Annotated in this window: 64 protein-coding genes, 1 tRNA gene and 2 pseudogenes (1 of these 67 cut by a window edge); 21 read left to right on the forward strand and 46 right to left on the reverse strand. The window is 51.3% G+C overall.

Annotated features, from left to right (window positions below; all coding sequences use genetic code 11):
* Window positions 1–315: the 5' portion of a glycoside hydrolase family 24 protein gene (locus FQZ95_RS12885; protein ID WP_160530267.1), read on the reverse strand. It extends 162 nt beyond the left edge of the window; only the first 315 of its 477 coding nucleotides appear in the window; it begins with the start codon at window positions 313–315; its stop codon lies off the left edge, out of view.
* Window positions 316–318: 3 nt separating this feature from the next.
* The gene (locus tag FQZ95_RS12890) at window positions 319–645 is read right to left on the reverse strand and encodes a phage holin, lambda family (RefSeq protein ID WP_001120496.1); all 327 of its coding nucleotides are present in this window, start codon (window positions 643–645) and stop codon (window positions 319–321) included.
* A 266-nt stretch (window positions 646–911) separates the two neighbouring features.
* On the opposite strand from FQZ95_RS12890, the gene FQZ95_RS12895 reads away from it, so the two are divergent.
* Window positions 912–1,658, forward strand: coding sequence for a hypothetical protein (locus FQZ95_RS12895; protein WP_001406331.1), 747 nt, complete (start codon window positions 912–914; stop codon window positions 1,656–1,658).
* A gap of 50 nt (window positions 1,659–1,708) precedes the next feature.
* On the opposite strand, the gene FQZ95_RS12900 is transcribed toward FQZ95_RS12895, so the two are convergent.
* The 12 genes from FQZ95_RS12900 to FQZ95_RS12950 all read right to left on the reverse strand — a co-directional run bounded on the left by FQZ95_RS12900 (window position 1,709) and on the right by FQZ95_RS12950 (window position 7,778).
* On the reverse strand, window positions 1,709–2,074 hold the full coding sequence (locus FQZ95_RS12900) for an antiterminator Q family protein (RefSeq protein ID WP_195222883.1): 366 nt from the start codon (window positions 2,072–2,074) through the stop codon (window positions 1,709–1,711).
* A gap of 14 nt (window positions 2,075–2,088) precedes the next feature.
* Window positions 2,089–3,078, reverse strand: coding sequence for a DUF968 domain-containing protein (locus tag FQZ95_RS12905; RefSeq protein ID WP_160530268.1), 990 nt, complete (start codon window positions 3,076–3,078; stop codon window positions 2,089–2,091).
* A gap of 7 nt (window positions 3,079–3,085) precedes the next feature.
* Complete coding sequence (locus tag FQZ95_RS12910) at window positions 3,086–3,883, reverse strand: KilA-N domain-containing protein (RefSeq protein WP_000067574.1); 798 nt, start codon at window positions 3,881–3,883, stop codon at window positions 3,086–3,088.
* Between the two features lie 19 nt (window positions 3,884–3,902).
* Window positions 3,903–4,292, reverse strand: coding sequence for a RusA family crossover junction endodeoxyribonuclease (locus FQZ95_RS12915; protein ID WP_000767148.1), 390 nt, complete (start codon window positions 4,290–4,292; stop codon window positions 3,903–3,905).
* Window positions 4,289–4,615: a LexA family transcriptional regulator gene (locus FQZ95_RS12920; protein WP_000210164.1), complete on the reverse strand. Its 327-nt coding sequence runs from the start codon at window positions 4,613–4,615 to the stop codon at window positions 4,289–4,291. The genes FQZ95_RS12915 and FQZ95_RS12920 overlap by 4 nt, the downstream gene beginning before the upstream one ends.
* Entirely contained in the window at window positions 4,615–5,109 is a 495-nt protein-coding gene (locus tag FQZ95_RS12925) for a PerC family transcriptional regulator (RefSeq protein ID WP_072172696.1), read from the reverse strand. The genes FQZ95_RS12920 and FQZ95_RS12925 overlap by 1 nt, the downstream gene beginning before the upstream one ends.
* Window positions 5,106–5,924, reverse strand: a complete 819-nt coding sequence (locus tag FQZ95_RS12930; RefSeq protein WP_021527492.1) for a helix-turn-helix domain-containing protein — start codon at window positions 5,922–5,924, stop codon at window positions 5,106–5,108. The genes FQZ95_RS12925 and FQZ95_RS12930 overlap by 4 nt, the downstream gene beginning before the upstream one ends.
* A complete protein-coding gene (locus tag FQZ95_RS12935; RefSeq protein ID WP_001504950.1) occupies window positions 5,921–6,157 on the reverse strand; it encodes a hypothetical protein in 237 nt (78 codons plus the stop codon). The genes FQZ95_RS12930 and FQZ95_RS12935 overlap by 4 nt, the downstream gene beginning before the upstream one ends.
* Window positions 6,150–6,695 carry an ash family protein gene (locus FQZ95_RS26405; protein ID WP_032246011.1) on the reverse strand — a complete coding sequence of 182 codons (546 nt, stop codon included), beginning with the start codon at window positions 6,693–6,695 and terminating at the stop codon, window positions 6,150–6,152. Before FQZ95_RS26405 ends, FQZ95_RS12935 begins: the two co-directional genes overlap by 8 nt.
* Entirely contained in the window at window positions 6,658–6,837 is a 180-nt protein-coding gene (locus tag FQZ95_RS26410) for a DUF4222 domain-containing protein (RefSeq protein ID WP_032246010.1), read from the reverse strand. The genes FQZ95_RS26405 and FQZ95_RS26410 overlap by 38 nt, the downstream gene beginning before the upstream one ends.
* Window positions 6,838–6,982: 145 nt before the next feature.
* The gene (gene ymfL, locus FQZ95_RS12945) at window positions 6,983–7,534 is read right to left on the reverse strand and encodes a protein YmfL (protein ID WP_000521508.1); all 552 of its coding nucleotides are present in this window, start codon (window positions 7,532–7,534) and stop codon (window positions 6,983–6,985) included.
* 43 nt (window positions 7,535–7,577) lie between these two features.
* A complete protein-coding gene (locus FQZ95_RS12950; protein ID WP_000649477.1) occupies window positions 7,578–7,778 on the reverse strand; it encodes a YdaS family helix-turn-helix protein in 201 nt (66 codons plus the stop codon).
* A gap of 90 nt (window positions 7,779–7,868) precedes the next feature.
* Between FQZ95_RS12950 and FQZ95_RS12955 the strand changes: the two genes are divergently transcribed.
* From FQZ95_RS12955 to FQZ95_RS12990, 8 genes are all read left to right on the forward strand, one after another.
* A complete protein-coding gene (locus FQZ95_RS12955) occupies window positions 7,869–8,543 on the forward strand; it encodes a LexA family protein (protein WP_000848749.1) in 675 nt (224 codons plus the stop codon).
* A 668-nt stretch (window positions 8,544–9,211) separates the two neighbouring features.
* Window positions 9,212–9,574: a protein YfdP gene (yfdP, locus tag FQZ95_RS12960; protein WP_000135680.1), complete on the forward strand. Its 363-nt coding sequence runs from the start codon at window positions 9,212–9,214 to the stop codon at window positions 9,572–9,574.
* 65 nt (window positions 9,575–9,639) lie between these two features.
* Window positions 9,640–10,464 carry a YfdQ family protein gene (locus FQZ95_RS12965; protein ID WP_001700344.1) on the forward strand — a complete coding sequence of 275 codons (825 nt, stop codon included), beginning with the start codon at window positions 9,640–9,642 and terminating at the stop codon, window positions 10,462–10,464.
* Window positions 10,465–10,591: 127 nt separating this feature from the next.
* Complete coding sequence (gene yfdR / locus FQZ95_RS12970) at window positions 10,592–11,128, forward strand: 5'-deoxynucleotidase (protein WP_000008200.1); 537 nt, start codon at window positions 10,592–10,594, stop codon at window positions 11,126–11,128.
* Window positions 11,119–11,481, forward strand: coding sequence for a phage protein (locus tag FQZ95_RS12975; RefSeq protein ID WP_023277314.1), 363 nt, complete (start codon window positions 11,119–11,121; stop codon window positions 11,479–11,481). The genes yfdR and FQZ95_RS12975 overlap by 10 nt, the downstream gene beginning before the upstream one ends.
* A complete protein-coding gene (yfdT, locus tag FQZ95_RS12980; RefSeq protein WP_000206732.1) occupies window positions 11,481–11,786 on the forward strand; it encodes a protein YfdT in 306 nt (101 codons plus the stop codon). The genes FQZ95_RS12975 and yfdT overlap by 1 nt, the downstream gene beginning before the upstream one ends.
* A complete protein-coding gene (locus tag FQZ95_RS26415) occupies window positions 11,702–12,136 on the forward strand; it encodes a helix-turn-helix domain-containing protein (protein WP_077873866.1) in 435 nt (144 codons plus the stop codon). The genes yfdT and FQZ95_RS26415 overlap by 85 nt, the downstream gene beginning before the upstream one ends.
* Window positions 12,058–13,176 (forward strand): tyrosine-type recombinase/integrase, encoded by a 1,119-nt coding sequence (locus FQZ95_RS12990; RefSeq protein ID WP_001132557.1) that lies wholly within the window; start codon window positions 12,058–12,060, stop codon window positions 13,174–13,176. The genes FQZ95_RS26415 and FQZ95_RS12990 overlap by 79 nt, the downstream gene beginning before the upstream one ends.
* A gap of 14 nt (window positions 13,177–13,190) precedes the next feature.
* On the opposite strand, the gene FQZ95_RS12995 is transcribed toward FQZ95_RS12990, so the two are convergent.
* From FQZ95_RS12995 to proB, 3 genes are all read right to left on the reverse strand, one after another.
* Window positions 13,191–13,266, reverse strand: a tRNA-Thr gene (locus tag FQZ95_RS12995).
* A gap of 114 nt (window positions 13,267–13,380) precedes the next feature.
* Complete coding sequence (gene proA, locus FQZ95_RS13000; protein ID WP_160530269.1) at window positions 13,381–14,634, reverse strand: glutamate-5-semialdehyde dehydrogenase; 1,254 nt, start codon at window positions 14,632–14,634, stop codon at window positions 13,381–13,383.
* Between the two features lie 11 nt (window positions 14,635–14,645).
* On the reverse strand, window positions 14,646–15,749 hold the full coding sequence (gene proB, locus FQZ95_RS13005) for a glutamate 5-kinase (RefSeq protein ID WP_160530270.1): 1,104 nt from the start codon (window positions 15,747–15,749) through the stop codon (window positions 14,646–14,648).
* 287 nt (window positions 15,750–16,036) lie between these two features.
* Between proB and phoE the strand changes: the two genes are divergently transcribed.
* On the forward strand, window positions 16,037–17,092 hold the full coding sequence (phoE, locus tag FQZ95_RS13010; RefSeq protein WP_105288398.1) for a phosphoporin PhoE: 1,056 nt from the start codon (window positions 16,037–16,039) through the stop codon (window positions 17,090–17,092).
* 38 nt (window positions 17,093–17,130) lie between these two features.
* Here the strand turns inward: phoE and crl are convergent, their stop codons facing one another.
* The 3 genes from crl to gpt form a co-directional block, all read right to left on the reverse strand.
* Entirely contained in the window at window positions 17,131–17,532 is a 402-nt protein-coding gene (gene crl / locus FQZ95_RS13015; RefSeq protein ID WP_000174675.1) for a sigma factor-binding protein Crl, read from the reverse strand.
* Between the two features lie 57 nt (window positions 17,533–17,589).
* On the reverse strand, window positions 17,590–18,834 hold the full coding sequence (frsA, locus tag FQZ95_RS13020; RefSeq protein WP_000189544.1) for an esterase FrsA: 1,245 nt from the start codon (window positions 18,832–18,834) through the stop codon (window positions 17,590–17,592).
* Window positions 18,835–18,925: 91 nt separating this feature from the next.
* Window positions 18,926–19,384, reverse strand: coding sequence for a xanthine phosphoribosyltransferase (gpt, locus tag FQZ95_RS13025; protein WP_001291990.1), 459 nt, complete (start codon window positions 19,382–19,384; stop codon window positions 18,926–18,928).
* 260 nt (window positions 19,385–19,644) lie between these two features.
* Here gpt and pepD point away from each other — a divergent pair, with 260 nt between their 5' ends.
* A complete protein-coding gene (gene pepD / locus FQZ95_RS13030) occupies window positions 19,645–21,102 on the forward strand; it encodes a cytosol nonspecific dipeptidase (RefSeq protein ID WP_001293012.1) in 1,458 nt (485 codons plus the stop codon).
* A gap of 8 nt (window positions 21,103–21,110) precedes the next feature.
* On the forward strand, window positions 21,111–21,392 hold the full coding sequence (locus FQZ95_RS13035; RefSeq protein WP_000106440.1) for a hypothetical protein: 282 nt from the start codon (window positions 21,111–21,113) through the stop codon (window positions 21,390–21,392).
* A gap of 8 nt (window positions 21,393–21,400) precedes the next feature.
* Here FQZ95_RS13035 and FQZ95_RS13040 read toward each other — a convergent pair whose 3' ends face one another.
* The 14 genes from FQZ95_RS13040 to lafA form a co-directional block, all read right to left on the reverse strand.
* Entirely contained in the window at window positions 21,401–21,925 is a 525-nt protein-coding gene (locus FQZ95_RS13040) for a metal-dependent hydrolase (RefSeq protein ID WP_000469797.1), read from the reverse strand.
* Window positions 21,926–21,987: 62 nt separating this feature from the next.
* Entirely contained in the window at window positions 21,988–22,602 is a 615-nt protein-coding gene (prfH, locus tag FQZ95_RS13045; protein WP_097763701.1) for a peptide chain release factor H, read from the reverse strand.
* Window positions 22,599–23,738 carry an RNA ligase RtcB family protein gene (locus FQZ95_RS13050; protein WP_160530271.1) on the reverse strand — a complete coding sequence of 380 codons (1,140 nt, stop codon included), beginning with the start codon at window positions 23,736–23,738 and terminating at the stop codon, window positions 22,599–22,601. Before FQZ95_RS13050 ends, prfH begins: the two co-directional genes overlap by 4 nt.
* Window positions 23,739–24,055: 317 nt before the next feature.
* On the reverse strand, window positions 24,056–24,508 hold the full coding sequence (locus FQZ95_RS13055; protein ID WP_160530272.1) for a GNAT family N-acetyltransferase: 453 nt from the start codon (window positions 24,506–24,508) through the stop codon (window positions 24,056–24,058).
* Window positions 24,505–25,560: a DNA polymerase IV gene (gene dinB / locus FQZ95_RS13060; protein WP_001226156.1), complete on the reverse strand. Its 1,056-nt coding sequence runs from the start codon at window positions 25,558–25,560 to the stop codon at window positions 24,505–24,507. Before dinB ends, FQZ95_RS13055 begins: the two co-directional genes overlap by 4 nt.
* Window positions 25,561–25,630: 70 nt before the next feature.
* On the reverse strand, window positions 25,631–26,554 hold the full coding sequence (gene lafU, locus FQZ95_RS13065) for a putative lateral flagellar export/assembly protein LafU (RefSeq protein ID WP_088542289.1): 924 nt from the start codon (window positions 26,552–26,554) through the stop codon (window positions 25,631–25,633).
* 2 nt (window positions 26,555–26,556) lie between these two features.
* A complete protein-coding gene (gene motA, locus FQZ95_RS13070; protein WP_160530273.1) occupies window positions 26,557–27,420 on the reverse strand; it encodes a flagellar motor stator protein MotA in 864 nt (287 codons plus the stop codon).
* Window positions 27,421–27,432: 12 nt separating this feature from the next.
* The gene (locus tag FQZ95_RS13075) at window positions 27,433–28,149 is read right to left on the reverse strand and encodes a FliA/WhiG family RNA polymerase sigma factor (protein WP_160530274.1); all 717 of its coding nucleotides are present in this window, start codon (window positions 28,147–28,149) and stop codon (window positions 27,433–27,435) included.
* Window positions 28,150–28,168: 19 nt separating this feature from the next.
* Window positions 28,169–28,636, reverse strand: a complete 468-nt coding sequence (locus FQZ95_RS13080; RefSeq protein WP_000725254.1) for a flagellar basal body-associated FliL family protein — start codon at window positions 28,634–28,636, stop codon at window positions 28,169–28,171.
* A gap of 7 nt (window positions 28,637–28,643) precedes the next feature.
* Window positions 28,644–29,708, reverse strand: a complete 1,065-nt coding sequence (locus tag FQZ95_RS13085; protein ID WP_160530275.1) for a flagellar hook-length control protein FliK — start codon at window positions 29,706–29,708, stop codon at window positions 28,644–28,646.
* Entirely contained in the window at window positions 29,705–30,016 is a 312-nt protein-coding gene (locus tag FQZ95_RS13090) for a flagellar protein FliT (protein WP_160530276.1), read from the reverse strand. The genes FQZ95_RS13085 and FQZ95_RS13090 overlap by 4 nt, the downstream gene beginning before the upstream one ends.
* A 4-nt stretch (window positions 30,017–30,020) precedes the next feature.
* On the reverse strand, window positions 30,021–30,413 hold the full coding sequence (fliS, locus tag FQZ95_RS13095; RefSeq protein ID WP_160530277.1) for a flagellar export chaperone FliS: 393 nt from the start codon (window positions 30,411–30,413) through the stop codon (window positions 30,021–30,023).
* Window positions 30,414–30,435: 22 nt separating this feature from the next.
* Window positions 30,436–31,752, reverse strand: coding sequence for a flagellar filament capping protein FliD (gene fliD / locus FQZ95_RS13100; protein ID WP_088542293.1), 1,317 nt, complete (start codon window positions 31,750–31,752; stop codon window positions 30,436–30,438).
* 174 nt (window positions 31,753–31,926) lie between these two features.
* Window positions 31,927–32,841, reverse strand: a complete 915-nt coding sequence (lafA, locus tag FQZ95_RS13105; protein WP_000949083.1) for a lateral flagellin LafA — start codon at window positions 32,839–32,841, stop codon at window positions 31,927–31,929.
* A gap of 485 nt (window positions 32,842–33,326) precedes the next feature.
* On the opposite strand from lafA, the gene FQZ95_RS13110 reads away from it, so the two are divergent.
* Entirely contained in the window at window positions 33,327–34,169 is an 843-nt protein-coding gene (locus FQZ95_RS13110; RefSeq protein WP_088542294.1) for a winged helix-turn-helix domain-containing protein, read from the forward strand.
* A gap of 58 nt (window positions 34,170–34,227) precedes the next feature.
* Here the strand turns inward: FQZ95_RS13110 and FQZ95_RS13115 are convergent, their stop codons facing one another.
* The 12 genes from FQZ95_RS13115 to FQZ95_RS13170 all read right to left on the reverse strand — a co-directional run bounded on the left by FQZ95_RS13115 (window position 34,228) and on the right by FQZ95_RS13170 (window position 44,870).
* A complete protein-coding gene (locus FQZ95_RS13115) occupies window positions 34,228–35,205 on the reverse strand; it encodes a flagellar hook-associated protein (RefSeq protein ID WP_088542295.1) in 978 nt (325 codons plus the stop codon).
* Between the two features lie 16 nt (window positions 35,206–35,221).
* Complete coding sequence (gene flgL, locus FQZ95_RS13120) at window positions 35,222–36,151, reverse strand: flagellar hook-associated protein FlgL (RefSeq protein ID WP_052893763.1); 930 nt, start codon at window positions 36,149–36,151, stop codon at window positions 35,222–35,224.
* Between the two features lie 14 nt (window positions 36,152–36,165).
* Window positions 36,166–37,542, reverse strand: a complete 1,377-nt coding sequence (gene flgK, locus FQZ95_RS13125; RefSeq protein WP_160530278.1) for a flagellar hook-associated protein FlgK — start codon at window positions 37,540–37,542, stop codon at window positions 36,166–36,168.
* Between the two features lie 539 nt (window positions 37,543–38,081).
* Window positions 38,082–38,381, reverse strand: a complete 300-nt coding sequence (locus FQZ95_RS13130) for a rod-binding protein (RefSeq protein ID WP_000867179.1) — start codon at window positions 38,379–38,381, stop codon at window positions 38,082–38,084.
* Complete coding sequence (locus tag FQZ95_RS13135) at window positions 38,381–39,496, reverse strand: flagellar basal body P-ring protein FlgI (protein ID WP_422112253.1); 1,116 nt, start codon at window positions 39,494–39,496, stop codon at window positions 38,381–38,383. The genes FQZ95_RS13130 and FQZ95_RS13135 overlap by 1 nt, the downstream gene beginning before the upstream one ends.
* Window positions 39,496–40,161 (reverse strand): flagellar basal body L-ring protein FlgH, encoded by a 666-nt coding sequence (gene flgH / locus FQZ95_RS13140; protein ID WP_088542298.1) that lies wholly within the window; start codon window positions 40,159–40,161, stop codon window positions 39,496–39,498. The genes FQZ95_RS13135 and flgH overlap by 1 nt, the downstream gene beginning before the upstream one ends.
* 330 nt (window positions 40,162–40,491) lie before the next feature.
* Entirely contained in the window at window positions 40,492–41,277 is a 786-nt protein-coding gene (gene flgG / locus FQZ95_RS13145) for a flagellar basal-body rod protein FlgG (protein WP_000990540.1), read from the reverse strand.
* Window positions 41,278–41,303: 26 nt separating this feature from the next.
* Entirely contained in the window at window positions 41,304–42,041 is a 738-nt protein-coding gene (locus FQZ95_RS13150; protein ID WP_000375451.1) for a flagellar basal body rod protein FlgF, read from the reverse strand.
* Entirely contained in the window at window positions 42,041–43,243 is a 1,203-nt protein-coding gene (flgE, locus tag FQZ95_RS13155; protein ID WP_135112856.1) for a flagellar hook protein FlgE, read from the reverse strand. Before flgE ends, FQZ95_RS13150 begins: the two co-directional genes overlap by 1 nt.
* A gap of 144 nt (window positions 43,244–43,387) precedes the next feature.
* The gene (locus FQZ95_RS13160; RefSeq protein WP_001093677.1) at window positions 43,388–44,101 is read right to left on the reverse strand and encodes a flagellar hook capping FlgD N-terminal domain-containing protein; all 714 of its coding nucleotides are present in this window, start codon (window positions 44,099–44,101) and stop codon (window positions 43,388–43,390) included.
* Window positions 44,101–44,532: a flagellar basal body rod protein FlgC gene (gene flgC, locus FQZ95_RS13165; protein WP_000010945.1), complete on the reverse strand. Its 432-nt coding sequence runs from the start codon at window positions 44,530–44,532 to the stop codon at window positions 44,101–44,103. Before flgC ends, FQZ95_RS13160 begins: the two co-directional genes overlap by 1 nt.
* A gap of 2 nt (window positions 44,533–44,534) precedes the next feature.
* The gene (locus FQZ95_RS13170) at window positions 44,535–44,870 is read right to left on the reverse strand and encodes a flagellar basal body protein (RefSeq protein ID WP_000512950.1); all 336 of its coding nucleotides are present in this window, start codon (window positions 44,868–44,870) and stop codon (window positions 44,535–44,537) included.
* Window positions 44,871–44,951: 81 nt separating this feature from the next.
* Here FQZ95_RS13170 and flgA point away from each other — a divergent pair, with 81 nt between their 5' ends.
* The 8 genes and pseudogenes from flgA to FQZ95_RS13205 all read left to right on the forward strand — a co-directional run bounded on the left by flgA (window position 44,952) and on the right by FQZ95_RS13205 (window position 52,492).
* Entirely contained in the window at window positions 44,952–45,689 is a 738-nt protein-coding gene (gene flgA / locus FQZ95_RS13175; protein WP_160530280.1) for a flagellar basal body P-ring formation chaperone FlgA, read from the forward strand.
* 80 nt (window positions 45,690–45,769) lie between these two features.
* The gene (gene flgM, locus FQZ95_RS13180; RefSeq protein ID WP_160530281.1) at window positions 45,770–46,048 is read left to right on the forward strand and encodes a flagellar biosynthesis anti-sigma factor FlgM; all 279 of its coding nucleotides are present in this window, start codon (window positions 45,770–45,772) and stop codon (window positions 46,046–46,048) included.
* Between the two features lie 12 nt (window positions 46,049–46,060).
* Window positions 46,061–46,489, forward strand: a complete 429-nt coding sequence (gene flgN, locus FQZ95_RS13185; protein ID WP_088542303.1) for a flagellar protein FlgN — start codon at window positions 46,061–46,063, stop codon at window positions 46,487–46,489.
* 126 nt (window positions 46,490–46,615) lie between these two features.
* On the forward strand, window positions 46,616–47,545 hold the full coding sequence (locus FQZ95_RS13190; protein ID WP_160530282.1) for a lysine-N-methylase: 930 nt from the start codon (window positions 46,616–46,618) through the stop codon (window positions 47,543–47,545).
* Between the two features lie 188 nt (window positions 47,546–47,733).
* Complete coding sequence (locus tag FQZ95_RS13195) at window positions 47,734–50,178, forward strand: glycosyltransferase (protein WP_160530287.1); 2,445 nt, start codon at window positions 47,734–47,736, stop codon at window positions 50,176–50,178.
* Between the two features lie 696 nt (window positions 50,179–50,874).
* A pseudogene (locus FQZ95_RS26420) lies at window positions 50,875–51,210 on the forward strand (GNAT family N-acetyltransferase); the annotation flags it as partial.
* 21 nt (window positions 51,211–51,231) lie between these two features.
* Window positions 51,232–51,475 (forward strand): annotated as a pseudogene (locus tag FQZ95_RS26425) (ISAs1 family transposase); the annotation flags it as partial.
* A 57-nt stretch (window positions 51,476–51,532) separates the two neighbouring features.
* A complete protein-coding gene (locus FQZ95_RS13205) occupies window positions 51,533–52,492 on the forward strand; it encodes a hypothetical protein (RefSeq protein WP_235841546.1) in 960 nt (319 codons plus the stop codon).
* Window positions 52,493–52,808: the final 316 nt, after the last annotated feature.

The raw sequence follows: 52,808 nt of genomic DNA on the forward strand, positions 1-52,808 counted from the left end.
TAAAGCGCCACGCTCTTTAATCTGCTGCAGTGCAACAGCGTCCTGGCTTTTCGGAGAGAAGTCTTTCAGGCCAAGCTGCTTGCGGTAGGCATCCCACCAACGGGAAAGAAGCTGGTAACGTCCGGCGGCTGTTGATTTAAGTTTCTGGTTCAGCGTGACAAGTTTGCGAGGATGATCGGAGTAATCAGTGAAGAGTTTGCCACCAACAATAACATCATAACCGTGGTTTCGTGTTGGTTGTCGCCCGTTATCCGTTCCTTCTGACCATGCAACCATATCCAGGAAAGCTTTACGCTGGGAATTTAGTACCTGCATAAATTACTCCTTAGAGCCACCAAATTTGTTACCGATTACTCGCATTGCAGCCCCACGAATAGCATCGACACCGATCAGCCCCACCCCACCACCAATGGCAACAGATAGTGATTTAGGCCATCCGACATACTCAAGAGCGGATGCAAAAGTCAGCGTCAGAGCGCCACAGAGTAGAATTTCGAGTGTTTTTCGCTTCCAGCCGCCACCACCGCCAAAATAGGCAATACGTAAACCAGCCATAACAATCGACATAATCACTGCGCCCAGCGGTGTGTCTCCACGCCACCAGCTCTGGACCAACTCCAGCCATGTATTTGGGTTATGAGGCATTTGTAGTTATCTCTCACCTCGCTGATACAGCAAGTGCAAATTGAGGAAACATCATGTACCGCAAATCAGAAGCGGAAACGTCAAAGAAGCCGAACCAATGGATAACTGCGGAATAGGCAAGGACCAACGAATCCCCAGCCCCAGAAACGACAAAACCCGCTCGACGGCGGGTTTAAGCTGTGTGGCGAAGTAACCACTCTTAACACATTACATGATAAAATGCGGACCGCGTTAGTAATATTTTTCTCATATATTGGGTTCACTACATGCGACATAATTTTTCTAAAGACACTATAAAAAAATTAGCAGAGCGGGCAGCATTCATTTGTTCAAACCCTTCATGCCCTAGATTGACCATTGGCCCATCAATTGATGGCAATAAATCAATCAAGACAGGAGTTGCTGCTCACATATGTGCAGCATCTCCTGATGGCCCACGCTATGACATGTCACAATCAGAAACAGAAAGGAAGTCAATTAACAATGGCATATGGCTGTGTGCTACTTGTTCTGTATTAATAGATAAGAATCAGGGGCTAGACTATCCGGCACCTGTATTAAGAAAATGGAAAAAAGATCATGAAAGCCTTATAAGCTCCTGTCTTGAAGGTTCGATTAATATTACCTTCGATGCTTTGAAATATATTCAACAGCATGATGAAAGAAATCTGGCAAAAAAGATTATAAATGAATTGGATGATAAAGGGGCTTTGTTCGTAGAATATCATCTTGAAAACCCCTGTTTTGTTGCCGAATCACTCAAAGAGTTAAGAACATGTTTGACCTCTTTGCTTTCTCAAATCCCAGATGAATCACCTCTATTTATCGTTTGCAAGTCAATTCGAGAAGCATGCCGTTATTATATGAACAACACTTCTAAAGACGCAGGGATTAAAGAGTTAGAATTTTCGTTGGGAGCTGTCAGAAAAATCGTAGGTATCAACGTTAAAAGAATATCAGAAACCTACGGGGTTAAACCTAGCCCACAATTATCTACCATAATGCCAGATTAAATCTGTTACGCAGCAACAAAGTTAAACTCTATGTTGCTGCCTTAATTTTATTACTCCATTTCTAAACGAATATCCAGCATCGAGAGACAACCATCTATAAACCCTTCAGCCAACTGTATCTCTATACGTATCAATTTCTCATCTTTTTTGTATGCTTTTGCTATCTTCCTTTTCGAGATGCCATACAGGTAATGAGCCACAATCAGAGAGTGCTCATACGGTTTTCTCTTCTTAAGAAGAGCAAGACAACCTTCAATAATTAATGCATCACTATCTGAACAAGCCTGACGTGTTTTGCTTGTATAGGGAAGAAGCCCTTTAAACCCAGCAGCTATAGGAGAATAGTCTACTCCAGAACTATCACTCGCCGCCCATGCTCCCCAACGATCCAGAACCATCTGAATATCACGCATCAACTTTCTCCACAAAATCAGGCCAGCACGCCAATTGCCAGCGCGCGATCGATAAAACGAAATATCAGCTCCAGCTGGGAGCCATACTTCTCTTCAAATGCCACGGTATCCGCATGCAGCTCGTCGTGATGCTTTCTGCACAAAGGCAACACAAAGAGGTCATGCGCTTTTGTACCCATCCCGCCATGACCGTGGCCTATCAGGTGGTGGGGATCATCAGCAGGCTTTCCACAACATGCACACGGCTGTGTCTTAACCCAGCGTGTGTACTTTTCATTAACCCAGCGGCGACGTTTTGGGCGTAACATAAAAGACTCCGGCGACTCCGGATCCACTTTCAGCGCCAGCACCTTTTTCGCCTTATCCTGGATGATGCTGGTGGCAGGAACCGAAGGCACAAGGTCACTTTCCCGGGTGACAGACGGCACAACAGGCTTCGGTAATCTCAGTGCCTTACGGGCTGCACTTTCCGGTAAGGCATCCGCCAGGTCATTACGAATCAGCCACCAGCACAGTTCCGGCATTGTCACAACGTGACTATCATCAAAACCGAGATCCCGACGCACAACAGACAACACCCAGCGGGCACAGTTATCCGTTGCCATTGATTCCAGCCGTTCCGTGAACTGATCACGCAGCTGGTTATCGCAGTGCCAGCACAGACGGATTGCGCCCGGCGCGTGTCGCATTGTTGTCATGTTCTCGCTGTGCCAGTCGGAATGAGGCCACTGGCAGCCTTTTTCACGAAGTAACCAGCTTTCAAGACATTCCACGCCACCAGCACGACGGATCACTGCCTCATTGCGGAACACGGCCCGAACGGCAGGATCATCCGCCAGCGGTTGTGATGCCGCCGGAACGGCACCACTGGCGAAAGATGAATAACGTTCCGGCTCAGGCTCCAGCAGGATACGCCCCTGCATAAACAGGGGCATCAGCTCTGAACCTGGTCTGAACAATACGATCCCCATACGCGGGGCAATTTCAGGGGTCAGTAGTGCTCTCACGGTCACCTCAATGTACGGTATCGAGCAGCTTTAACAGCTCAGGGAATCGGGATTCGAAGAAATGCGGCTGCGTCTCGCGCGGATTTGCGGGACTGGTGATGTTCTTGCCGAACATGCAGCCTTTCGCCGTCAGCGACCAGAATTTTTTGATGTTGTTAATCGCGGTACGGCTGTATCGTTCGCGCTGCTCGACGATCCCCAGCTTCACCATCTGGTGATATGCCTGATTAGCCGTCAGGCGGATACCATACTGTTTCAGCAGTGCACTCAGCGACAGCGTGGGGCGACTTGAGCCATCAGGCGCGTCAGCAGGAGCATCAATGGCATAGCGCGGTGCCAGATTCGGTAAGCCAACAGCCTCCTGGAGTTTCTGACAGGCACCAAGCACAGATGAGTTAGACAGGTTTAACTCCCGACGCATAAAGTCCAGCAGAATCACACCAGCCTGCATCTTGTCAGCAGCCTGCCCGGATAATTTTTCCGGTGCGCTGGTTACCATATCGAAAGTACGGATCACCTTCAGATGGAATGACGGGCTGATCCACATTGCATAGGCATACACCAGTTCCTTACAGACATACGTTCCCTGGTTATTTCCACCTCGAATGACATTTACTGGCGCTATATTGACCGAGTTGCAAATCTGCAACTCGCTTATTAAACGTTCAGTTTGCTCATTGCGGAGCCAGAATGCAGGCTTATGCTTATCCAGAGAACCGGCAGCCCTGTGCAGATCGTTCAGGCTGTAACGACCATAAGCATCACGACGAACTTCAATACCATCAATAACCATCAGATTACTCATACTTCGTTTCTCCTCTTAATCAGGCGGCTGCACCCGCCGTTTTCTCGTACTTACTGATAGTGATTTCGACCTTCCCTTCCGGGATAACCGGCCCCCACTCCACCAGCATTCTTTTCACCTGGCTGTCGTCCACCCACACACCCGCGTGGGTCAGGGCGTCAAACAGCGCCTTGTTATAGTTGTCCAGATCGCGAAGCCGGTTATCCGGAGGAAACAACACGATCTCCACTGAAGCTGGTGCCGACGTTGGTTTCGGCAAACGACGTAACTGCTCAATGATGGCTGCACACGCTGCGCTCTGGAATTTTCGCCCCGCCGCGCTTATCAGGCTCTTACCTGCAAGCGCCCCTTTATTGGGGTGTCGCCAGTACGTGTTCACGCTGGGCGGAAAAGGCAGGATCAATTTCATACTTTCAGGCCCCTCTCATGTAACCAGTGGGCTGCACGCAGCCTGGCGTTTTCCTCACCGGCAAGCAGTGAGCGGATAATCCCGACCGCCTCGCTGTCGTCGTCCTTCACCGCGGTATGAAGAGTGATACCCCGGGCCACGCCACGCTTTATCGTGATGACGCCTTTTTTCTCCAGTGCGCGGAGGTGCTCCACAGCTGCATTCACTGAACGGTATCCCAGCATGGTTGCCACCTCCTGATTGGTTGGCGGAAAGCCACGCTCTTTCTGATAAGAAATCAGCATATCCAGCACCTGCTGCTGGCATTGAGTTAACGTCGTCATTACGCCCCCACGTAATTCCCTGACAGATACCACTCTTCACCCGATGCAGCGCGCTTGCTGCTTTTCTGTAAGCACTGCTCACGACGCGCCAGAAAATTGTTTCGTTCTGGCTGGGAGTGGCTTTCACGGAATGCCGCCATCCACACGGTTGCAGCACGACGGTATAAGCCCCTTGACTCCAGTTCTTCAGCCTGGCGGGTCAGGCACAAAATCACCCGGGGCTCGTTAGTGCCGACATAGAAATTGCGCACAGGTCTGGTTTCACGAACTGGTTGTGGTTCCGGATCCTGCGCTCTCTCAGTCAGGCGCGGGAAATGTCTGTGTGTATCTCCTTCACAACGGTGAGCCACACGACCACTCTGACGTAACTTGCTTGCTGACTGCAGAACGCGCTGCCGTGAGTAACCTGCAAAAGCATCCGCAATGTCTCCGGAAGTACACCCCGGATGGGCTTCAATGTATTTCTGAACTTCATTCAAAAGACTCATGATCACCCCCTGAATCCTGCCGGGATCTGGCTGTAGTCCACGTTGTCGTAACTGGCTTTGAAGTACGGGTCCTCGCGTCTGGCTGCAGATACCGCAGGAACTTCCCAGGATTCTTCGAAATGACGATCCGGACCAAAGAACGTGACAGCCTGTTTCACAAATTGTGTGCCGCTGTTACCCATCGCAGATACCCAGCCCGCGTAGCGTTTCACACCTTCCAGCATGGTTTCGGGGTTTACCCCCTCATTCAAACGGGCTTTCCAGGCTTTGAAGGCTGCAGATTTTGAATTGCCACCAGCACGTTTGGGATATACCAGCCATGCCTGCTCAAACTCCGGAGAGTATTCCGGTCGGTTTGAACGAACTCGCACGGACTCATCAACTGATGCACCAACAGCTATTGGTTCATTGACTGGTTCTTTGACTGGTTCAAAAGAGTGACTGGTTCTGGGTGAATCTCCTGCACTACCCCCTGGTGCAACTCCTGCACTACCTGGTGAATTTGCTGCACCAGATAGTGAATTATTTGCACTACCCCCTAGTGAATCTCCTGCACCATCAAGATGAAGGAGATAGATATTACTTGAGTTACCTTTTTCACCTTTCCGGGTGACTTTTTTTACCAGCCCGGACTCACAAAGGGCCGCAATATGATTCATCACAGAACGTTTGCTAATCTCGCACTGGTCAGCAATATGCTGGTAGCTGGGCCAGCACTCACCCTGATCGCTGGCATTATCAGCCAGCTTGATCAGAACCAGTTTTCGCAATGGATTACCCACTCGAATTTTCATCGCTTTAACCATCAACTCCATACTCATGCTGCACCTCCGAGATGCTTCATGTTTTTTCCGGAGCGAAAGGCTATAAGCGGCATACTGACGCGGTAATTACGGCCAAGCGGTTCACAAATCACCTTCTGGCATTCACGGTCAACCAGGCTAACACGTAGAACATGCCCTGCAGGTGTGGTGTACCACTGCCCAACTGTAGGAATTGATATTTTTTTACGCTGAAGTAAACGGTGAATATTGAGGATCAACGGATTAAGCATGACGATGCCCTCCGCTGATATTCAGGAGACGGTGAATATGAAGATTAGCCTTATCCGCCAAACGAATACGTTCAGCCTGCAAGTTAAGAAGGGTTTCTACCAGAAGTTGATGCGCCTGCGGATCTGAAAGAGTTACCTTGCGCAGAGCACGTAGTGCTGTTGTTACATAACTGAGTTTATGTAAGTCTTCATCATTCAGACGAGTGAGGGCTGGGACAGTAGCCATGATGGCAGCCTCCTTGATCGGTGAAATACTTCCACCACCGGAAACGCCAATTTCGCTGGTGGTGAACTGAACGGGGTTGGCGTAACCGGTGATCAAGGAAACCGGCGCATCTTTCGATGCCCCCGCCCAGCCCACCATAACTTTGATGTGAGCAAATGCGGACGATAAAAAAGACGCTGGCGCGTCATATATCGCCTTGATCAATTCCAGGACGCCAATCCCGGCACCCGCTTTATAAGGTGCCTGAACAGTGTAACGTCCCGGAATGGCAGAATCAATGTGCTGGTGGTCCTTCACACTCAATAAAATCACGCCTGAATTTCCACAAAGGACTAAAGCACTCATGCGGGTAGTCTTTGCGAAGATAGATAACGCGCTGTGTTTCTGGCTCCCAACGAATAACATGAACATAAAGTCCTCTTCCGTCACTAAACCAGCGGTTAAGTTCCTGCACAACTCGCCCCCCACAGTCAGGTAAAGTTCTCTGTGGTTACTTACAGCCAGGTGATTTGGTAATCTGCATTCATGCCGTAACAACAGGTGTTCAGCGACGCTGACCACCAGCTGTTGCGACAAACGGTTATTTGCCGTTAAACTGTTCATGCGTTAGTTTCTCCACAGACACAAAACGCCACGACGCCCGGAGCTGCACACTCGCGGGCGTCACTCTTTTCTGGAGCGCAAAAGATTTTGTAGACCAGTGCTGCATGCTCTTGGAGCTTCGAAATTGACAGATACAACTCATCATTAATTGCTGTCTGCTCGTGTGGCTCCACGACCCCATCTTCGATTGCCGAACGAATCTGCTTTGAGTAATTCCCGATCTGTTCGATGACTTCCAGCAGGCGCTGGTTTATATCGGCGTTCTCTACTTCCTCAATTTCAGGAAGCGATACGAACACCCCACCAGCAGACTGTGCGACAGCATCCGCAATGTAGTGAGTGCCAGCCGCGCGCTGTAAAACCATTGCCCATCCCAGCGGGAAAATCTGATCGCCATCGGCACGAAGGCGGTTAAATAATGCGTTCTCTGTTACATCCAGCCAGTCAGCTGCTTCAGCGTAACCACCCGGCAACGCTGCGATAGTTTTTCTGACAGCTTTCACGTACCACTCAGGCTGTTTTTCTACTTTCCAGTGATACTTACCCACGGTTAGCCTCATCGTTCTGTGGTTAAAAATTGAAGGTGTTCTGTTAATCTTTCGGATAGATATCCGGTCTTAAGTCAGATTTCGTAATTGCACCTGACGTGCATTGCTCAAGTTTTTTCGCCAGCACAAAACTGGCTTTTTTATAACCATTGAAAACCAGCCGTAAGTAGCCAGGTGTTGAGCCAACTTTTCCGGCCAACTCGCCCTGCTGTTCTTTGGTTAAAGAGTCCCAATACGCTTTCATACAATATGTACCTCCGGTATACATATTACATGATTGAAATGAACCTTCAAGATACTTGTACCTTATCGGTACAAAGGTTTTAATTTCGTTATGAAAACAATCCATGACATCCGGCGGTCTAACGCCAGAAAACTGAGAGATGGTGTTGGCGGAAATTCATCCTTTGCCACCATGATTGATCGCGAGCCAACCCAAACCAGCAGGTTTATGGGGGATGGCGCTACTAAAAATATCGGTGACAGCATGGCACGGCACATCGAAAAATGTTTCGACCTGCCTGTCGGATGGCTTGATCAAGAACACCAGACAACGAACATCACAAAAAAACCTGATGTTTCAATCACTAACAAACAAATAACGTTAGTCCCTGTCATATCATGGGTACAGGCCGGAGCATGGAAAGAAGTTGGCTATTCTGAGGTTGATTTGAGCACAGCAGAAACGTATCCCTGCCCTGTACCCTGTGGCGAAATGACTTATATCTTGCGGGTGATTGGTGATTCAATGATTGATGAGTACCGCCCTGGAGACATGATTTTTGTTGATCCCGAAGTCCCTGCCTGCCACGGTGACGACGTTATTGCATTGATGCACGATACAGGCGAAACCACCTTCAAGCGATTGATAGAAGATGGAACACAGCGTTATCTCAAAGCATTAAACCCAAACTGGCCTGAGCCTTACATTAAGATTAACGGTAATTGCTCTATAATTGGTACAGTGATTTTCTCGGGAAAACCAAGAAGATACACAATAAAGGCCTAATCAATATTTATGAACCTGCTTCGGCAGGTTTTTTTATACTTGACAATGTACCCATGAGATACATAATGTATCTAAAAGAAACATAACACAGGCAAGATTAAAACAAAATTTGGTTGTAACACGGCGTATGGCACATGCGTCGTTAGCGGTCTGGTGACGTTAAAGGGGACAATCCACTCCTTGCTCGAGCAAACAAACCAGGTAGCCGGAATGTGCAAGTCAATGATGATACTGATAAGACGCCTAACCAGCGTGGCGATTCGGTTTGACGCCTGGGAAGAGACCAGGGTGCAACGATGAGGGCATTTATGGAGCCGCGACAAAGTGTGGTGCCGTAACTGGCTAAGTGCTCTCAGCGTTGTGGTAATCCGCGAAATGGCGCGGCGGTAAGTATGGCGGGGTTACTCTTTCCCCGTTGAGGACACCGGATTGTCAGGTTGACCATACGCCTGAGTGACAACCCCACCACAACAGCCACTGCTTTGGCGGTACCAGTTTGTACCCTTGCTTCCGGCTGGTACCGCTCTTTTTACAAAACAGAGAAGAGCATCACCGGACGACGGGCTCATAACCCAATCCATCCGGGCGGCAGTCACCGCAGGTGTTCTTCTCTGTTTTGTGGAGAAACCAACCGACCTTGCAGGGTCGATATGATGAGGAGCAGCAAAATGGCTAGCGAACGCAGTACTGATGTGCAGGCATTTATCGGGGAGCTGGACGGCGGCGTATTTGAAACCAAAATCGGCGCTGTTCTCAGTGAAGTCGCTTCCGGTGTGATGAACACGAAAACCAAAGGTAAGGTCTCGCTCAACCTGGAAATCGAACCGTTTGATGAGAACCGTGTGAAAATCAAACACAAACTCTCATATGTTCGCCCGACTAACCGCGGGAAAATTTCTGAAGAAGACACCACCGAAACGCCGATGTATGTCAATCGCGGTGGTCGCCTGACTATTCTGCAGGAAGACCAGGGACAATTACTGACTCTTGCCGGTGAACCTGACGGAAAACTTCGCGCAGCAGGTCATTAATATCGTTCTTAATTAACTGATTATTTATCTCATCACTGAATATCTTTATATAGTGAGGACTTATTATGTCTCAGAACTTAGACGCAACCGCAATTAATCAAATCCATGCCCTTATTTCTGCTCAGGGTGTTAATGAAATTATCAGTAAGATTGGTGCCGATGCTGTGGCATTGCCTGAGAATTTCCGCATTCATGATCTGGAAAAATTTAATTTAAATCGCTTCCGTTTCCGTGGTGCGCTTTCCACTGCCAGCATCGATGACTTTACCCGTTATTCTAAAGATCTTGCAGATGAAGGCACCCGCTGCTTTATCGATGCTGATAATATGCGTGCCGTCAGTGTGCTTAACCTGGGTACTATTGATGAACCAGGTCACGCAGATAACACCGCCACACTCAAACTGAAAAAGACAGCACCGTTCTCTGCTCTGTTGTCTGTTAACGGCGAGCGTAACTCCCAGAAGTCACTAGCAGAATGGATTGAAGACTGGGCCGACTATCTTGTGGGCTTTGATGCTAATGGTGACGCTATTCAGGCAACAAAAGCGGCTGCGGCTGTCCGTAAAATCACGATTGAAGCAAACCAGACCGCTGATTTTGAAGATAATGACTTCAGCGGCAAACGCTCCCTGATGGAGTCTGTCGAAGCGAAGACCAAAGACATTATGCCAGTGGCATTTGAATTTAAATGCGTTCCGTTTGAAGGTCTGAAAGAACGTCCGTTTAAATTACGCCTCAGTATTATCACTGGCGATCGTCCTGTACTGGTTCTGCGCATTATTCAGCTGGAGGCGGTGCAGGAAGAAATGGCTAACGAATTTCGTGATCTGCTTGTTGAGAAATTCAAGGACAGCAAAGTAGAAACCTTTATTGGTACTTTCATCGCCTGATTTCATTACTGCAAATGCCCCTGCGGGGGCATTTATGGAAACGTAATTTACTCAATAATCGCCGGATGGTGAGGGATTTTTTTTACCAGAATTCAGCGCGGTGCAGCGCATATACGTGGAGAACAAAATGTCATTTATTAAAACTTTTTCCGGGAAGCATTTTTATTATGACAGGATAAATAAAGACGACATCGATATTAACGATATCGCGGTTTCCCTTTCAAATATCTGTCGCTTTGCCGGTCATCTTTCGCACTTCTACAGCGTCGCCCAACATGCGGTTCTTTGCAGCCAGCTGGTGCCGCAGGAATTTGCTTTTGAAGCGTTAATGCATGATGCAACAGAAGCGTATTGCCAGGACATTCCCGCACCACTGAAACGCCTTCTTCCTGACTATAAACAAATGGAAGAAAAAATAGACGCCGTAATCCGTGAGAAATACGGGTTACCCCCAGTTATGAGTACGCCCGTGAAATATGCCGATCTCATCATGCTGGCAACCGAACGCCGCGATCTCGGGCTTGATGATGGCTCTTTCTGGCCTGTACTGGAAGGTATCCCGGCAACAGAGATGTTCAACGTGATTCCACTGGCACCGGGCCATGCCTACGGGATGTTTATGGAACGCTTTAACGAGTTATCGGAGTTACGCAAATGCGCATGAATGTTTTCGAAATGGAAGGGTTTCTTCGTGGGAGATGTGTACCGCGAGATCTGAAAGTAAATAAAACAGATGCTGAATACCTAGTGCGTAAATTCGATGCGCTTGAAGCTAAATGTGCAGCACAGGAAAACAAAGTAATACCAGTGTCAACTGAACTGCCACCAGCAAATGAAAGTGTTTTGTTATTCGATGCTAACGGAGAAGGCTGGCTAATTGGCTGGCGTTCTCTCTGGTACACCTGGGGACAAAAAGAAACCGGAGAATGGCAATGGACATTTCAGGTCGGGGACCTTGAAAACGTCAATATCACTCACTGGGCAGTAATGCCAAAAGCACCGGAGGCTGGAGCATAATGACCACTTTTACCGACAAAGAACTGATTAAAGAAATTAAAGAGCGTATCAGCAGCCTTGACGTGCGAGACGATATTGAGCGCCGTGCTTATGAAATCGCACTCCTATCTCTGGAAGTAGAACCAGATGAACGCGAAGCTTATGAATTATTCATGGAAAAGCGTTTCGGTGACTTAGTAGATCGTCGGAGAGCAAAAAACGGCGATAACGAATACATGGCATGGGATATGACTCTCGGTTGGATCGTCTGGCAGCAACGAGCTGGTATCCATTTTTCAACAATGTCACAGCAAGAGGTGAAATAATGGAGCCATACAGCCTCACACTCGATGAGGCCTGTCATTTTCTCAAGATATCCAGACCGACTGCCATTAACTGGATACGCACAGGGCGTCTTCAGGCAACACGCAAAGATCCCACTAAGAATAAATCTCCTTACCTCACAACACGACAAGCCTGCATTGCGGCTCTTCAGTCTCCGCTGCATACTGTCCAGGTGAGCGCGGGTGATGGCATAACAGAGGAAAGAAAATGTCACTCTTCCGCAGAGGTGAAATATGGTACGCCAGTTTCACATTGCCGAACGGTAAAAGATTTAAACAGTCTCTTGGAACAAAGGACAAAAGGCAGGCGACAGAACTCCATGACAAGCTAAAGGCTGAAGCATGGCGGGTCAGCAAACTTGGTGAAATACCTGATATAACGTTCGAGGAAGCGTGTGTCAGGTGGCTTGAAGAGAAAGCACATAAAAAATCACTGGACGATGACAAAAGCCGGATCGGATTCTGGCTTCAACATTTCGCAGGAATGCAACTAAGAGACATTACTGAATCAAAAATTTATTCAGCAATGCAGAAAATGACGAACCGGCGTCATGAGGAAAACTGGAAACTCAGGGCAGAAGCATGCAGAAAAAAAGGGAAACCTGTTCCAGAATACACGCCAAAACCAGCGTCCGTTGCAACGAAGGCTACGCATCTTTCATTTATAAAGGCCCTACTAAGAGCCGCAGAGCGTGAATGGAAAATGCTGGATAAGGCACCAATTATTAAAGTGCCTCAACCAAAGAATAAACGGATCCGCTGGCTGGAGCCCCATGAAGCACAAAGGCTGATTGATGAATGTCCGGAGCCATTAAAGTCTGTTGTTGAATTTGCACTGGCAACAGGCTTAAGACGCTCGAACATCATCAACCTTGAATGGCAACAAATAGACATGCAGCGCCGGGTGGCATGGATAAACCCGGAAGAGAGTAAATCAAACCGCGCAATTGGCGTTGCGCTGAATGATACTGCATGTCGCGTTTTGAAAAAACAAATCGGGAATCATCACCGTTGGGTATTTGTGTACAAGGAAAGCTGTACCAAACCAGACGGAACGAAAGCGCCAACAGTAAGGAAGATGCGGTATGACGCAAACACAGCCTGGAAAGCGGCGCTGAGACGGGCTGGTATTGATGATTTCAGATTTCACGACTTGAGACACACCTGGGCAAGTTGGCTGGTTCAAGCCGGAGTCCCGTTGTCAGTGTTACAGGAAATGGGAGGCTGGGAGTCTATCGAAATGGTTCGTCGATATGCTCACCTTGCACCTAATCACCTTACCGAACACGCACGGCAAATAGACTCGATCCTGAACCCATCGGTCCCAAATTTGTCCCAGTCAAAAAATAAGGAAGGTACTAATGATGTGTAACTTATTGATTTTAATGGTGCCGATAATAGGAGTCGAACCTACGACCTTCGCATTACGAATGCGCTGCTCTACCAACTGAGCTATATCGGCCCTGAAAGGACATGTTCACGAGCGTGAATCACGGTGGACAAGGTTAAAACTAACCGGGCGATGCGTCAATGGCCTTGTGAATCAAATGGCTACTTTTGCATCACCCGGTTTTATTTACGCACGAATGGTGTAATCACCAATGCCGATCCACTTGTAGGTGGTCAGAGCTTCCAGCCCCATTGGGCCGCGCGCGTGGAGTTTTTGTGTGCTTACCGCAACTTCCGCCCCCAGACCAAACTGGCCGCCGTCGGTAAAACGCGTAGAGGCGTTAACGTAAACAGCGGAGGAATCCACTTCGTTAACAAAACGCTGGGCGTTGCGCATATCGCGGGTCAGGATCGCATCGGAATGTTGCGTGCCGTGTTCACGAATATGGGCGATAGCATCGTCAAGATCGCTGACGATTTTGACGTTCAAGTCTAATGACAGGAACTCATCGTCATACTCTTCGGCTTTAACAGCCACCACCTTCGCGGGGCCTGCCTGCAACTGCGCCAGCGCAGTTGCGTCAGCGTGTAATGTTACACCGCTTTCCGCCATTTGCTTGCTTAATGCGGGCAGGAAGCTATCTGCGATGTTTTTATTTACCAGCAACGTTTCTACCGTATTACACGTGCTCGGGCGCTGAGTTTTCGCGTTGACAATCACTTTCAATGCTTCAGCGATCTCTGCACTTTCATCAACGTAAATATGGCATACGCCTATACCACCTGTGATTACCGGAATCGTCGACTGCTCGCGGCACAGTTTATGCAACCCAGCCCCGCCGCGTGGGATCAGCATGTCGATGTATTTATCCATACGCAGCAGTTCACTGACCAGCGCACGGTCAGGATTATCAATCGCCTGCACGGCACCCGCCGGTAAACCGCAGGATTTCAGGGCGTCCTGAATCACCGCCACCGTTGCCGCGTTAGTGCGACACGTTTCTTTGCCGCCGCGCAGGATCACCGCGTTACCGGTTTTCAGGCACAGTGAAGCAACATCAACCGTCACGTTCGGGCGCGCTTCATAAATCACGCCAATCACCCCCAGCGGTACGCGACGACGCTCCAGACGCAGGCCGCTGTCCAGCACCCCGCCATCAATTACCTGCCCCACTGGATCGGCGAGGTTACACACCTGGCGCACATCATCGGCAATGCTTTTCAGCCGTGCGGGCGTCAGTGCCAGGCGGTCAAGCATCGCTTCGCTAAGGCCATTGGCACGCGCGTCAGCAACATCCTGGGCGTTAGCGTTGAGGATGATTTCGCTTTGTGCTTCCAGTTCATCGGCGATTTTTTCCAGCACACGATTTTTTTCGCGGCTGGAGAGTTGCGCTAATTTATAAGAGGCTTGCTTCGCGGCAATGCCCATTTGTTCCAGCATCGGCCAGCTCCTTAACGGGTAATCATGTCATCACGGTGAACGGCAACCGGGCCGTATTCATATCCCAGTATTGCATCAATTTCTTGCGAGTGGTGTCCGGCAATACGGCGTAATGCATCGCTGTTGTAACGACTGACGCCGTGAGCGATATCGCGACCTTCGAGGTTGCAAATGCGGATGACTTCACCACGCGAGAAGTTGCCAGTCACGCTTTTAATGCCTTTCGGCAACAGGGAGCTGCCGCGTTCAAGAATGGCGGCGGTTGCCCCTTCATCTACCGTGATTTCACCCGCAGGCGGCGCACCGAAAATCCAACGTTTGCGGTTTTCAAGCGGAGTCGCCTGGGCATGGAACAGCGTACCGACGGAAATACCTTCCATCACATCACCAATGACACCCGGCTTACTGCCCGCGGCAATAATGGTGTCAATACCCGCACGGCAAGCCACGTCCGCGGCCTGCAATTTGGTGCTCATGCCGCCGGTTCCAAGACCTGAAACGCTGTCACCGGCAATCGCGCGCAGTGCGTCATCAATGCCGTACACATCTTTAATCAGTTCTGCCTGCGGATTGCTACGCGGGTCAGCGGTATACAAACCTTTTTGATCGGTCAGCAACAACAGTTTATCGGCACCTGCCAGAATCGCCGCCAGTGCCGAAAGGTTATCGTTATCGCCGACTTTAATCTCTGCAGTAGCGACAGCATCGTTCTCATTAATTACTGGAACGATATTGTTATCGAGCAGCGCACGCAGCGTATCGCGGGCGTTCAGGAAACGTTCACGATCTTCCATATCGGCACGGGTCAGCAGCATCTGCCCGATATGAATGCCGTAAATTGAAAACAGCTGTTCCCACAGTTGAATCAGTCGACTCTGCCCTACCGCCGCCAGCAGTTGTTTTGAGGCGATAGTCGCTGGCAGTTCCGGGTACCCCAGGTGCTCACGCCCGGCAGCAATCGCCCCCGACGTCACAATTACAATCCGATGCCCGGCGGCATGTAGCTGCGCGCACTGGCGAACAAGTTCAACGATATGGGCACGGTTCAGGCGGCGCGATCCGCCTGTTAGCACACTGGTGCCGAGTTTTACCACCAGCGTCTGGCTGTCACTCATGATTCTCTGCCATTCAATTTTAGGGAAAATGATATCAAACGAACGTTTTAGCAGGACTGTCGCCGGTTGCCAACCATCTGCAAGCAAAGCATGGCGTTTTGTTGCGCGGGATCAGCAAGCGTAGCGGCAGTTGTTTACGCTTTTATTACAGATTTAATAAATTACCACATTTTAAGAATATCATTAATCTGTAATATATCTTTAACAATCTCAGGTTAAAAACTTTCCTGTTTTCAACGGGGCTCTCCCGCTGAATATTCGCGCGTTAATTAAAATCAGGAATGAAAATGAAAAAGAGCACTCTGGCATTAGTGGTGATGGGCATTGTGGCATCGGCATCCGTACAGGCCGCAGAAATATATAACAAAGACGGTAATAAACTGGATATCTATGGCAAAGTTAAAGCCATGCATTATATGAGCGATAATGACAGTAAAGATGGCGACCAAAGTTATATCCGTTTTGGTTTTAAAGGCGAAACACAAATTAACGATCAACTGACCGGTTATGGTCGCTGGGAAGCAGAGTTTGCCGGAAATAAAGCAGAGAGTGATACTGCTCAGCAAAAAACGCGTCTTGCCTTTGCCGGGTTGAAATATAAAGATTTGGGTTCTTTCGACTATGGTCGTAACCTGGGGGCGCTGTATGACGTGGAAGCATGGACCGATATGTTCCCGGAATTCGGCGGCGATTCCTCCGCGCAGACCGACAACTTTATGACCAAACGCGCCAGCAGTCTGGCAACGTATCGGAACACCGACTTCTTCGGCGTTATCGATGGTCTGAACTTAACCCTGCAATATCAAGGAAAAAACGAAAACCGCGACGTTAAAAAGCAAAACGGTGATGGCTTCGGCACGTCATTGACATATGACTTTGGCGGCAGCGATTTCGCCATTAGTGGAGCCTATACCAACTCCGATCGCACCAACGAGCAGAACCTGCAAAGCCGTGGCACGGGCAAGCGTGCAGAAGCATGGGCAACAGGCCTGAAATACGATGCCAATAATATTTACCTGGCAACTTTCTATTCTGAAACGCGTAAAATGACGCCAATCTCTGGCGGCTTTGCCAATAAGACGCAGAACTTTGAAGCAGTCGCTCAATACCAATTCGACTTTGGCCTGCGTCCATCGCTGGGTTATGTCTTATCGAAAGGGAAAGATATTGAGGGCATCGGTGATGAGGATCTGGTCAATTATATTGATGTCGGTGCTACATATTATTTCAACAAAAATATGTCAGCGTTTGTTGATTATAAAATCAACCAACTGGACAGCGATAACAAATTAAATATTAATAATGATGATATTGTCGCGGTTGGGATGACCTATCAGTTTTAATGGAGATTGCCGGATGCGGCGCATCCGGCACTTTTCACTCACGCGGTTAACTTCACCGGTTCATCACGAAAATCATCCGCCGGTTCCAGCTTCAGATTCAGTGTCGTCAGCAGTTCACGCAGCTTCTCATGAAACTCACGCAGGGTATGTTCCAGTCGCTCAACCACTTCGGCATCTTTTACCGGAACGTTCTTCCAGTCGCCTGCTTTATCGAACAGACCAAACTGGTAGCTGTAAGTAAAACGGGATTCCTGCGCTTCAAGCTCCATCCACCAACCCCAGAACTCACGCACTTCCGGCGCTGGTTTCACGTTGACGCATACAGCCAGACAATCGAAAAAGAATCGATTATCTTCGCACTTACCTTCACGAATATAGGGGCCTAGTGCGGTAAATTTTTTGATCAATCTGCTCTTCGGGTGTCCACTCGGTAACGTCATTGCGATCTCCTGTTGTGATGCACCTGTTTTACCAAACTGGTAAAATTTAGCAAATTTTTAACACAATCGTTTTTCGATCCAGCTCGTGATTTCCTGAAGACCTTTGTCAAAATTCCGATACACCGGATTAAATGGAATCTCTAACAATTTACCATCAGCAGATGATGAGGTGATTAAGCGTGAGTCCTCTTCCGGGCTGAACGGATCGTTCTTCCAATAGCCTGATAACATTGGCGTCGGGCAGCGACGGCCCAGCAATCCTTGCACTTTTAATGAATAACGATTCAGTTCCACACGCAACGCTTCATCGGAAGCATCATGCATCCCCAAACGACTCGCCAGAACGTCAAGATACATTTCCGGCACCTGTTGCTGGCACTTAAAATCACTCAACAGGGTATGAACTACCGGACCAAGACAGGCAACCGCTTTCAGACGCGGCGATTCAAGATATGCCAGACGCACAGCAACGTTAGCGCCAAAACGGAAACCAAAGGCCGCGACACGGGTGTGATCCACCCACGGGACGTTAGGCAGCGCCTTTAAGACGTGCTGATGCAACAGGCTGGAGTCCTGGGTGAGCTTCCATTTTGAAGAAAAGCCCACCGACGGCATATCAATAGTCAGCATCGCAATGCCGCGCGGGGCAAAATAACGTTCATACAGACTGTAATAATCCGTCTGCATCGCATCCAGACCACCACACATTAATACCGTCGGGAACGGGCCATCGCCTTTCGGCATATGCAAAAAGCCGGTGATGGGTGCACCGCCTGGTACGGTAAACTCCATCTGCCGCATCGTGCCCGGCAGACGTTGGGCGGCCTCTTCATAGGCACGGTTTGACAAAGCCTGCGCTTGCTCGGCCAGGTCATCCCCTTTCAGATGAGGATAGGCGGCAATGTTGTACAACGTGGCCGCATGCAGCCAGTGACGACCACTGAGTTGTGGATCTTCTTCCGCACAAGCTTTTTGTTGCCACACCATCGCCTGGGTGGCCCATTCATAAATCCAGTTGCCGCCGCGGTAGCCAATCACCGTATCGTATAAATCATCGTCGGTACGTTCAGCATCGCTCATCACAATACGCGCCTGAACGTCGAGGATTTCACGTGGGTCAATGCCGCGCCAGATCCACATCAGACGGTTTATCATGCGATACCAGTGAGGGATGGTTTTACCATCAAGGGCCGACTGCACAGGCGGTTGTGCGCCGTGATTAAAGCGGCGGACTAGCGTCGAGGTTTCAGGATGTTTAAAGCGGGGTTTGAACAGGGTTTCGCTCAGGTTTGCCTGTGTCATGGATGCAGCCTCCAGAATACTTACTGGAAACTATTGTAACCTGCCTGAAGTTAAAAAGAACAACGCCCGGCAGTGCCAGGCGTTGAAAAGATTAGCGACCGGAGATTGGCGGGACGAATACGACGCCCATATCCCACGGCTGTTCAATCCAGGTATCTTGTGGGATATCAACAACATAATCATCAACCAGCGGACGACCTGCCGGTTTAGCGAAGATGGTGACAAAGTGCGCTTTTGGATACATTTCACGAATCGCAACCGCAGTACCGCCGGTATCCACCAGATCATCAATAACGATGAAGCCTTCGCCATCACCTTCTGCGCGTTTCAGCACTTTAAGCTCGCGCTGGTTGTCGTGATCGTAGCTGGAAATACAAACGGTATCGACATGACGAATACCCAGTTCACGCGCCAGTAACGCACCCGGTACCAGACCGCCACGGCTTACGGCAATAATGCCTTTCCATTGTTCAGAAGGCATCAGTCGGCTTGCGAGTTTACGTGCATGGATCTGCAACATGTCCCAGGTGACGATGTATTTTTCGCTCATGTGAAGTGTCCCAGCCTGTTTATCTACGGCTTAAAAAGTGTTCGAGGGGAAAATAGGTTGCGCGAGATTATAGAGATCTGACGCACTAAAAACCAGTATTTCACATGAGTCCGCGTCTTTTTACGCACAGCCTCTCCCTGACGCGGGATAAAGTGGTATTCTCAAACATATCTCGCAAGCCTGTCTTGTGTTGACAACATTTTCTGCTAACCCTGTGACCTGCAATACTGTTTTGCGGGTGATCGACAAGGAGACTTAACGTGTCTGAACTGTCTCAATTATCTCCACAGCCGCTGTGGGATATTTTTGCCAAAATCTGTTCTATTCCTCACCCGTCCTATCATGAAGAGCAACTCGCTGAATACATTGTTGGTTGGGCAAAAGAGAAAGGTTTCCATGTCGAACGCGATCAGGTGGGTAATATCCTGATTCGTAAACCTGCCACCGCAGGTATGGAAAATCGTAAACCGGTCGTCTTGCAGGCCCACCTCGATATGGTGCCGCAGAAAAATAACGACACCGTGCATGATTTCACTAAAGATCCTATCCAGCCTTATATTGATGGCGAATGGGTTAAAGCGCGCGGTACCACGCTGGGCGCGGATAACGGCATTGGTATGGCCTCTGCACTGGCGGTTCTGGCTGACGAAAACGTGGTTCACGGCCCGCTGGAAGTGCTGCTAACCATGACCGAAGAAGCCGGTATGGACGGGGCGTTCGGCTTACAGAGCAACTGGTTGCAGGCTGACATTCTGATTAACACCGACTCCGAAGAAGAAGGTGAAATCTACATGGGTTGTGCTGGGGGTATCGACTTCACCTCCAACCTGCATTTAGATCGTGAAGCCGTTCCGGCTGGTTTTGAAACCTTCAAATTAACCTTAAAAGGTCTGAAAGGCGGTCACTCCGGCGGTGAAATCCACGTTGGCCTGGGTAACGCGAACAAACTGCTGGTGCGCTTCCTGGCGGGACATGCAGAAGAACTGGACCTGCGTCTTATCGATTTCAACGGTGGCACACTGCGTAACGCCATCCCGCGTGAAGCCTTTGCGACCATCGCTGTCGCAGCTGATAAAGTCGACGCACTGAAAACGCTGGTGAATACCTATCAGGACATCCTGAAAAACGAGCTGGCAGAGAAAGAGAAAAATCTGGCCTTGTTGCTGGACTCTGTTGCGAACGATAAAGCTGCCCTGATTGCGAAATCTCGCGATACCTTTATTCGTCTGCTGAACGCCACCCCGAACGGTGTGATCCGCAACTCCGACGTGGCAAAAGGTGTGGTTGAAACCTCCCTGAACGTCGGTGTAGTGACCATGACTGACAATAACGTAGAAATTCACTGTCTGATCCGTTCTCTGATCGACAGCGGTAAAGACTACGTGGTGAGCATGCTGGATTCGCTGGGTAAACTGGCTGGCGCGAAAACCGAAGCGAAAGGCGCATATCCTGGCTGGCAGCCGGACGCTAATTCTCCGGTGATGCATCTGGTACGTGAAACCTATCAGCGCCTGTTCAACAAGACGCCGAACATCCAGATTATTCACGCGGGCCTGGAATGTGGTCTGTTCAAAAAACCGTATCCGGAAATGGACATGGTTTCTATCGGGCCAACCATCACCGGTCCGCACTCTCCGGATGAGCAGGTTCACATCGAAAGCGTAGGCCATTACTGGACACTGCTGACTGAACTGCTGAAAGAAATTCCGGCGAAGTAATTACAATAATGTCCACGCCTGCGGGCGTGGACTACTGTTTGAAGCCAATGGCTATCTATATCGAAATAACAAAACATTATGAAACTCATGAAAAGGTCGCATATTTATATAGCTGCGACCATATTTCATGGGGAGAATTTCTGATCACCAAAGAAAGTTTTGCGCTGGAATCCGTGAAAGAACTTAAGGGTGAAAAGCAGAATTTTTATATGTTCAGAGCCTGGGGCAAAGTCAGGAAAACATACTTAGCCACGGGAGAATTTCCCCAGGAAACATGTTACGCCGCTTAAAGTCAGAATCATTTTTTCACGCGTTTTACATTTACCATTTTAGCATTACGCCTGCACCACATGGCAATGGCGGCAGCTACTAATGCCAGTTCCAGTAAAAACGACCAGTGTAATAAAAAATTGAGCCACCACGGATGATGTACCGCCGTAATATGAAAGAGTGCAAAGGGTTGGTTAACGAAAGGCATCAACCACCAGATATCACCGACCAGCGTATCAAGCAACAAATGCACAATACCATTCAGGCAAAACACCACGCCCAGCCACGCCGGAAGTTTATTCTTCGCAATTGCGGCCCAGACTAATGTCGCCGCCAGCAGAGCAAACCATAATAATGGCCAATGAGACGGGTAAAGATGATGATGTCGTTGCCCGTTATCAACCAGATAGCACCAGAAAAGATCAAAATCGGGCGCAACGGCCCCGACTAAGCCAATAACCATCGCCCACCGCGCATGACGAGAAATCAGCGGTAGGCGTTTCACTAAAGTACAAGTTATTAAATATCCAGCCGGAAGATGACCGATAAACATGACGAATCCTTTCATTTTTGCCCGCCGCTTTCACGAAGAAAACGGCGGGTGACATTCCTCAATTACACAGCGATAAAAGCCATCCCTGTAAACGTCCGTCGCGGGTTGCCACGTTCAATCTGGTGATGGAACATTCGCCGCTGCGATTTCAGCGCCGCGCTATTTTCCTGTTGCTGTTGCTCCAGCTTCCAGGCAATCAGCAATCGCGCCAGCCGTTTGTTGGCATGTTGGCTGCGCTCTGACTGAACCTTCACGCTAATCCCGGATGCCAGATGCGTGGCGCGTACCGCCGAGTCGGTTTTATTGACATGTTGACCGCCCGGCCCCGACGAACGCAGCGTCTCATAACGGATTGCATCCGATTGTTCCTGCTCATCAGCGGTAAAACGCCCAATGCCCAGAAACCAGTTTTTGCGCCCATGATGAGGCCGATACGGACTCGGACAAATCCACTGGATAGTGCCACACCAGCTTTCGCTTAGTGCCCATGCGTTGTCGCCATCAAGTGAAATCAGCGCCGAACGCAGCGTGTCAGAGTAGCGGCCCGTTTCTGTTTCCAGCACCGTTACCGCGACGTCTTGTCGGGTAGCTTCTTTAATCAACCTGTCCAGCGCCTTTTTCACTGCGAGACAACATTCTTCCGGTCCCTGAGCTGAGGAGAGTTGCAGCAAGATCATCCTTTTTTCCCTCCACTGTTTTTGAGCGTTAGCACCGGACGCAGTCGCGCGACAGGAATAATTAACCCAGCCTGCACCAGACATTGCACCACGCTTTCAGCCGATTTATAAGCTTGTGGCGCTTCTTCAAAGATGAGTTGTTTATCGCGACAAATTACCCGGCTGCCAAGTTCAGTACGTGAGAGCTGCGTCGCTGTGTATTTCGCTGCCAGACGCCCTTTACACTCGGTGCGCCCCCATTTACGCCCAGCCCCATGCGCCAGCGAATGCAATGTTTCCTCACTCCTGACGGGCTGAACCAGCCAGGAGTAATCACCGCGTGAACCGGGAATAATCACCAGACCGTTGTCATCCGGTGTGGCACCTTTACGGTGTAACCATCCTTGTTGATCGCCGATTCGACATGCGCTAACAAAGTTATGCGCCACATCCAGAACCGAATTTCCGTTGGCCTTAACTTGTTGCATTATGCGCAAAGCGATCAGCTGGCGATTAGTACGCGCAAACGCCAGTGCATCGTCATGTTCCGCTATATACTGTAGCGCGTCGTCACTGCCTTCAGGCAAACCATGATGCGAAAACGGGGCAATATGCCGCTGTAAAATAGACTGCCCTAAACCACGCGAGCCGCTATGGACCAGCAGTTGCAGATGCTGCGCATCCAGACCTGACAGTGCAAACAGTTCAGCGTCGATAATTTGATCAACTTGTTGCAGTTCTGCGAAGTGGTTTCCGCCACCGATAGAGCCAAGCGCGCAGCGCCACGGATGCTGTGCAAACGCTGACGGCAGGTTTTCCTCCAGCCAGCTTTCTTCAGCAACGTCATCCAGCACAGATAATCGCTTTTCAAACTTATCGGCGTTGTATTTACGCGCGAGAATATCTGTTTGCCATAGCGCCATGCCGCAGCCGATATCATTGCCGACCAGTGCCGGGTAAAAACGGCCTACGGAGAAGAACGCTGCGCCAATCGGATAGCCGCGTCCGGGGTGTAAATCTGGCATCCCTACTACGCGTTGCATGTCGGGTAAATTTGCCGAGGTGTGTAATTGTTGGATCGCTGAACTCTCGATCCACAGGTCATCAGATGCGATGGTAAATACCGCATCGGATAAGGGACGAATATATTTGCCCATGTATCATTCCATTTATACTCGTCATACTTCAAGTTGCATGTACTGCGACTGCGTTCGTTCACCCCAGTCACTTACTTTAGTAAGCTCCTGGGGATTCACTCGCTTGTCGCCTTCCTGCAACTCGAATTATTTAGAGTATATAAATATAAAAATCAGGAAATGGCAGACGAATCCAGGGCAAGAAAAAAAGAATTAATCCTGGAAAGGTCTGCAAAGAGTCATTGATAAAGGATTTTTCATGATTTACCTCCTTGCAGTTTGTGGAATAAGAAAACGCGCACATATTAGGCGGGCGTTATTTTCATTGCAAGCTGAATTTAATGTTGCGGTTTATATCGCATATGAAAATTAGTAAACCACGCTCCCCGGCATTCAACGCGCTGCTGCTTAACTGTCTGAAAACCATAACGTTCAAAAAAGGGTTTTGCGGTTATGCTGGCATCTACCGTAAGTTCGGATTCAGACTTAATCAAAGGTTTTAACAAAGCGCTGGCAACCCCGCAGCGGTTGTATTTCGGATCAACAAATAACATATCGATATAATGCTCAATGCAGGTAATAAAACCAACCGGTTGTGCATTAATCACAGCAACCCGCACTTGTGATTTCGCGAGTTTCTCTTTCCATCGATGTTCATCAATCTGCGCCCAGGCGGCAATTTGTTGTGGTGAATAATGCTGACTGGCGGTCATCGTAACCGCTCTAATAAAAATAGCGCATAGTTGCTGAAAATCGCCAGGCTGATAGTCTCTTATTTGTATATTATTCATAATCCCAACACCAGTTGTCTTTCCATTTGCGGATCCAGCAACGTCACATGCAGCCCCACCAGCCGCACACCGCGCCCGCCACGGCGTTCATCCCAGGTTTTACGCGCAGTGGCGATCAAGTCAGCTTTATTCAGCCGCGGCCAGACGTGTTCCTGGGTGGTTTGCTGAAAATCGTCGAACTTTAATTTCACCCCCTGGCGGGCAATCAGCAAATCAGGTTTTACCTTTGCCAGACGGCGTTCAAGTTCCGGGTACAACCGCTCGATAATCGCTTCACATTCAGACCAGTGATGAATATCTTCCGCCATCGTGCGTTCTACACCGACGGATTTTCGCAACCTTTCGCTGTTAACGTCGCGCTCGTCAATCCCCTGACTACGCTCCCATAAAATGCGGCCAAATTTGCCAAAGCGTTTAAGCAACGTCACCAGATCACACTTTTGTACATCGCCGCAGGTCCGCAGCCCCATCGCTTCCAGTTTTGCCGCCGAGACTTTGCCGACACCGGGAATTTTTGCCAGCGGTAAGGTTTGCAGAAATGCCGGGACGTCCGCCGGCGTAATCACAAACTGTCCGTTGGGTTTATTCATATCAGAGGCGATTTTGGCAAGAAACTTTACCGGCGCAATGCCCGCAGAGGCGGTAAGTTGCAGCTCGTTGAAAATCGTCTGACGGATTTCCTGAGCAATAAGGGTCGCAGAACCGTGGCAATGTACGCTGTCGGTGACGTCGAGATAAGCTTCATCCAGCGACAGCGGCTCAATACGCGATGTGTAGCGAGAGAAGATTTCGCGGATATGATTTGACGCTTCTTTGTAGGCGTCAAAGCGCCCTGGAAGCAAGGTGAGATGCGGACACAGTTTGAGCGCCATGCCGGTTGGCATGGCGCTACGCACGCCAAATTTACGCGCGGGATAATTGGCGGTGCTGATCACCCCCCGGCGTTCGCGGCTGCCGCCAATAGCAATAGGGATATCGCGCAGGGCGGGATTGTCGCGCATCTCCACCGCGGCGAAAAAGCAGTCCATATCCACATGAATGATTTTACGCATTGCTCACCTCTCAACACTGGTAAAGTATACAGTGATTTCAGGGTTTGAGAAATGCGTAAAGATTCAGCATTTAACGCGTTCGTTGCGAAAGCACCTGCTGCTTATCCAGCTTTTGCACCAGCGGCTGCACCACTTTATCGCCATGCTGACCAAAATATTGATACAACGTATCGGACGCGCTTTTGGTCAGCACCATAATCTCAATGCGCCGATTGCCCGCGCTTTGCGGATTTTTCGCGTCCAGCAGCATCTGGTCCGCCATCGCGCTTACCTGCATCACTTTATCTTCCGGCATTCCGGCGTCTTCCAGCACCCGACGGGCCGAGAGCGCGCGGTCACCCGAAAGGTTCCAGTTGTTGTAGATATTGCTTTTATAGGCCATCGCATCGGTATGCCCGGTAATAATAATTTTGTTGTCGAGCGAGTCGAATACCGGCGCGAGCTCCACCAGCAGCGTTTTAAAGAACGGCATAATCTTCGCGCTGCCGCGTTCAAACATATTGCGGTTCTGGTCATCTTTAATCAGCACGCGTAATCCCTGCGGGACAATCTCCATCTCCAGATTGGCTTCCATATGCGCATCGCGGGCGATGGTGTTGATACTGGTCGCCAGCTCGCCAAGCTCAGTGGCGGACTTCTTCTTCAGTAGCGCCGTTTTCTCGTTGACGTCGCGCGCTTTTTTCTCCGTCTCTTCCGGCACCGCCACGGTGGCAGGTTTCAGCGGATGCGTCGGGCTGATTTTATTTAACGGCGACAGCCCGCCGCCATTGAAAATCGACTGCCCGTGCAGCGCGGCGATAATGCTTTCACGCTCGGATTTACTGACGCTGTTCACTATCCACAGCGTCATGAATAGTGCCATCATCGCCAGGGTAAAGTCGGCGAACGCCACCTTCCACGCCCCGCCGTGATGCCCGGCATGATTCTTTTTGATCTGCCGCCGGACGATGGTGGTTTTTGCCCCTCGCTCGCGGCGGTTGCCCGTCTTCCTCATGCTTATTCTTGCTCCAGCATCGCATTCACCCACGCGTCGAGGTTGGCGAAAGTCGGTTTGGACGCCAGATGCAGCAGCTTACGCCCGGCATCCACCGCCAGCAGCGTCGGTTTGCCGCCCGCCTGCGCCACCAGCACGGTACGCACGCACTCCAGCAGGGAATGTTCCGCCCGCGCCTGCTGTTCCATGGCGTTGGCGAGCGGGTCCATCAGGCAGTAGCAGATAAACACGCCTAAAAACGTTCCCACCAGCGCCGCCGCCACTTTCAGGCCAATCAGGGCGATAGAGCCGTCAATCGACTGCATGGTGATGATGATGCCGAGCACTGCCGCACAAATGCCAAACCCCGGCATCGCTTCGGCGGTACGTTGCAATGAGCGCGACGGCGTGAGCAGCGACTCTTCGGCGGTGTCCAGCTCCTGATCGATAATGCCTTCCAGTTCATGGGCGTCGATTTTGCCCATCGCCATCAGGCGAAAGTTATCGGCAATAAAAGTCACCAGCCGCTTCTGGGTTAATATCAGCGGGTATTTCTGGAAAATGGTGCTCTCTTCCGGCTGCTCGATATGCTGATCCAGCATACGCAGGCCGCCGTTTTGCACCATTTCGAGCAACTCATACAGGCACATTAAAAGCTGACGCTGAAACTCCGGCCCGAGCTGTTTTTTACTGATCACGCCTTTAATTTGATGAGCAATCTCTTTCAGCACATGTTTTGGGTTACCAATAATCATTGCCCCGAAACCTGCGCCTAAAATAATGATCATTTCCGCCGGTTGCCAGATAGCGACTAATTGTCCACCCGCTTCAAAATATCCGCCAAATACGCAGCCGAGCACCACCAGTAAACCTAATATTTTTTGCATGATTTCTTCACTTTAATTCGGATAGACAAAATCACGAATTTTCTGCGCGATCTGTTTATTCAGTTGACAAATTCGGGCCTCGGTTAGCCCTAATACCAGCGCAATTTCTTTGAGATTCATCTCATGTTGGTAATACATGGAGAGGATCAGTTGCTCTTTTTCACTTAATTGTGAAAGCGCCTGTTGCAGCATTTGCTGAGTAATAAACTGATCTTCCAGTTCCCTGCCAGCAAGCGGAATGCCAGGCCCTTCGCCGTTCAGCAGTTCGTCAAGGCTGGCGAGCGTTTCCGCTCCTTCCAGTTGCTGATATTCGAGATAATCTTCATGCGAGATCCCTTCCACAGCCAGCTCTGACCACTCCGGTTCGTGCCCCAGTTTCTTACGCGTTTCGCGAATCAGGTCCTTCATCTGATGATATTTCTGCCGCAGATGGCGCGGTCGCCAGTCGAGAGCGCGCAGCTCATCCAGGATCGCACCGCGAATCCGGTGCACGGCATAGCCCGCAAAACCTTCATCCGGCAGCCCGTAGCGGCGAATGGCGTTAAGCAGCCCCATTAACGCCGTTTGTTCCATATCCTGACGGTCAATAATGCAGTTACATTGCGGGGCAAGTTGCCGCACCACTTTACGTACCAACGGTAAATAGGCCTGCAAATAGTGGCTCTCCTGCTGCGGGGTTAATACCGGCGCGGCAGCAAATTCTTCTGACTCGAATACATCCTGTAGCATGTTTATATCCGCCTGGTGATTACTGGAAGACCACTTTTTTCACCAGTAAATCCTTATACGGTGCGCTCATTTTGCGACGCTGAAGATCTTGCTTTAACGCGTCAGAAATCAGTTTGCGGATGGCAGATATTTTCATGCCGCGCAAATCTTCAAATTTCATTTCCGTCAGGCATTCAACTGCAATACTTTGATACAGCGGCTCCTGATGTTTTATTTTTTCCGCTTCTTTATCACTGGCGACCACCATGACTAACTCCGCCGACAAATAATGATCCGCGCCATTTTTATCATGCAGCGTGACAATGGTTTCCGGTAAGGTCACAAATACGCTTTTGCTCTCATCCAGAGTTTCCACGGATTCCGTCTGCGCGGCGGCAGTCGGTTTTCCTTTTCCGGCATAATGATGCCAGACTCCCCATCCTGCTCCGGCACCTACCACTAACGCCAGCACGGCGCTGACCACGCCCGCCACCACGATTTTCTTCATCTTGCCTTTACACTTTGATTAAAACGGATTCGTTCTGTTGAAATTGAGGCGCATCATCAAGCTGTAAGGCGGCACTCACCTCCTCCTGCTGATGGCCCGACTGTTGTTGCTGTTGCTGCGACTGCCCTTCGGAGGAGACCTGTACGTTCACCTCCATAAAATTTTGCGCCGTCAGATGCTGGCGGAGATCGTCGCTAAACTGCTGTAACGCGCGACAAACCTCGCTTTGGTTCGCGCCGATGTGCACCGTCAGTTTGCCGTTGTCGAGTTGCACGGCGATCTCGAGCTTGCCAAGCGACGGCGGATCAAGACGTATCGTGGAGATCTGCTGCTGTTTGTTGAGCTGAAAGTGAATCTGATCTTTCAGAAGCGTCGTCAGCTTTTCGCCCAGTTCGTCCATCGAAAGCGTGGCTGGTTTGGCGACAATCTCCTGATGATCGCTGACCAGCTCCGGCGTCTTAACCTGCAACACGCCCCGCGCAATAACCGGCTCGCTGTCTGCTACTTTTTCCGTTTTACGCTCGACCTGCGGGCGCGCGGTCACGCGGTTTGGCTCAGGTTTCGGACGAGCGGGCTGTGCCGATACGCGCGGCTGCGTCGGCGCAATGGCATGTAAATCTTCACTGGCGTAAGTCGCCAGTCTGGCCTGCTGCTCCGGTTTCGCCTGTGGCAACTGGCCGACCAGCGCCTGCAACTGCAGCGGCAACGGTGTGGGCTCCTGCTGTTGCGTCGAGCGCTGCGGCGCGTTTTGCGCCACCGCTTTCGTCAAGTGCTGGATAACCGGCGATGTTGCGACATTTCGCGGCTGCGGCGTGTCCTGATGCAGCGCGGCAGGTTGCGGAAGTAACAGTGCCAGTAGCGCCTGCATCGCCACCGGATCGTTCTCCTGCGGGCGCGTCGCCTGTTGCTGGCTGGTTTTAGCGCTATGAACGCGCTCCGCCACCGCCGCGACCGCCATTTTCGGCAGGGTAAACGCGGGCGCGTTTTCACCGCTCACCGGCGGTAAAATATCCGCTTTCAGCGACGCCGTTTCCGCAAGCGTTCCAAGCGTGGCAAGCAATGCCGGATTCATGACTTCTCCGAAAGTAAATTAACAATTGAGTAGGCCAGCACGCCTTCCTGATGGCGCTGATGCTGTTCCATACGCGCCTTCAACACTTCTGCACGCTGCTCGCGCCGTTTAATCAGGGCATTAAACGCGCCGTATAAATGTGCTTTTACCGCACACAACTGCGCCGCATCGGTTTCCGCCGCCGCGTAATCGTGAAACTGGCGCATCAACTGCTGATGCAGTGCCGGAAGGCGTCGCCAGCGTTGTTTATCCAGTGCCTCATTCATCGCCTCAACCAGCGCGAAAAGTTGCCTGCATTGTTTTTCCATCGTCTTAACCCAGCTTGCCCGAAAGCCCTTCCCAGCCTTCGCGCAGATTGCTTAAGATCAGCATCACTTCATCGATTTTCTCTGCCGACAGTTCACCGCTGGCTTCATACAAGCGATACACACAGTGGTCATAGAGGCATGAAAGGTTGACCACCAGCTCGCCGCCGGTTTCAAATTCCAGCGAACTGGTAAGCGCATTGAGAATGTCGATACATTTATTGATGCTCTGGGCTTTCTTCTCGAAACGCCGCCCTTCAATATGACTTTTGGCGCGTTCCAGCTCGTCCATCAGACCAGAAAACAGCACCAGCACCAGTTCCAGAGGCGATGCCGCCGCAGTACGCGCCGCGAGATCGATCTCTTTATATTGCGAATAGCCATCCTGTACTTGGTACATCTTTAGGGATATTCCTTCTGAGTTACGCGAATGCCGCCATGCTGGCTTTCATGGTGTACACCTCAACCAGCGTGTTGGTGTACTCCTCCAGATAACGGTCATAGTTGGCGTTATAGGTATCGGTAAGCTGATCGCCTTCGTCCTGAATTTTGCTCATCTGATCGTCAATGTTCTGCTGGCGCAGGGTGATGATGCCGTTGCTGGAGTCCGTGTAGGTGTTAATCAGATCGTCCATCTGCGCCACCATGCTGTTGTCGCCAACGAAAATAGAGGTCAGACCGTCAGGATTTTTCGCCATTTCGTCGTTGAACTGGTCGGAGTCAATCTGTAAGTGGCCGTGAGAATCAAGCGTGATGCCATAGTCAACAATCGACACCCCGTTGTAGCTGGCATGGGCGATATCATCGAGCTGGTTCGCCAGTGAGCTGAGCCCGGCGTCACCCGCAAATACCCCGGCGCTGGTACTGTCATCACCGTGGGTGGTCAACGAATCAACCGTATCAATCAAGGTGTTATAAGCATCAACAAAAGTCTGTACTTTCTCCTGGCTGGCGCTGGAATCTTCGCTGATGTTAAAGGTAGTGAGATCGCTGTCAGAATCGCTGACTTCGGTGAAAGTCATGGTGACGCCGGGGATCACATCATCAAAGGTATTGCTGCTGTTGGTGATCTCAGGCCCCGTGGCACTGCCGAGATGAATAATCGCGTCCTGAGCGGAGGAAACATCCGTGGCAACGGGCGCACTGGCGCTATCGTTGCTGGCATCATGCCCCGTTACGCTCACCGAAAACGCGCTCTGCGCCCCGGTGCTGTCCGAGGTGAGCATAATGGTGGTGGTGCCATCGGTTTTTACCAGTGCCGCTGAAACGCCGGGGTTATCGTCAGAGTCGTTAATCGCATTCACCAGCTCGCTGGCGTCGATAAAACCGTCGCCGTCACCGTTCTGATCCGCCGCCGACAAATCAATATCCATGGTGCTGTCGCCCATCGTCAGCTCGAAGGTGCCGGTAGCGGAAAAGGCGTCGTCGCCCATACTGAACGTGGTCTGCTGCCCCTGCGCCAGTTGCTCAACGAAAAATGAGTAGCTTCCCGCCTGTGCCTGCGAGTTAGCGGAAACGGTCGCCGAGTCATTATTGCTGGTGGCGGCAAACGTTACCGGGCCGTCGGTATCGCTGTTCAGCGCGTCAACGGCGCTCTGGAAATCGCTTAACGCCGAGCTGAGCGTATCCAGGCCGCTGCTTTCGGCATCCAGCTCCGTTTGCTTTTCCTGCAAATTTGCCGCCTGAGTGGCGACATCCGCATAAGCGATTTCCTGGGCAATAGTTCTTGGGTTAATCATTGATGACTCCGGATAACGATGTCAGGTTATTGGCAAAAGGCGTGCCAATAATTTTTATGTGAATAATCAATAGATTGAAAAATGGGCGGAAAGCGTGTTTCCGGTTCGGCGGAAAAGTGCCTGCCGCAAAAAGCACAACACCGCCCGCAGGCGGTGTTGTTTGTAGGCCCGAACTTACTGCAGCAGGCTGGAAACCATGCTGGACATGCTGTTGGACTGTTTCAGCATCGTGATACCGGTTTGCATCAGCACCTGCTGTTTGGTCATGTTGGACGCTTCCGTCGCGTAGTCGGTATCCATAATGTTGCCGATAGCGACTTCGGTGTTGTCCTGCATGCTGGTCAGGTTGTTGGCAGTGTCGTTCAGACGGTTAATAGACGCACCCAGCTTGGATTGGATCTGCGAAACATCATCCATCGCGGTAGAAATGCTGGTGATCATCTGGTTAGCCGAGCCAGATGCGGTCAGTTCAGTACCGCCAGAAACGCCTGCGGTGCCAGTGGTGTCAGCCTGATCCGCACTAAAGGAGTTGCTGATAGCAGAAAGATCCGTCACCAGCGTGTTCAGTTGGCTTGAAATGTTCACGGTCATGGTATCGGAAGATTCCGCGCCCACCTGGAAAGTTACTGCGCTCTGGAACAGACCGTCAGTACCGGTGTTGCTGGTACCGGAAACACCGAACAGGTTGGTGCCGCCATAAGTGGTGTTTTGCAGCATGTCAGACATCTGCTGACCCAGTTCGTCGTATTCGTCCTGCATCGCCTGCAGGTCATCGTCGCTGTAGGTGCCGTTCGCTGCCTGAGTTGACAAGTCTTTCATACGACCCAGCACATCAGACATTTCGTCGAACATGCTGTCAGCGGTTTGCAGCATCGCGGTTGCATCATTTATGTTGCTCAGCGCCACGCCCATACCGCTGGACTGTGCAGTCAGACGGTTAGCAATTTGTTTGCCCGCGGCGTCATCGGCAGAAGAGTTAATCCGGTTACCTGTCGCCAGGCGTTCCATAGATGTAGACAGAGAAGAGCTGCTTTTGCTGATTGCATTAACGGCGGCCATTGAGGCGTTATTGGTGTTAATAGATAACATGATACTGCTCCTTGGGATTAATCGTTTTCGTTTCGATACCCTGTAAAAACGACACCTCAGGCGCAAACTTAAAATCACTATGAAAAAAATTTCGCCACGTATTATCTGATGCCACTTTTAGCTAAAAAAAGCAGAGTTTAAATTCAGATAAAAAGATTATTAGCAATATCTGCCACATGGCCAGGTATCAAAATATGTCTTTATCAATTGCTTGATATAGTTAAGATTGTCATCAATTAACGCGTTTTCTTCACAATGTACTGATGCCAAAATTTACATTGCGTTGCAAATAGTACACATTTGGCTATTGTACCTGTCCTGTCATTTCGTTACATTCCCACGCCATATAGTGATTAAGAATAATCCTATTACCATAAAATATTAATTATCACGCATAAAAATCATCTTCTCAGGGACGTATAAGACTGTGCTTTATGTAAAGCACTATCAGGAACCATTTATCCCTTGCTAAGGTAAACTCAACTATGAGTATTATTATCAACAACTGGCGGATGGACCCGTCGCTTAATGCCTTAATACATTGCGAAACGGGTGAAACACGTCGTCTCGGCGAATACCATTTTATTTTGCTGGAAACATTAGCAAAAAATGCCGATGTGGTTTTATCGCGATCTTATTTATGTGCCGAAGTGTGGAAGAACCGCATTGTCGGCGGTAACAGCCTGCCGACGGCGATCCATGCGTTGCGCGTTGCTATCGACGATGATGGCAAACAACAGAACATTATCAAAACCATCCCGAAAAAAGGTTACTTGTGCAATAAAGAGTATGTGTCTTTGCCGGAATCATCGCCTGCGGAAAAGCTGATGATTACCGACCAGGTACAGAAAACTGTGCCAGAAAAGATATCTTCGACAACACCGCCTTTACCTGGTAGAAAAAAATATAAAGAAATGATAGGGCTGGCGTTGAGCGCAGCTGTTATATTTGTTGGCTCGACCGTGGGCTATTCACACTTGAAAAGTACACCTGACGCCCCGCAACTGGTAAAAGAGTCAATTAACAGTCCAAGAATAAAAATATTTCATTTAACTTCTACTGGAGAAAATAATTCCGTACCGTTACTATCACAAACCCTCGCACCAGGAAAAGACAAACTCGATAATTTATTGTCAGCGCATAATATGACAATGACAACCTATTATAAATATGTTCGTAACCGACTGGAGAGTGATATTGTTCTGCGCAACCAGTGCAATGGTAGCTGGCAATTAACCTTTAATGTGGAAGGCTGGCAGAACAGTGATATTAATAGCACGATGTATCAGAATTTAGAGAAGTTGTTAAATACTGTGCAGAAGTGCTGATGGATACGAATATATGTCGGATGCGACGCTAAACGCGTCTTATCCGGCCTACCGATAATTACCCCAATAAATTCCTCACCGACTGGCTGGAAATTCGCGCCTGACCGTTCACCGCCTGCAATAAAACCTGATAGTTATGATTGGCGCTGTCGAGCACACCGCCGAGATTTTCCGACGCCTGTACCGCGCTTTCTGTCTGCGGAAAGCGGGACATGCCGTCGATCAACTGGCGGGCTTTTTCCTGCTGCACCGCCATCTTCGCGCGCTGCTGATTAATGTTTTCTAACGTCTGAGAAATCCCCGCCCCGCCCTGTTGCAGGCTTTGCGCTAACCGCTCGGCTTCAGAGGGTTCGGCAAAGGTTTTTAGCGGCATAAACGCTGATTTATCGCCATCGGTGCGCACGCTTAAGGTGCGCTCGATATGGGGCCATTGTTTTTCAGTGGTGGAGAAACTGATGCCATCCGCTTGCTGATGCAGCTGCACGCCTACGCGGCGCAGGGCGTTGGTCAGCCGTGTCTGGTACTGCCCGGCGTTATCATCCTCAGACAGCATCACCGCCGAAAGCTGGGTCTGCCGCCCGTCAGAAACGCTGAACATGCGCGTTCCCGGTGTAGGGTTGTTGACGAGATTTGCCAGATCCGGCGAGTGAAAGGTCACCCGCGCTTCGCCCTGTAACACCGGCTGCAACTGGCGGTCCACCGCGCCGCCGGAAAGTGCGGTGCGTTTATCCAGCATCTGCGTGAGCGCCGTACCCTGCGCCTGCCCGCTCTTACGCTGGCTATGACGATAATCGAGCAACTGCTGTTCCAGTTGCCCGAGATAGTGATCCGCCTGCTGCAAGGTGGTGAGCTGGTCGTTAAGCTGCACGCTGTAACGCTGCGGGCGAGTGGTAATCAGCGGTGAGGCCGGATATTCACTCGCCGTCGCCGGGAGCTTTTGCCGCACCGCCTGAGTGGGCGCAACGGTTGACGACGATACCGCGGCGCTATGCGCACCGCTGGTGGCGAGTGATGAAGAAGTAAGTCCGACCTGCATACTGTTCCTGAAAGAGTTAGAGAACGCTGAACAAATTCAACTCACTCACCTTCGAGTAAGTCTTGAGGGTAGCTTCCATTGCCACTTCCAGTCCGGTAAAGGTGATCGACGCCGGGCCGTAATCGAGATCCTGGAGTGAACCAATCAACTCATCATTAGATGTCGAGATATCGGTCTGTGCATCGCTCAACATCGACATGGTGTTTTGTGTCTCGCCGAGCGACGCAATCGAGGCGTTGAGGTCGTCCGAGGCGGTGTCCACCACATTAACGGCGTTTTGAATATCGCTTTGTACCTGCGGATCTGCCGGGTCAACGTCCGGGTTTTGCAACTCCTGAGAGAGCGAATTGAGCGTGTTGAGCACGTCTAAATTACTGCCGAAGAAATCGCTCGCCGCTACGTTGGTATCCACTTCGACGCCGTTCGACACCGTGGTCTGGCGGTGGTCGCTGTTACCCTGATAGCTATAGCTGTCGGTGACGCCATCACCGTCATCGTCCACCGCCACAATCGGCGGTTGATCGTTGATAGTGCCGCCAAACACGTAATGCCCGTCTTCATCCTGATAATTGAGCGCCGCGACCATGGATTCGGTGAGCGACTCAATATCCTGCCCGAGGCTTGCCAGCGAGTCGGCGGTATTGGTGCCGTTCGCCGCTTCCAGCAGGTCGTCACGCACCGCCAGCAGGCTGTTGTTGACGCCATCGAGAATCGACTCCTGCTGGCTTAACCCCGCCGACGCGGAGTCGATATTGCTCTGATACTGCTCAATCGCCGACTGCTGGCGGTTTAACTGAGTGATGCGCGTGGCGGCGATAGGGTCATCCGATGGCTGCAAAATTTCCTTGCCGGTTGCCATCTGCTCGACCACATGCGCCAGGGAGCCGGAGAGATTATTAAAACTTTGCGTCATCGAGACGTAGGTTTGTTGGGTGGTTACTCGCATTTTCGCGCTCCCGCTTAGCTGCACATTTCCAGCACCGAATCGAAAATCTCGGCCCCGGCGGAAATGACTTTCAGATTGGCTTCATAAATTTGTTGATAGGTAATCAGGTTCACCGCCTCTTCGTCCATGCTGACGCCGCTGACGCTGCTCTGCTGGTTTTGCGCCTCAGAATAGACATTGGACGCAGCGGTCACTTCGGTCTGGTTTTGCTGAGTGTAAATGCCGATATTGCTGATGATTGACGAGCACGCTTGACCGACCGTCACGCTGCCGAGGTTGTCTATCTCCAGCGGCTCAGTGGAGATGTTGATCAGCGCCTGGAGGTTGTCGCTGTTGCCGCTTTCATCCGGCGAACTGGAGAACGCCAGTTCATCGGCGGTGATATCCGGGTTAACGGTCAGCGGGCCATCGGCATTACTGGCATCGTAAATAAACAGCGGCTCGCCGGGGTTACCGTTGAGATCGTAGCCCTGCGCCAGCTGGTTGTTGACCGCATCGGCAAACTGCGACGCCATGCTGTTGATGGTGTCGGTCAGCGGCGTCAGGACGTCGTTTTGATAATCAAAAAGTGCGCCTAATGAACCGCCGGTATCGGTGGTCATGGTCGAGGTCGTTCCGGCAAAGGTCAGTGTCATCGTTGGCGTGCCATCGGCGTTGGTTTCCAGCGCAATGGTCGAACTTTGCTGCCCGCTCACCAGCGGCTGACCGTTTTGCAGGGTGACGTTGTAGTTGCCCTGGTCGTCGATATTGACCTGCACATCCATCATCCCGCTGAGTTCTTCCACCATCTGGTCGCGGGCATCGTACAGCGCGGAGGCGTTATCCCCGTTGGCTTCGGCCTGGGCGATTTGCTGGTTATAGCTGGCGATGCCGCTGGTGAGCGTATTGATTTGCGACACCATCGCCTGCTGCTGGCTGATGATTTCCGTGCTTTGCGAGTCGATGTAATCGAGCGTGTTATCGATACGCAACGACAGCGCTCCGGCTTCGCTGATCACCTGCTCGCGCAGGGCGGAATCGTCCGGGCTGGTGGTCGCTTCGTTAAGGGCGGCGAAGAAGTTATCGAACCCGCCGCTCAGGCTGCTGTTATCGTCGCTCAGTACCGCTTCCAGTTGCGTGAGATACCCCTGCTGGGTGCTGTAATAGCCATAATCGCTGGCGGCATACCACACCTGATTCACCTGATACTGGTTGGAGACGCGGCGAATGCTGTCGACCTGCACGCCGTTTCCGGCGCTGTTCGGCGAACCGCCGCTGGCACCGATGGTGCTAATCTCCGCCACCTGGCGGGTGTAGCCCGTGGTCATGGCGTTAGCGGTGTTTTGCGCCGTGACGTTCAGTTCCACCTGCGCGGTTGATGCGCCGCTGTAGCCGATGTTAATCATGTCCATGTTGGATCCTTACCGGTAAATCGTGCCGGTTAAAAGCGGCGTGAAGTTGGGGATTCTTAAGTTCCGTAAACCGGGCGCCAGACGCCGGATGCAGCCTGCATACGGGCACAAACATAAAAATATGTGCGAACTCGTAGGCCTGATAAGACGCGTCAGCGTCGCATCAGGCGTTGTGCACCGAACGCCGGATGCGGCGTGAACGCCTTATCCGGCCTACAAACGGGCACACCCATAAAAACAGGTGCGGACTCGTAGGCCTGATAAGACGAGACAGCGTCGCATCAGGCACCGTGCACCGATAGCCGGATGCGGCGTAAACGCCTTATCCGGCCTACATACGGGCGCAAACATAAAAATATGTGCGGACTCGTAGGCCTGATAAGACGCGACAGCGTCGCATCAGGCACCGTGCACCGAACGCCGGATGCGGCGTGAACGCCTTATCCGGCCTACATACGGGCGCAAATATAAAAATATGTGCGGACTCGTAGGCCTGATAAGACGCGTCAGCGTCGCATCAGGCACCGAACGTCGGAGCCTCATTTATGCTTCGGCGACAACTGCTTCACAATCATCGCCGCGATCCCGATCCCGTGCTGCTGCGCCAGGGTGTTACACAACTCATCGTCATAAAACCCCTGCATCATGCGCACCGAATCGCTGTTAAACGGGTTATCTTTCGAATCAAACAACTCGTTGGTTTTACGCATCTCTTTGAGCATGTTGCGTAAAAAAATCGCCTCAAACTGCTCTGCGGCCTGCTTGATATCATTGGCCTGAACTTTTGGCCCCATTAATGCGTCGCTACCGTCAATCCCGCCGCTGGCGTTGACTTTCATCAGATCACCTCCAGGTCGGCATCCAGCGCGCCCGCTTCATGCAGCGCCTGCAAAATCGACATAATGTCGTCCGGCGTTGCGCCTAAACTGTTCAGCGCATTGACCAGCGTTTTCAGGCTGCTCGATTCCGGCAAACTCACCACGCCCGGACGGGCATGATTCACCGCGATATTGCTCTGCGGCGTTACTGCCGTACGCCCGCCCGCAAAGGCATTCGGTTGGCTGACGTTGCTGGTTTCGTTAATTGAGACAGTCAGGCTGCCATGCGACACCGCCGCCGCGTGCAGCGCGATGCCATCGCCCATCACCACCGTACCGGTACGCGAGTTAAACACCACGCGGGCGCGGATTTTCTCCGCCTGTACCTGCACATCATCCAGTTGAGACATAAACGCCACCCGCGCGCCGGGGCTGGTGGGCGCACGCACGGTGACGTTGGTGGAACTCTGCGCCGTGGCAATGCCGCCAAACGAGGCGTTGATCGCCGCCGCAATGTTGTTGGCGTCTTTAAACGACGGACGTTTCAGGTTGAGCGTGATGGTGTCGCCCATCTGAAAATCGCTGGGAATTTCGCGCTCCACCGTCGCGCCATTGGGGATTAACCCGGCGGTCGGCGTATTAACCGTTACGCTCGAGCCGCTGGCCCCTGTGGCATTCATCCCGCCCACCACCACGCTTCCCTGCGCCAGGGCATACACTTCGCCATCTGCGCCGTGCAACTGGGTCAGCAACAAGGTGCCGCCGCGAATACTTTTGGCATCGCCAATCGACGAGACGGTGACATCAATGGTCTGCCCGCGCGAGTACATCGGCGGCAATGTGGCGCTCACCGCCACCGCGGCGACGTTTTTCACCTTCGGGTCGATTTTATTTGGCAGCTGCACGCCAAACTGGCGCAGCATATTGGTGATGGTCTGGTTGGTGAATTTGACCTGGTTTTTATCGCCCGTACCGTCGAGGCCGACCACCAGGCTGTAGCCGACCAGTTGGTTTTCACGCACGCCCTGTACGTTGACCAGCGACTCCAGCGATTGCGCCAGCGCCACGCCGGGTAGCGCCAGGCTTATGGCTACCATCACCGTTTTTATACAGTTTTGCATTGCACTCTCCGGCATTAAATCGGGAACAGAGGATGGTTAAACAGCCGGGTCAGCCAGCCTGCGGCGTTGGCGTCACTTAACGCGCCACGTCCGGCATAGGAGATGCGGGCGTCGGCGATTCGCTGGGAGGAAACCGAGTTGTCGTTCTGGATATCGTCGGCGCGCACCAGGCCGCTTAAGCGGATGTACTCATCGCCCTGATTGAGGGTGAGCCATTTCTCGCCGCGAATTTCCAGGATGCCGTTAGGCTGCACCGCATGAACGGAAACGGTGATCTCCCCGCGCAGGCTGTTCTGCTGCTGGGACGTGGCGCTGCCGTCAAAGTCGCGGTTGGCGTCGATGGAGCCGGAAAGGTTATTTTTGGTGTGACCAAATACCGTTGGCGCGGTGATATCGACGCTGTTGCTTTTGCCGAAGTTGGTTTTCGCCTGTTTGCTCGACTGGGTCGATTCTTCGAGGATCACCGTCAGGATATCGCCCACGCGGTAAGCCCGACGGTCGGCGGTTAGCGACCAGTTGTAGCCCGTTTCAAACACGCCCCCGGCACGCCCATCTGCCGGAGGCGGCGCTTCGGTTTTCGGTGGCGCAAAGTATGCGTCGTCTTTTTTGACCAGAATGGCCTGCGATTCACACCCGCCAAGCAGGGGAAGCAGCGCCACCAGCCAGAGATAATTTTTCACGTTCTGCCTGTTTAGTGTTGCAGGCCACGGGGGTGGCCGGTTGTTTGGTGGGTTGGAGCGGGTTTGTTCCCCCTCACCCTAGCCCTCTCCCTCGAGGGAGAGGGGACTGACCTGTGCACGTTGTTACATCGTGCACCGCTTTTCTCCCTCTCCCTGTGGGAGAGGGCCGGGGTGAGGGCATCAGCGCGCACGTTCCCCCTCACCCTAACCCTCTCCCCAAAGGGGCGAGGGGACCGATCGAGCGCGTTTTTACATCGTGCTCCGCTTTTCTCCCTCTCCCTGTGGGAGAGGGCCGGGGTGAGGGCATCAGGCCGCACCGCCCTTAACGCCTTACAGCGTCTGACTGATGTACTGCAACATATCGTCCGCCGCCGACACCATTTTGGCGTTCATCTCGTACGCGCGTTGCACCGTAATCATCGCCACCATTTCGTTGACAATATCCACGTTCGAGCCTTCGAGCGCATTGTCCTGCAAGGTGCCAAGCCCATCTTCGCCCGGTACGCCTTCGGTCGGCTGACCGCTGGCGGCGGTTTCCAGATAGAGGTTGTCGCCCTCGGCGGAAAGCCCCGCCGGGTTGGCGAAGTTCACCAGCGTCAGTTGCCCTAACTCGGTCACGTCGCTGTCGCCGGGTAAGATAGCCGTCACCGTACCGTCCTCACCAAACGCAACATTCGTCGCCCCCGCCGGAACGTCGATTTCCGGCTGCAATGGCAAGCCCTGCGAGTTGGTTAGCACGCCGTCGGCATTTACCTGCAAATTGCCGTCGCGGGTATAGGCGATATCACCGTTGGCCTTTTGCACCTGCAAAAAACCCTGCCCCATAATGGCGACATTCATTGCGTTGTCGGTGGTTTCGACGTTGCCTTCGGTAAAGGTTTTCTGAGTGCCGACAATGCGCACGCCGCTACCGAATTGCAGCCCGGTCGGCATGATGTTGTTCTGGTCGAGCATCGCGCCCGGCGCTTCCTGGGTCTGGTAGAACAGATCCTGAAACATCACCCGGTCGCGCTTGAAGCCGGTGGTGTTAACGTTGGCGATGTTGTTGGCAATCGCGCTCATTTCAGCATCCTGCGCCGAGAGGCCGGTTTTGCTGATCCATAATGCTGCGTTCATGGTGCTTTATTCCCTGATGTCTGTTATCACGAGCCGCGCAATAAGCGGTTGCCCGCGTCGCTGATATCTTCGGCGGTTTTCATCATCTTGATCTGCGCTTCAAACTGGCGGTTCATGGCGATGGACGACATCATTTCGCTCACCGCCGAGACGTTGCTGCCTTCGAGAAAACCGCCGCTGACTTTGATGTTTTCATCACGCTGGGCCGGAACGCCGTCAGCAGTCACCAGCATCCCTTCAGGATTTTTCGCCAGATTAGCGACGGGAATATCCACCAGCTTCAGGCGGTCGATATCCATTGTGGCGGTCACGTCGCCGTCATCGGGCGTCACCGACAGCGTGCCGTCGCTGCCAAACGAAGCAATGGCGTTGGGCGGCAGAATGATCGGGCCGTTATCCCCCAGCACCAGATTGCCGTCGATGGTCAGTTGCCCCTGGTCGTCCTGCTGAATGTTGCCGTTGCGGGTATAGACTTCGTTGCCGTTTTTATCCTGCACCGCAATGTAACCCGCCCCCTGAATCGCCACGTCCAGCGGGCGTTCGGTTTTCTCCGCAACACCTGTGCTGTCGTTCACGCCGCTGGCCCCTTCCTGCGCCATATAGCGCGTGTCGAAGCCGCCGCCTTTCACCTTGTCGTTGGTCGCCATCGCCATATCGGCGCGAAAACCGTTGGTGTTGACGTTCGCCAGGTTGTTGGCGCTAATTTGCTGCTCATACAACGTCTGAGAAGCCCCGCTCAGGGCGGTATAAATCAGGCGATCCATTACATTGCCTGGAACAGCGCGTCATCGAGCTGCGTGCTGGTGGCAATCACTTTGGTGTTGGCCTGATAGTTACGCTGGGCGGTCATCAGGTTGACCAGTTCGCTGGTGATATCGACGTTGGAGCTTTCAAGCGCACCTGACGTGAGCGTGCCGCAGGTGCCGGAACCGGGAACACCAATCAGTGGCGTGCCGGATTCCCCGGTTTGTACCCACGCGGTGCCGCTTACGGCTTGCAGGCCGTCGTCGTTAGGGAACGTCGCCAGCACCACCTGGCCCTGCAACATGCGCTCGCCGTTGCTGTAGGTGGCGTAAACTTTGCCATCGTCATCAACCTGCACACCGTTCTGAGTGGCAGAGGCGTAGCCATCGGCGGCGTTGGTGGTGACAGAAAATTCAGAACCGTATTGCGTACAGGTGGAGTAATCGACGGTCAAATCGATGGGCGCGGCGGCGTCGGTCTGAAACTCAATGGTCTGCGGGGTGGTGGGCGAAGTCAGTTTCCCGGTGTTCGGGTCGAAGGTTAAGGTCGTCGCCGGAACGCCGGTCTGCTGCTGACCATCGAAGGTGTACTGCACTTCCCAGGTGTTATCGCTGGTTTTGGTGAAGTACTGGCATACCGAGTGTTCGTTACCTAATGAGTCATACACCGTGGTGGTGTAGCTGTCGGTGTACGAACTGCTGTTGGTCGGATCGAACGGCACGGTAGTGCGGTCGATAGCGTCGTCGCTGGCATCGAAGTTGGCGGTAAAGGTCAGGCTGCTGCTGGCCTGCGCCGGGATATTGCCGGTTTTGATCTGGATATCGGTGACTGTACCGGTTTGCAGAGTGCCCGTGTCATCGACCGGATAGCCCTGCAAATAAGCGCCCGAGGCGTTGACGATATAGCCGTTTTTGTCAGTTTCAAACGATCCGGCGCGGGTATAAGAGATGTTGCCCGCGCTGTCGCAGGTAACAAAAAAGCCGTCGTCATTAATCGCCAGATCCAGCGCGTTGCCGGTGGAGACCAGCGAACCGCCGCGCGAAATACTTTGCGCGGTACCCGCCACGCTGACGCCCATTGCCTGGCTTCCGGCATACATGGCTGAAAACTGGGTAGTCATCGACTTATAGCCCACCGTTCCGGCGTTGGCGATGTTGTTACTGATCCCGTCCAGCTGTTCGTTAACGGCATTCAGCCCCGTTGCGGCAATTTCATAACTCATTGTTTCGTCCTGTTAATTCAAATTTTTGACAGCGTGCCCGTTGTTTTGCCGGATGCGGCGTGAACGCCTTATCCGGCCTACAAAACCATGCAGATTCATGTAGGCCTGATAAGCGAAGCGCATCAGGCAATCTGGCACCAGACATCACGCCACATCACTGTCGGCATCGGGTACGCCAAACTGGCTAATCATGGTGAACGGCACTTCACCTACACCGGCAACGTTAAGTACCGGAGAGCTGCCGTCGAGCGGGATGCGCACATCTTCCACTTCGCCGGAGACTTCAATCGGTACCTCTTCTTCCCCGGTGTTGGTCACCACCGAAACGTCGTAATCACCCGGCGGGATGCCGTAATCCGCCGGATTAATCGAGAAATCAACCTGGCCTGGCCCGACGGACGAACTCCCTTCCGGAATCAGCGAGACGGTGTAGTCATCGCCAGCAGCATCGGTAAAGTGGAGATCGGCGGTAGTGCAGGCATCGTCCAGCGTGGCGCGACCGTTAATGGTCTGGTCACTCACCTGCAAGGCGGTGGTCTGCACCATAATGTCGTCGCCCACCAGGTTGCCGAGCGCCATCACCTGAATGTTGCTCATCAGCACCGCGTTGGTGTTGGCCTGCACGCTCATCTCTTCCATCATCGCCACCTGCGCCATTGAGGAAAGCTGGTCGATATATTCGGTGGCGTCGGTCGGGTCGGTCGGGTCCTGGTTTTGGATCTCGGCGACAAACAGCGTCAGGAAAGTATCGACGGGCGAGCTATCGCTGCTGCTTGTCGTGTCGCTGGCTGCCACATTATTGCTTTCCGCCGTGGCGGTCGGTTGCGGCGATTGCGCATTCAGCGCCAGGGTATTCATCAGGCTTCTCCCAGTTTCAGCAGGCTTTGCTGCATACTTTTCACGTTGTTGAGCACATCGACGTTGGTTTCAAAATCGCGGGAGGCCGACATCATGTCCGCCATCTGTTCCACCACGTTGACGTCGGGATACCACACATCACCGTTGGCATCCGCCAGCGGCGAATGCGGTTCATAGCGTTTCACCGCTCCGCCGGTTTGCAGCACGTCCTGCACCTGCACGCTGGCGCCGTCGATCGCATGGCGATGCGTTCCCGCCAGCAAGCTGTGGTGATACACCGCCGCAAACACCGGGCTGCGCGCTTTATACGCCTGCGCCTCGCTGCCGGCGGGCGCATTAGCATTTGCCAGGTTACTGGCAACGGTATTCAGACGTAGCGTTTGCGCCGTCATCGCCGAGCCGGAAATCTGATAGATATCAGTAAATGACATGCTTATTTCCCTTCAATGGCCTCTCTGATGCCGCTGATTTGCAGATTCAGAAAGGTCAGACTGCTTTGATAATCCATACTATTTTGTGAAAACCGCGCCTGTTCGCTGTTCAGTTCCACGGTGTTACCATCTTCCGATGGCTGCATCGGTACGCGATACTGGACATCCACCGCCGCGTTATTTGCCCGTTGCATCTCCCTGGCAAAATCAATATCTTTAGCCTTGAAATTTGGCGTATCGACATTCGCCAGATTCGCAGTCAGTAGCTCGGTCCTCTCAAGACGTAACTTCACTGCCTGCGGATGTACTCCCAATGCTTGCTGAAAACTGATCCCCATTTCTTGCGTCACTCCCGCTTCAATCCGCATACGCTAAGCAATCGCTGTGCCAATTTTTAAGTGACTGATGAGAAAGGGTTTATGAGTTTTCAATTTTGCAGGCGGAAGTTGTATTTCCTCCTGGCGCTGGCCTTACCGGGCTACGCCGCCGTCCACCCCGTGCAGCACAGCGCGCGGGAGCAAGTCAACGCCCAGGTGCTGAATGCCGCGAGCCAGCAGATTGAATCGCTGGCGCAACAGCGGCAGTGGCATGACTATCGCTACACCTTTAAGGTCTACATTCCCTCGCAGATTGCGACCGCCGCGCCCTGCGCTACGCCCCCCGGCGTCACGCTGACGTCGCCTGCAGAAATCGCTCTCAACCGGATGAACTTCACCGTCAGTTGCCCGCAAAGCTGGCAGATGAACGTCGCGGTACGCCCGGATGTTCTGGTGCCGGTGGTGATGGCAAAGTCACTGGTTGCCCGCGATACGCCGCTCACGGCAAATGATGTGGAGCTGAAGCCCTACAACGTCAGCGCCCAGCGGCGGGATGTGCTGATGGATCTCAATGATGCGATTGGTTTAAGCAGCAAACATGCCCTGCAACCAGGCAGGCCGCTTACCAAAGAAGAACTGGTTTCACCAGTGCTGATCGAGCGCGATCAGCCGGTGATGATTGTTTACCAGAGCGCGGGGATCACCGCCTCAATGCCCGGCGTGGCGCTGAAAAATGGTCGCAAAGGGGAAATGGTGAAAGTACGTAACGCCAGCAGCCAGCGGGTCATTAGCGCAATAGTGGCGGAAAGCGGCGTGGTGACAACGGTAAGCGCGGAGTAATTTGCGCAGGCGATTAAAGTTTTGCCGCCTGTTAACCGCTTTACCGGAGTAACCCACCCAAATACCGAGACGAGGTTGCGATGAAAATCACCCCGACGATGCCAGGCAATCGCCCGACAGCCACAACGGCTGGCTCCAGCCAGCCGCGTAAAACTACGGCGACCACCACCACGACGCTGAGTGCCGACGACATTACCCAGGCGGGATTGCAGTCTGCCCAGCAAACGCTGAACGACCAGCAAGAGAGCGATATCGACAGCGACAAAGTGTCACAAATGCAGGCGATGCTGGCCTCCGGTAGCCTGCAAGTAGATACCGAACAGTTAGCCAGCGACATGCTGAGTTTTTTCCAGAACTAAGAGGCCGATGAAGTGAGTATCCGGTTACAACAGGTGAAGGCGTTGTTGCAGGGAATTCGTGACGACGACGCACTGTACGATTCCCTGCGCGAACTTCTCCAGCGTCAGCGGATCTGCATGATTCGCCGCGCCAGCGAAGAGTTGCTGGCAGTAAACGACGAGATAACGCAGCACTATGAGCAGTTGCATGGGCATAGCCATCAGCGGCACAGCCTGCTGCAACTGCTGGGTGTCAGCGTAAATCGTGACGGTCTGGCGCAGGTTTTCGCCTGGCTTCCGGCGGTACAAAAAGCGGCAGCACAACAGTTGTGGCAACGCCTGGAGCAAAAAGCGGAACGCTGCAAAGCCTATAACGATAAAAACGGCGAGCTGTTGATTCGTCAGTATGAATTTATTCAGTCGTTTTTAGGCAGCGAAGCAGATTTTCTGTATCAGGAATAACGCGAATACCTTCCCCATAGCGGAAACGGATTTTCCGCCTGATTTCCAATCCTTTGTTTTTGATTAAAAAAATTCCCGGCACGCTTATTGCAGATTCCGCAAAGGAATAAAGACTGGAAGCCTCCTATGAGTTTTATTGAATGTTACGAACCGGAATATGTGCGCAATTTTATGGCGCAATATCCCGATTCGCCTTTATACGTCAGCAAGGTGTGGAAGAATGAGATTCGCCAGAGCCTGGCATTGACCGATATTGCCAGTTGCAAAGCAGTGCTCAACGATGCCAGGGCCTTTGAATTACAGCTTACCTATCGCCCTGTGGAAGAAAATGCCGCAGCGCTCTCCGCGCGCGATGTGATAATCAACCAGGTCATTTTAAGCACCCTTACGCTCCCCGATTTAACCCCAGAGCTTTCACTGTATGCCGTCGGGATTTTGCTCTCCCGCGCCCGTAAAATGCCGGGCAGAGACGGCGACACTCTCGCCCGGCTGACAGCACTGCCGCAGGCGCTGGCCGATCACGCCCAAATAGGCACGTTACAGGCACAGTTCGCCCAGCTACCGCCTGTGCCACTGCTGGCGCGCCAACTGGTGACGCTGCTCGGGAGTTTTGCATTTGACTGGTCGATACTGCCAGAAAGCCCGCGCAAAGCCTCACTGCCGTTGCAGGTAACCTTGCTAACGCTGCACGACGCCAACAGCGAAGCCCTGTTACAACAGCAGCTACAGACACAGTGGCAAACTACCTGGCAACAGCATTTTGCCACCGCGCCGTGGATGATGCGTAACTGGCTAATTTACCGGGTTTATCACGACGCGATCGGGCAGGATGACGGGACGGATTATTGCCCGCTGGTGTGCGATTTTTACCTCATCCGCACGTTAATCAGTTTATGGACGCTGGATGATTCACCGCTGCGGCAGGAGGATATTTTCGCCCTCTTCGCGGTGTTTGAACGCTGGCGAGTGAGTGAAAATGCGCTGTTGGTTCGCCAGCAAATTCAGTCGTTATGTGCCGCCGAGCCGCTGCTTTCAGCGTTTTCGTTGCTGACGTGAGTCGCTCTGTGCGCGCTGATGCCCTCACCCCGGCCCTCTCCCACAGGGAGAGGGAGAAAACCTGCGCCCAATTAAACACCACGCTCAATCGGTCCCCTCGCCCCTTCGGGGAGAGGGTTAGGGTGAGGGGCATCAGCGCGCACATTCAGCACCTCCATCACATTCACCCACTAACTCACCCAAACACCATGCCAACACCAACCATCATCAAAACACTCGCCACTCACCGCGAAAAACCGTTCGTCAGCGTCGTCACGCCAACCTGGAATCGTGGCGCATTTCTGCCGTACCTGCTTTATATGTACCGCTATCAGAATTACCCCGCAGACCGCCGCGAACTGATCATCCTCGACGACTCCCCACAAAGCCATCAACACATCATCGACCGCCTGACCAATGGCACGCCGGAAGCCTTTAACATCCGCTACATCCATCACCCGGAAAAACTGCCGCTGGGCAAAAAACGCAACATGCTCAACGAACTGGCGAGCGGCGAATATATCCTCTGCATGGATGACGACGACTACTACCCGGCAGATAAAATCTCTTACACCATCGCCATGATGCAAAAACACCGGGCGCTCATCTCCGGTTCCGACCAGATCCCCATCTGGTACAGCCACATCAACCGCATTTTCAAAAGCCGCAGCTTTGGCCCACATAACATTCTCAACGGCACTTTTTGCTATCACCATAACTACCTGAAAAAGCACCGCTACGATGACGATTGCAATTTAGGCGAAGAGAAAAGTTTCACCGACAATTTCAGCGTTAACCCGCTGCAACTGCCCGGCGAACGCACCATTTTGTGTATCTCGCATAGCCACAACACCTTTGATAAAGACTTTATTCTCGAGGCCAGCACGCCTGTAAATGCCGAACTGAGCGATATCGTCAGCGATCCGCTGCTACGCAATGCTTATCTGAGTCTGCATAACGCCACGCATCACCAGGGTATCAACCATCAGGCGATCGATCAGGTCGTATTGATCAATCTGGATAAACGTCCGGATCGCTTACAACAGATCCGTGAAGAACTGGCATTGCTACATATTCCTCCCGAGAAGATCACCCGCCTTGCCGCCAGTGAAGATGAAAACGGTCAGCGTGGACGACGCCAGTCGCACTTGCAGGCGCTACGCATGGCGCAACAGCACAGCTGGCAAAATTACCTGCTGCTGGAAGATGATGTGGTTATTCTCAAGCAGGAGAAACATATTCAGGTACTGAACACGCTGCTGGCGAGCCTGGCGAAAATTCCCTGGCAGGTGATGATCCTTGGTGGCGAAATTTCGCAAGGAACAATGCTAAAAAGCCTGCCGGGGCTGGTGCACGCGCAGGACTGCCGCAAAGTGTGTGTTTATCTGGTGAACAGCCGGTACTACCCACAACTGGCGCAGCAGATGAGTAACGATGAGCACTCGCTGGAAGACGGCTGGCAGCCACTGCTGCGCACCGACAAATGGCTGGCCTGTTATCCGAGTATTTGTTACCAGCGACCGGGCTTTAGTGATATCGAGAAAAAAGCGACTGATAACATTAACCACTACTTCAATAAGTTACCCGTAGCCACCAAGCCATCCACATTACACATCGCCGACACCATCGGCTTTTTTATGGAAACCTCCTACCACTACGCGCTCTATCGCCCAATCATCACCGCCCTACAGGCGCAGGGGCAGAGTTGCACACTGGTAATCAACGATCGCGTGTTTAAACCGTTTCTGGATGAAATGTTGGCAACGCTAAAAAGCATCGACGATCCGCAGCTCAAAGGAATGCGCTTATCTGAAATGCAGGCACACGGTCAGCGGGTGAAATGCCTGGTCAGCCCCTACCACACACCCGCGCTCAATGGCCTTTCACCCGTGAACGTTCGCGCCATGTACGGCTTAGCCAAAGAGACGTGGAACCACGCCGACTGGAACCGTTTTTACCAACGCATTTTGTGTTACAGCTACTACAGCCAACAGGCGCTGGAACATTTCGGCAATGCAAAAGTGGTTGGCAACCCGCGCTTCGACGCCTGGCATAACGGCACGTTCGACCGCGCCCTGCCGGAAAATATCCAACCCGATTCCCGTAAACCTACGGTGCTCTATGCCCCCACGTTTGGCGCATTAAGCTCCCTGCCCCACTGGGCAGAAAAATTGGGGCGCTTGAGCGGTGATGTGAACCTGATTTGCAAACTGCACCACGGCACCAGCTCGCGCCCGGAAGAAGCCGCATCGCTGACCCTGGCACGCAGGCATTTAAAACAGCGCACCGACTCCGCCCGCCACACGCTGGCGCTACTGGCAAAGGCCGATTACGTGCTCACCGATAACAGCGGCTTTATTTTCGATGCTATCCACGTTGATAAGCGGGTGATCCTGCTCGACTTTCCGGGCATGACGGAAGTGCTCGACGGTGAGAAAAGTTATTCCACACCGGAGAGCGCCGACCAGCGAATCCGCGAAATATTACCGGTGGCTAATGATATGGCTGAGCTGCGTTACTTATTGTCAGAGGTGTTTGACTGGGGGGCGGTACAGGCGCGTCTTACGGAGATTCGCCATCACTATTGTGACGCGTTTATGGATGGCAAGGCGGGAGAACGGGCGGCGTTGGTGATTGTGGAGGCGCTGGGTTAAACCACAGAAGTGCCTGATGCGCTTCGCTTATCAGGCCTACTCGCCGCTGCAATAGTTTGAATTAGTGATGATTTGTAGGCCGGATAAGGCGTTTACGCCGCATCCGGCACGAACAGCGCACTTATCTACCCTCTAATTTTAAACATACCGCTTCTTGAGTGGTGAGTCGGTAAGGTTGCACATTTCAATAGCGGGAATTGTGGTCTTTATGAATTCCGAAAAGCACCTTTCTTCCCCCTATAACCATTCTTTTTTACCGGTATTGGCAGCAACATACCACACCCGTGAAATAGGCGTTGCACTTCACGGGCTGCAGGTCCGCGTAATAAGAAACGGGAGGGCGGTAGCATTTCTGATATGGGATGTTTCAGTATTTCTGAGCTAATGGTTACCCTGGGGCTCAAGGAAAGATCACGTAACGCTGCTTCTTTGTACTCAAGAAGAATGACTTTGTGGGATTAGATACTTCACTATTAATATTTTTAATGGATGTTAAGGAATTCAAAACAGGGAGTACGTTAAATGCCAAAAAAACTATAGACGCAAATTCCTTGAAGTCACTTATTACGGATTTTCGTAATTATGCCATGAAATTAACCGTATTTTAGCTAACAACTTCCAGATATTAATCAATAAAAAAGGAATTATATGTTTATACGACCAGTCGAACCTTCAGATGTTGAACCATTACTGGATATGCTACTTGCTAGCGATCAATTTGATGACGATGGTATTCATCATATACGAAAAACACTAAACCACTATTTCTCTGGTCATTCTACTGATTTATGGTTTAGTGCAGAATACTCAGGACTGGCAGGTATTGTCTATTGTGCTCCTGAGGTGATGACAAATAATGTCTGGAATATACTAATGCTCTGGATCAGTCCTTCCCATCAGCGCCAGGGAGTGGGACAACTGCTGATTCAAGAAATCGAAAAAGTGCTCGCAACGAAAAAGGCAAGACTGCTTTTAGTAGAGACATCAAGTCATGTCGATTTTAGTGCCGCTCGTGCATTTTATACAAAACAGGGTTTTATTAATGAGGCAATAATACGAAATTACTACGATGTCAATGAGGATAAATTGATCTTCACTAAAGATATGCAGTCAGGAGATTAAATTTTCATTTAAAAAGAGGAAACGCAGCAGAATTATTTTTAGCGATACGGCACATCGCTATTAATATTTTGACGAATGATAAGGTATTCAAGGCAGGGTTAAGACGTAAGATGCGAAAAGCAGACATGGACAGAACTACCTTGCGTCAGTCCTTGCGGGGAGCGGGCTTTCGTAATCTTGCCCTGCACGACATCCGATACAGATAGAATTACTAAGGGTATAGGAGAAAAATATGAATGGACAATTTACCCACCGTTGGAAGAGAGTAAATCACCATGTCGGTATGTGTTGTTTTAGTTATATTTTAATTGTTATTGCAACATCTTTTTCTTTAAGAGCGGAAACTAAGAATATAGATAGCGTGAAATATTTATTTTCATTCAAAACCAGTCGTAGTGGATGTATGTTTAAGATAAATGGGTTTCCAATAACTAATAATTTTGATTATCAGAGTGGAACAATAGCAACAGGAGGGAGTTTAACCGCATTCGTTAATAATGGCTTAAATAAGGTTGAGCTAATGATGGGACCAATTGATCCTGATGACAACAGCACTTTATATAATGATTCATCTTGTAAATTGATTATCACCAAAGACACATTAAATACAAGTCAACTGATAACAGATGTAACTTTGTCTGTCGATAAAGATAATAAAATCGTTGCGTCATCCAGTTATAATGGAGTCCAGGAAGGTAATGGAATTAACGAAGAGCACTCACCTGATGATACTAAACTGAACTGGCATCGTTTTTCTCGTAATATTAACATGAGTGACTTACCCGAGTGGTTATGGATGAAAGCGTCGCCTGTCACTAATAATGATTTACCACTAATCAAAAAATTTTATCAAAAAATTTGGGCATCAATGAAAATCAGGGATATTCATACTTTGAAGGAGATGACTGTTATCTCCAGCAAAGAAATTGGCGAAGCTGAAGGTGTCACGCCTGAGATAATATTTGATTCATACGGTCTGCCACAAGTTATGAATGACACATCACTGTCTTTAGTTGACCTGGAATGGGAGAAGTATAAATTAGTTACTTACTGCGATAGTAGAGTGTTCAGGCTTGCTTTTGGTGTTTATGAACACTCCCCCCTAAAATTCAAAGACCAGAGTGGGAATGTAAGATTCACATATAGTCCTTACTTTTCCATAATTGATGGAGAAGTTATTTTAGTAAGATAAATCTATGAAATCATCTTGTGAAAATCAAGAGTATCTGTCGCGTAGATAGCGCATGACATACAGGGCCAGGGCAAGATCATCAGAAGTATGTTTTTCGCACAATTAAAATAGCATTTTTTTTCTTAAATAATGTATAGCTTGCTGTCTGCGGAAACTACCATCTTGCTGTTAGTTATGATCAACTATCTCCTGAACAATAAGGAGATAAAACATGGATACCGAAACAGGGAAAGATCACGTAACGCTGCTTTTTTGTACTAAACAATTCGCATTTTATGTTTAAAAATTGAGATATTCCTCATTACCTGAAGCTGTT

The sequence above is a fragment of the Escherichia sp. HH41S genome (assembly GCF_009820115.1).
GTDB classification, from domain to species: Bacteria; Pseudomonadota; Gammaproteobacteria; order Enterobacterales; family Enterobacteriaceae; genus Escherichia; species Escherichia coli_F.

Coding starts and splice junctions, on each gene's coding strand:
- FQZ95_RS12890 (WP_001120496.1), bottom strand. CDS start 645: ATGCCTCATAACCCAAATACATGGCTGGAGTTGGTCCAGAGCTGGTGG.
- FQZ95_RS12895 (WP_001406331.1), top strand. CDS start 912: ATGCGACATAATTTTTCTAAAGACACTATAAAAAAATTAGCAGAGCGG.
- FQZ95_RS12910 (WP_000067574.1), bottom strand. CDS start 3,883: ATGAGTAATCTGATGGTTATTGATGGTATTGAAGTTCGTCGTGATGCT.
- FQZ95_RS12915 (WP_000767148.1), bottom strand. CDS start 4,292: ATGAAATTGATCCTGCCTTTTCCGCCCAGCGTGAACACGTACTGGCGA.
- FQZ95_RS12920 (WP_000210164.1), bottom strand. CDS start 4,615: ATGACGACGTTAACTCAATGCCAGCAGCAGGTGCTGGATATGCTGATT.
- FQZ95_RS12930 (WP_021527492.1), bottom strand. CDS start 5,924: ATGAGTATGGAGTTGATGGTTAAAGCGATGAAAATTCGAGTGGGTAAT.
- FQZ95_RS12935 (WP_001504950.1), bottom strand. CDS start 6,157: ATGCTTAATCCGTTGATCCTCAATATTCACCGTTTACTTCAGCGTAAA.
- FQZ95_RS12950 (WP_000649477.1), bottom strand. CDS start 7,778: ATGAAAGCGTATTGGGACTCTTTAACCAAAGAACAGCAGGGCGAGTTG.
- FQZ95_RS12955 (WP_000848749.1), top strand. CDS start 7,869: ATGAAAACAATCCATGACATCCGGCGGTCTAACGCCAGAAAACTGAGA.
- yfdP (WP_000135680.1), top strand. CDS start 9,212: ATGGCTAGCGAACGCAGTACTGATGTGCAGGCATTTATCGGGGAGCTG.
- FQZ95_RS12965 (WP_001700344.1), top strand. CDS start 9,640: ATGTCTCAGAACTTAGACGCAACCGCAATTAATCAAATCCATGCCCTT.
- yfdR (WP_000008200.1), top strand. CDS start 10,592: ATGTCATTTATTAAAACTTTTTCCGGGAAGCATTTTTATTATGACAGG.
- FQZ95_RS12975 (WP_023277314.1), top strand. CDS start 11,119: ATGCGCATGAATGTTTTCGAAATGGAAGGGTTTCTTCGTGGGAGATGT.
- yfdT (WP_000206732.1), top strand. CDS start 11,481: ATGACCACTTTTACCGACAAAGAACTGATTAAAGAAATTAAAGAGCGT.
- FQZ95_RS26415 (WP_077873866.1), top strand. CDS start 11,702: ATGGGATATGACTCTCGGTTGGATCGTCTGGCAGCAACGAGCTGGTAT.
- proA (WP_160530269.1), bottom strand. CDS start 14,634: ATGCTGGAACAAATGGGCATTGCCGCGAAGCAAGCCTCTTATAAATTA.
- proB (WP_160530270.1), bottom strand. CDS start 15,749: ATGAGTGACAGCCAGACGCTGGTGGTAAAACTCGGCACCAGTGTGCTA.
- phoE (WP_105288398.1), top strand. CDS start 16,037: ATGAAAAAGAGCACTCTGGCATTAGTGGTGATGGGCATTGTGGCATCG.
- crl (WP_000174675.1), bottom strand. CDS start 17,532: ATGACGTTACCGAGTGGACACCCGAAGAGCAGATTGATCAAAAAATTT.
- frsA (WP_000189544.1), bottom strand. CDS start 18,834: ATGACACAGGCAAACCTGAGCGAAACCCTGTTCAAACCCCGCTTTAAA.
- gpt (WP_001291990.1), bottom strand. CDS start 19,384: ATGAGCGAAAAATACATCGTCACCTGGGACATGTTGCAGATCCATGCA.
- FQZ95_RS13035 (WP_000106440.1), top strand. CDS start 21,111: ATGTCCACGCCTGCGGGCGTGGACTACTGTTTGAAGCCAATGGCTATC.
- FQZ95_RS13040 (WP_000469797.1), bottom strand. CDS start 21,925: ATGTTTATCGGTCATCTTCCGGCTGGATATTTAATAACTTGTACTTTA.
- prfH (WP_097763701.1), bottom strand. CDS start 22,602: ATGATCTTGCTGCAACTCTCCTCAGCTCAGGGACCGGAAGAATGTTGT.
- FQZ95_RS13050 (WP_160530271.1), bottom strand. CDS start 23,738: ATGGGCAAATATATTCGTCCCTTATCCGATGCGGTATTTACCATCGCA.
- FQZ95_RS13055 (WP_160530272.1), bottom strand. CDS start 24,508: ATGAATAATATACAAATAAGAGACTATCAGCCTGGCGATTTTCAGCAA.
- dinB (WP_001226156.1), bottom strand. CDS start 25,560: ATGCGTAAAATCATTCATGTGGATATGGACTGCTTTTTCGCCGCGGTG.
- lafU (WP_088542289.1), bottom strand. CDS start 26,554: ATGAGGAAGACGGGCAACCGCCGCGAGCGAGGGGCAAAAACCACCATC.
- motA (WP_160530273.1), bottom strand. CDS start 27,420: ATGCAAAAAATATTAGGTTTACTGGTGGTGCTCGGCTGCGTATTTGGC.
- FQZ95_RS13075 (WP_160530274.1), bottom strand. CDS start 28,149: ATGCTACAGGATGTATTCGAGTCAGAAGAATTTGCTGCCGCGCCGGTA.
- FQZ95_RS13080 (WP_000725254.1), bottom strand. CDS start 28,636: ATGAAGAAAATCGTGGTGGCGGGCGTGGTCAGCGCCGTGCTGGCGTTA.
- FQZ95_RS13085 (WP_160530275.1), bottom strand. CDS start 29,708: ATGAATCCGGCATTGCTTGCCACGCTTGGAACGCTTGCGGAAACGGCG.
- FQZ95_RS13090 (WP_160530276.1), bottom strand. CDS start 30,016: ATGGAAAAACAATGCAGGCAACTTTTCGCGCTGGTTGAGGCGATGAAT.
- fliS (WP_160530277.1), bottom strand. CDS start 30,413: ATGTACCAAGTACAGGATGGCTATTCGCAATATAAAGAGATCGATCTC.
- fliD (WP_088542293.1), bottom strand. CDS start 31,752: ATGATTAACCCAAGAACTATTGCCCAGGAAATCGCTTATGCGGATGTC.
- lafA (WP_000949083.1), bottom strand. CDS start 32,841: ATGTTATCTATTAACACCAATAACGCCTCAATGGCCGCCGTTAATGCA.
- FQZ95_RS13110 (WP_088542294.1), top strand. CDS start 33,327: ATGAGTATTATTATCAACAACTGGCGGATGGACCCGTCGCTTAATGCC.
- FQZ95_RS13115 (WP_088542295.1), bottom strand. CDS start 35,205: ATGCAGGTCGGACTTACTTCTTCATCACTCGCCACCAGCGGTGCGCAT.
- flgL (WP_052893763.1), bottom strand. CDS start 36,151: ATGCGAGTAACCACCCAACAAACCTACGTCTCGATGACGCAAAGTTTT.
- flgK (WP_160530278.1), bottom strand. CDS start 37,542: ATGGACATGATTAACATCGGCTACAGCGGCGCATCAACCGCGCAGGTG.
- FQZ95_RS13130 (WP_000867179.1), bottom strand. CDS start 38,381: ATGAAAGTCAACGCCAGCGGCGGGATTGACGGTAGCGACGCATTAATG.
- FQZ95_RS13135 (WP_422112253.1), bottom strand. CDS start 39,496: ATGCCGGAGAGTGCAATGCAAAACTGTATAAAAACGGTGATGGTAGCC.
- flgG (WP_000990540.1), bottom strand. CDS start 41,277: ATGAACGCAGCATTATGGATCAGCAAAACCGGCCTCTCGGCGCAGGAT.
- FQZ95_RS13150 (WP_000375451.1), bottom strand. CDS start 42,041: ATGGATCGCCTGATTTATACCGCCCTGAGCGGGGCTTCTCAGACGTTG.
- flgE (WP_135112856.1), bottom strand. CDS start 43,243: ATGAGTTATGAAATTGCCGCAACGGGGCTGAATGCCGTTAACGAACAG.
- FQZ95_RS13160 (WP_001093677.1), bottom strand. CDS start 44,101: ATGAATACCCTGGCGCTGAATGCGCAATCGCCGCAACCGACCGCCACG.
- flgC (WP_000010945.1), bottom strand. CDS start 44,532: ATGTCATTTACTGATATCTATCAGATTTCCGGCTCGGCGATGACGGCG.
- FQZ95_RS13170 (WP_000512950.1), bottom strand. CDS start 44,870: ATGGGGATCAGTTTTCAGCAAGCATTGGGAGTACATCCGCAGGCAGTG.
- flgA (WP_160530280.1), top strand. CDS start 44,952: ATGAGTTTTCAATTTTGCAGGCGGAAGTTGTATTTCCTCCTGGCGCTG.
- flgM (WP_160530281.1), top strand. CDS start 45,770: ATGAAAATCACCCCGACGATGCCAGGCAATCGCCCGACAGCCACAACG.
- FQZ95_RS13190 (WP_160530282.1), top strand. CDS start 46,616: ATGAGTTTTATTGAATGTTACGAACCGGAATATGTGCGCAATTTTATG.
- FQZ95_RS13195 (WP_160530287.1), top strand. CDS start 47,734: ATGCCAACACCAACCATCATCAAAACACTCGCCACTCACCGCGAAAAA.
- FQZ95_RS13205 (WP_235841546.1), top strand. CDS start 51,533: ATGAATGGACAATTTACCCACCGTTGGAAGAGAGTAAATCACCATGTC.